The organism is Streptomyces sp. HNM0645 (genome assembly GCF_030056615.1).
Classification (GTDB): Bacteria; Actinomycetota; Actinomycetes; order Streptomycetales; family Streptomycetaceae; genus Streptomyces; species Streptomyces marianii.
This window is the reverse complement of record NZ_JASHLT010000053.1, coordinates 1-40471: the sequence shown is the minus strand read 5'-3', so window position 1 is coordinate 40471 and position 40471 is coordinate 1. Positions and strand designations below refer to the sequence as shown.

General features: G+C 73.0%; 40 protein-coding genes. 16 read left to right on the top strand and 24 right to left on the bottom strand.

The genetic code is table 11. The features are described from left to right. Positions 1 to 140: 140 nt before the first annotated feature. The 6 genes from QMZ92_RS29750 to QMZ92_RS29725 all read left to right on the top strand — a co-directional run bounded on the left by QMZ92_RS29750 (position 141) and on the right by QMZ92_RS29725 (position 7403). Positions 141 to 1439 carry an ADP-ribosylglycohydrolase family protein gene (locus tag QMZ92_RS29750; protein ID WP_502962168.1) on the top strand — a complete coding sequence of 433 codons (1299 nt, stop codon included), beginning with the start codon at positions 141 to 143 and terminating at the stop codon, positions 1437 to 1439. Between the two features lie 73 nt (positions 1440 to 1512). Beyond that, positions 1513 to 2679: an ADP-ribosylglycohydrolase family protein gene (locus QMZ92_RS29745; RefSeq protein WP_283300664.1), complete on the top strand. Its 1167-nt coding sequence runs from the start codon at positions 1513 to 1515 to the stop codon at positions 2677 to 2679. Continuing rightward, positions 2676 to 4169 carry an ADP-ribosylglycohydrolase family protein gene (locus QMZ92_RS29740; RefSeq protein ID WP_283300663.1) on the top strand — a complete coding sequence of 498 codons (1494 nt, stop codon included), beginning with the start codon at positions 2676 to 2678 and terminating at the stop codon, positions 4167 to 4169. Before QMZ92_RS29745 ends, QMZ92_RS29740 begins: the two co-directional genes overlap by 4 nt. Next, positions 4166 to 5074 carry a ribokinase gene (gene rbsK, locus QMZ92_RS29735; RefSeq protein WP_283300662.1) on the top strand — a complete coding sequence of 303 codons (909 nt, stop codon included), beginning with the start codon at positions 4166 to 4168 and terminating at the stop codon, positions 5072 to 5074. Before QMZ92_RS29740 ends, rbsK begins: the two co-directional genes overlap by 4 nt. A gap of 284 nt (positions 5075 to 5358) precedes the next feature. Then, on the top strand, positions 5359 to 6609 hold the full coding sequence (locus QMZ92_RS29730) for a CaiB/BaiF CoA transferase family protein (protein WP_283300661.1): 1251 nt from the start codon (positions 5359 to 5361) through the stop codon (positions 6607 to 6609). After that, the gene (locus QMZ92_RS29725) at positions 6606 to 7403 is read left to right on the top strand and encodes an HpcH/HpaI aldolase/citrate lyase family protein (protein WP_283300660.1); all 798 of its coding nucleotides are present in this window, start codon (positions 6606 to 6608) and stop codon (positions 7401 to 7403) included. Before QMZ92_RS29730 ends, QMZ92_RS29725 begins: the two co-directional genes overlap by 4 nt. A 117-nt stretch (positions 7404 to 7520) precedes the next feature. On the opposite strand, the gene lgt is transcribed toward QMZ92_RS29725, so the two are convergent. The 11 genes from lgt to hisI form a co-directional block, all read right to left on the bottom strand. Then, positions 7521 to 8444, bottom strand: coding sequence for a prolipoprotein diacylglyceryl transferase (gene lgt, locus QMZ92_RS29720; RefSeq protein ID WP_283300659.1), 924 nt, complete (start codon positions 8442 to 8444; stop codon positions 7521 to 7523). Positions 8445 to 8724: 280 nt separating this feature from the next. Continuing rightward, positions 8725 to 9552 (bottom strand): DsbA family protein, encoded by an 828-nt coding sequence (locus tag QMZ92_RS29715; protein WP_283300658.1) that lies wholly within the window; start codon positions 9550 to 9552, stop codon positions 8725 to 8727. Between the two features lie 112 nt (positions 9553 to 9664). Further along, positions 9665 to 10477, bottom strand: a complete 813-nt coding sequence (gene trpA, locus QMZ92_RS29710; RefSeq protein ID WP_283300657.1) for a tryptophan synthase subunit alpha — start codon at positions 10475 to 10477, stop codon at positions 9665 to 9667. Further along, positions 10474 to 11778 carry a tryptophan synthase subunit beta gene (gene trpB, locus QMZ92_RS29705; protein ID WP_283300656.1) on the bottom strand — a complete coding sequence of 435 codons (1305 nt, stop codon included), beginning with the start codon at positions 11776 to 11778 and terminating at the stop codon, positions 10474 to 10476. Before trpB ends, trpA begins: the two co-directional genes overlap by 4 nt. A gap of 69 nt (positions 11779 to 11847) precedes the next feature. Beyond that, entirely contained in the window at positions 11848 to 12066 is a 219-nt protein-coding gene (gene trpM / locus QMZ92_RS29700) for a tryptophan biosynthesis modulator TrpM (RefSeq protein WP_283300677.1), read from the bottom strand. Between the two features lie 8 nt (positions 12067 to 12074). Then, entirely contained in the window at positions 12075 to 12884 is an 810-nt protein-coding gene (gene trpC / locus QMZ92_RS29695; RefSeq protein ID WP_283300655.1) for an indole-3-glycerol phosphate synthase TrpC, read from the bottom strand. A gap of 126 nt (positions 12885 to 13010) precedes the next feature. Continuing rightward, complete coding sequence (locus QMZ92_RS29690; RefSeq protein WP_283300675.1) at positions 13011 to 13520, bottom strand: DUF2752 domain-containing protein; 510 nt, start codon at positions 13518 to 13520, stop codon at positions 13011 to 13013. An 86-nt stretch (positions 13521 to 13606) separates the two neighbouring features. Further along, entirely contained in the window at positions 13607 to 13867 is a 261-nt protein-coding gene (locus QMZ92_RS29685; RefSeq protein WP_283300654.1) for an HGxxPAAW family protein, read from the bottom strand. Positions 13868 to 13983: 116 nt separating this feature from the next. After that, a complete protein-coding gene (locus tag QMZ92_RS29680) occupies positions 13984 to 14631 on the bottom strand; it encodes a TIGR02234 family membrane protein (RefSeq protein WP_283300653.1) in 648 nt (215 codons plus the stop codon). A 7-nt stretch (positions 14632 to 14638) separates the two neighbouring features. Further along, a complete protein-coding gene (locus QMZ92_RS29675) occupies positions 14639 to 16159 on the bottom strand; it encodes an anthranilate synthase component I (RefSeq protein ID WP_283300652.1) in 1521 nt (506 codons plus the stop codon). Between the two features lie 11 nt (positions 16160 to 16170). Further along, complete coding sequence (gene hisI, locus QMZ92_RS29670) at positions 16171 to 16530, bottom strand: phosphoribosyl-AMP cyclohydrolase (protein WP_269730965.1); 360 nt, start codon at positions 16528 to 16530, stop codon at positions 16171 to 16173. Positions 16531 to 16614: 84 nt separating this feature from the next. Between hisI and QMZ92_RS29665 the strand changes: the two genes are divergently transcribed. Continuing rightward, on the top strand, positions 16615 to 17247 hold the full coding sequence (locus tag QMZ92_RS29665) for a TIGR03085 family metal-binding protein (RefSeq protein ID WP_283300651.1): 633 nt from the start codon (positions 16615 to 16617) through the stop codon (positions 17245 to 17247). A gap of 456 nt (positions 17248 to 17703) precedes the next feature. Here QMZ92_RS29665 and hisF read toward each other — a convergent pair whose 3' ends face one another. From hisF to hisD, 8 genes are read right to left on the bottom strand one after another with little or no spacing between them, the layout of a single operon-like run. After that, the gene (gene hisF / locus QMZ92_RS29660; protein ID WP_283300650.1) at positions 17704 to 18474 is read right to left on the bottom strand and encodes an imidazole glycerol phosphate synthase subunit HisF; all 771 of its coding nucleotides are present in this window, start codon (positions 18472 to 18474) and stop codon (positions 17704 to 17706) included. After that, a complete protein-coding gene (locus tag QMZ92_RS29655; protein WP_283300649.1) occupies positions 18471 to 18869 on the bottom strand; it encodes a RidA family protein in 399 nt (132 codons plus the stop codon). The genes hisF and QMZ92_RS29655 overlap by 4 nt, the downstream gene beginning before the upstream one ends. Continuing rightward, a complete protein-coding gene (gene priA, locus QMZ92_RS29650) occupies positions 18866 to 19594 on the bottom strand; it encodes a bifunctional 1-(5-phosphoribosyl)-5-((5-phosphoribosylamino)methylideneamino)imidazole-4-carboxamide isomerase/phosphoribosylanthranilate isomerase PriA (protein ID WP_138055872.1) in 729 nt (242 codons plus the stop codon). The genes QMZ92_RS29655 and priA overlap by 4 nt, the downstream gene beginning before the upstream one ends. Positions 19595 to 19596: 2 nt before the next feature. Then, positions 19597 to 20238 (bottom strand): imidazole glycerol phosphate synthase subunit HisH, encoded by a 642-nt coding sequence (gene hisH / locus QMZ92_RS29645; RefSeq protein ID WP_283300648.1) that lies wholly within the window; start codon positions 20236 to 20238, stop codon positions 19597 to 19599. Continuing rightward, positions 20235 to 20399: a CG2302 family histidine operon protein gene (locus QMZ92_RS29640; RefSeq protein WP_269730958.1), complete on the bottom strand. Its 165-nt coding sequence runs from the start codon at positions 20397 to 20399 to the stop codon at positions 20235 to 20237. Before QMZ92_RS29640 ends, hisH begins: the two co-directional genes overlap by 4 nt. Positions 20400 to 20401: 2 nt before the next feature. Continuing rightward, the gene (gene hisB, locus QMZ92_RS29635) at positions 20402 to 20995 is read right to left on the bottom strand and encodes an imidazoleglycerol-phosphate dehydratase HisB (protein WP_138055870.1); all 594 of its coding nucleotides are present in this window, start codon (positions 20993 to 20995) and stop codon (positions 20402 to 20404) included. Beyond that, on the bottom strand, positions 20992 to 22161 hold the full coding sequence (locus tag QMZ92_RS29630) for a histidinol-phosphate transaminase (RefSeq protein WP_283300647.1): 1170 nt from the start codon (positions 22159 to 22161) through the stop codon (positions 20992 to 20994). Before QMZ92_RS29630 ends, hisB begins: the two co-directional genes overlap by 4 nt. After that, entirely contained in the window at positions 22158 to 23492 is a 1335-nt protein-coding gene (gene hisD, locus QMZ92_RS29625; protein WP_283300646.1) for a histidinol dehydrogenase, read from the bottom strand. Before hisD ends, QMZ92_RS29630 begins: the two co-directional genes overlap by 4 nt. A gap of 248 nt (positions 23493 to 23740) precedes the next feature. Between hisD and QMZ92_RS29620 the strand changes: the two genes are divergently transcribed. The 4 genes from QMZ92_RS29620 (at position 23741) to ybaK (ending at position 27878) form a co-directional block, all read left to right on the top strand. Further along, the gene (locus QMZ92_RS29620; protein WP_283300645.1) at positions 23741 to 25348 is read left to right on the top strand and encodes an oxidoreductase; all 1608 of its coding nucleotides are present in this window, start codon (positions 23741 to 23743) and stop codon (positions 25346 to 25348) included. A 175-nt stretch (positions 25349 to 25523) separates the two neighbouring features. Next, entirely contained in the window at positions 25524 to 26600 is a 1077-nt protein-coding gene (locus QMZ92_RS29615; protein WP_283300644.1) for a hypothetical protein, read from the top strand. A 5-nt stretch (positions 26601 to 26605) separates the two neighbouring features. Continuing rightward, the gene (locus tag QMZ92_RS29610) at positions 26606 to 27346 is read left to right on the top strand and encodes an LON peptidase substrate-binding domain-containing protein (RefSeq protein WP_283300643.1); all 741 of its coding nucleotides are present in this window, start codon (positions 26606 to 26608) and stop codon (positions 27344 to 27346) included. Between the two features lie 34 nt (positions 27347 to 27380). Beyond that, positions 27381 to 27878, top strand: coding sequence for a Cys-tRNA(Pro) deacylase (gene ybaK, locus QMZ92_RS29605; RefSeq protein WP_283300642.1), 498 nt, complete (start codon positions 27381 to 27383; stop codon positions 27876 to 27878). Positions 27879 to 28603: 725 nt separating this feature from the next. Here ybaK and QMZ92_RS29600 read toward each other — a convergent pair. Genes QMZ92_RS29600 through QMZ92_RS29585 form a run of 4 tightly spaced genes read right to left on the bottom strand, consistent with a single transcriptional unit; the run spans position 28604 to position 32451 of the window. Further along, positions 28604 to 29227 carry an ABC transporter permease gene (locus QMZ92_RS29600; protein WP_283300641.1) on the bottom strand — a complete coding sequence of 208 codons (624 nt, stop codon included), beginning with the start codon at positions 29225 to 29227 and terminating at the stop codon, positions 28604 to 28606. Positions 29228 to 29275: 48 nt separating this feature from the next. Next, entirely contained in the window at positions 29276 to 30109 is an 834-nt protein-coding gene (locus QMZ92_RS29595; protein ID WP_283300640.1) for an ABC transporter permease, read from the bottom strand. A 55-nt stretch (positions 30110 to 30164) separates the two neighbouring features. Next, positions 30165 to 31139, bottom strand: coding sequence for an ABC transporter ATP-binding protein (locus tag QMZ92_RS29590; RefSeq protein ID WP_283300674.1), 975 nt, complete (start codon positions 31137 to 31139; stop codon positions 30165 to 30167). Positions 31140 to 31176: 37 nt separating this feature from the next. Further along, entirely contained in the window at positions 31177 to 32451 is a 1275-nt protein-coding gene (locus QMZ92_RS29585; protein WP_283300639.1) for an NYN domain-containing protein, read from the bottom strand. A gap of 223 nt (positions 32452 to 32674) precedes the next feature. On the opposite strand from QMZ92_RS29585, the gene QMZ92_RS29580 reads away from it, so the two are divergent. Beyond that, positions 32675 to 32830 carry a hypothetical protein gene (locus QMZ92_RS29580; protein ID WP_283300638.1) on the top strand — a complete coding sequence of 52 codons (156 nt, stop codon included), beginning with the start codon at positions 32675 to 32677 and terminating at the stop codon, positions 32828 to 32830. A 205-nt stretch (positions 32831 to 33035) separates the two neighbouring features. Here QMZ92_RS29580 and dnaE read toward each other — a convergent pair whose 3' ends face one another. Continuing rightward, entirely contained in the window at positions 33036 to 36575 is a 3540-nt protein-coding gene (gene dnaE, locus QMZ92_RS29575) for a DNA polymerase III subunit alpha (RefSeq protein WP_283300637.1), read from the bottom strand. Between the two features lie 190 nt (positions 36576 to 36765). Here dnaE and QMZ92_RS29570 point away from each other — a divergent pair, with 190 nt between their 5' ends. The 4 genes from QMZ92_RS29570 to QMZ92_RS29555 all read left to right on the top strand — a co-directional run. Then, complete coding sequence (locus QMZ92_RS29570) at positions 36766 to 38091, top strand: DUF2252 domain-containing protein (protein WP_283300636.1); 1326 nt, start codon at positions 36766 to 36768, stop codon at positions 38089 to 38091. 314 nt (positions 38092 to 38405) lie between these two features. Continuing rightward, positions 38406 to 39089 (top strand): hypothetical protein, encoded by a 684-nt coding sequence (locus QMZ92_RS29565; RefSeq protein ID WP_283300635.1) that lies wholly within the window; start codon positions 38406 to 38408, stop codon positions 39087 to 39089. Between the two features lie 56 nt (positions 39090 to 39145). Beyond that, positions 39146 to 39958, top strand: a complete 813-nt coding sequence (locus tag QMZ92_RS29560; RefSeq protein ID WP_283300634.1) for a DsbA family protein — start codon at positions 39146 to 39148, stop codon at positions 39956 to 39958. 271 nt (positions 39959 to 40229) lie between these two features. Next, positions 40230 to 40471 (top strand): PhoD-like phosphatase N-terminal domain-containing protein (locus QMZ92_RS29555; RefSeq protein WP_283300633.1); only part of this gene is annotated, 242 nt, incomplete at its 3' end.

Sequence of the window (40471 nt, the reverse complement as noted above, 5' to 3'; positions counted from 1 at the left end):
CGGGGCACGGGGCGGACCCGCTGCGGCGGCACACGGCGCCGGGCAACCGGTCGCGCGGCACGGCGGCGGACGGCGGCACGGCCGCCGGGCGGGCCCGGCCACAGGACACCCACGGCGCCGGGACCGGTACCGGCGGTTCCGTGTCGGGCTGGGGCTACTCCTCCTGGCCGCACCGGACCGCGGTCCGCCCCGGCGAGGCCCCCGGCTCCCGGGGGCGCACCGCTTCCCCCGCCCATGACGCGTACCGCGCACGGATCGAGGGGCTGCTGCTGGGCCTCGCCGCCGGTGACGCCGCCGGGTGGCCCGCCGCCCGGCACCGGGCCGCGCGGATGCCGGAGTGGACCCGGCGTCTCACCCGTGAGCTGGACACGTTCGCCGAACAGAACGCCACGACCACGCTCCCGGTCCCCATCGCCCTGAACCAGCCCCCGGAACCACTGCGCCTGGGCCCGTCCGACGACGCCGAGTGGGCTGCCTTCACCGCTGAGACCGTCCTCGCCTCCGCCGGTGAGCGCTTCGACGGACTCGATCCCTGCCGCCGTATGCGCGCTGCCGTCGATGCCGCCTGGAACTCCCTGGCCGGAAAGATCGCCGCGGCCGAGGCCCGCGCCCCCGAGGTCGAGGCGGCCGTGCCGCCCCTCCGTGCCCGGATCTCCGTGCGCGCGGGACTCGGCAATCTCGCGACCGGGCTGCGCCCGCCCGCCACGGGCCACGACAACCCGCACTACTTCGACGACGCCGCCTGCGTCCGGGCCGCCGTACTCGCCGTCGTCCACCCCGGCGAACCGCGGAACGCCGCCGACCTCGCCGAGTTCGACGCCCGCTACACCCAGGACGGCGACGGGGTGCACGGCGCCCGCGCCATGGCGGCCGCCGTCGCCGCGGCGCTCGGCGGCGCACGGGTGGACGCGGCCGTCGGCGCCGCCCTCGCCGAACTCCCCGAGGCCACCGAGATCGGCCGCAACGCCCGGCACGCCCTCGCGCTCGCCCGCGACGCCGAGGACGCCTTCTCCCTCGTGCCCCTGCTGGAACACCAGATCGTCGACCACGTCTACAGCTACGGCATCGCCGCCGCCGAGACCGTGCCCGTCGCCCTCGCCCTGGTGACGGCGGCGCGCGGCGGGATGGGAGGGGCCCTGCCGGCCGCCGCGTGCCTGTCACGCGTGGCCGACTCGGCGCCCGCCCTGGCCGGCGCGCTGTCCGGGGCCCTCGCCGGCGGCGCGGCGGTGCCGGCGGCGTGGCGGGACGCCTGCCGTACCCTGGCCGGCTGCGTCCTCCCCCGTCTCGCCGGTACGGACCTCGTCGAACTCGCGGGACGGCTCGCCCGTGGGGTCCGCCCGCCGGACGCGCCGCCCACCGCACCGCCGGGCGCGGCGCCCCTCCCGTCGTCGGCCGGGGCCGCGCCCCTGCACGGCGCCGACCGGACCACGGGCCCGTAACTCGCCTGTCCCGTGCGCGAATCCCCGACGCGGCCTGCCCCACCCGCACCCACCCCGGGTGGACAATTCCGACATGACACTCTCAGCGCACCCGGTAGCCGCGCTCGACGACCGCATCACGGGCTCCCTCGTCGGCGCGGCGGTGGGCGACGCGCTCGGCGGGCCGGTCGAGGGCTACACGCCGGAGCAGATCGTGGAACGCCACGGCGGCCGCGTCCAGGGCATCGTGGGCCCCTGGCACGGCGACGACTGGCGCACCGCCCGCCCCATCGCGCCGTACCACAAGGGCGACGGGCACGTCACCGACGACACCCTGATGACGCACGCCCTGGTCCGCGTCTACGCCACCGTCCGGGACCACCTCGACGCGTACGCCGTCGCCGACCACCTCGTACCGGACCTCCTCTCCACCCCCCGCTGGATTCCCGAGCTGGAAGCCGAGGCCCTCCCCCTGCAGCGGGTGTTCCTCGCCGAGAAGTGGCTCGCGGCGCGGCTGCACTACGGCCATGTCGACCCGCGCGAGGCCGGGGCCGGAAACATCGTCAACTGCGGTGCGGCCATGTACATGGCCCCCATCGGCCTGGTCAACGCCGCGGACCCGGCCGCAGCCTACGCGGAGGCCCTGGACGTGGCTGGCGCCCACCAGTCCTCCTACGGGCGCGAGGCCGCCGGCGTCCTCGCGGCCGCCGTCGCCGCGGCCTGCACGCCCGGCGCCGGCCCGGAGACCGTCATCGAGACCTCTCTGTCCCTCGCCAAGGACGGCACCCGCTCCGCGATCGAGGCGGTGGCCGAAGTCGCCTGCCGGTACAGCGACTTCGAGCCCGCGCTCCGTCCGCTCCGCGAGGCGGTCGCCCCCTTCGACACGGTCGGTCCCGACTACCGCTCCCCCTCCCTCGCCGCCCGCCGCCCCTCCCGGCTGCACTCCGTCGAGGAACTCCCCATCGCGCTGGGCATGCTGCTCATCGGCGACGGCGACTACCGCAGGACCGTGCTGGGCTCCGTGAACTACGGCCGGGACTGCGACTCGATCGCCACGATGTCCGGCGCGATCGCGGGCGCGCTGTACGGCGAGGAGCCGGTCCCGGCCGAATGGGTCAAGGCCGTCTCCGAGGCCAGCCGTCTGGATCTGCACGCCCCGGCCCGCGCGCTCACGGAGGTCGCCCACGAGGTCTTCGCCCGTGACACCCGGCGGCACCGGGCGCACGAGGCCGCCTTCGCCCGGCTGACGGACGCCCGGTGAACCTCCGGCTCTCCTGGGTCCAGCCCGAGGACCTGGTAGGCCACGAGCTCCGGCAGGCCGCCGAGGACGGCCGCGACGCCTCTGCGGCCGCACTCCGCTGGCGTACCGCGGGCGGTACCCCGGCGCCCCCGGCCGCGGGTGCCTCGCCCCGGTCCGCCGACCCACGGCTGCGGACGCTGGCGACCCGGCTGCTGGACGAACTGGACGCGCTCCCCGCTCCGTTCGCCGACCGCGAGCCGACGAGCCTGCCGGCCATCCGGGCCGCGTGCCCCGACTGGCCCGCGTCCCGTTCGCCGGTGGGGGCGTGGGCCGGGACGGACGCCCTGCCCGCGCACACGTCCTCCGGCAGGCCGGACCGGCCGCCACGGCACGGGACGGACGACCTGCCGGAAGGCCCGCCCGCCGGCGGTCCGCGCGGGCCGCTGGAGCGGCGGCTGCACGCCGCCTGGCTCGGCCGGGCGGCCGGCTGTCTGCTCGGCAAGCCCGTGGAGAAGCTCCCCCTGCACGCCATCCGCGCACTCGCCCGCGCCGCCGGCAACTGGCCGCTGTCGACCTGGTTCACCGCCGAGGGCGTGCCCCCCGGACTGCTGGCCGCCCACCCCTGGAACCGCCGCTCCGCCCCCACCTCGCTCGCCGAGAACATCGACGGCATGCCCGAGGACGACGACCTCGACTACCCGCTGCTGAACCTGCTCCTCCTCCAGCGGTACGGACAGGACTTCGGCACCGCCGACGTGGCCCGGCTCTGGCTGGACGAACTCCCCGCAGGCCGTACCTTCACCGCCGAGCGGGTCGCGTACCGCAATCTCCTCCACGGCGTGGAACCGCCGGAGACCGCGACCCGGCACAACCCCTTCCGGGAGTGGATCGGCGCGGCGATCCGCGCCGATGTCCACGGCTGGACCCACCCGGGCGACCCGGCCGCCGCGGCCGAACAGGCCCACCGCGACGCGGTGCTCACCCACACCGCGAACGGCGTGTACGGGGCCATGTTCATCGCGGCCGTGCTCGCCGTCGCGGCCGGCGGCGGAGCCGACGTGCACAGGTGCCTGCGCGAGGGGCTCCGTGTCGTCCCGCCCCGTTCGCGGCTCGCGCGGGCCGTGCGGCACGCGATCGCCACCGCCGCCGCGCACGGGGACTTCGACACGGTCGTGGACCGGCTGCACGCCGCGCACGGCACCTACCACTGGGTGCACGTCGTCCCCAACGCCGCGCTGCTCGCCGCCGCGCTCACCCATGCCGACGGCGACTTCACCGGTTCCGTCTGCCGTGCCGTGTCGGGCGGCTGGGACACGGACTCCAACGGCGCCACGGCCGGTTCGCTGGCCGGGCTGCTCGCCGGGCACCCCGACCGGCTGCCCGAGCGCTGGACCGCCCCACTCAAGAACCGCCTCGCCACTACCGTCGGAGGATTCGACGGCATCGGCTTCGACTCGCTCGCCCGCCTCACGTGCGACCGCATCACTCTCCGGGAGGACCCGCACCCATGACCGGCATCGTCGTGCTCGGCAGCACCAACATGGACCTCGTCGTCTACGTCCCGAAGGCTCCGCTGCGCGGGGAGACCGTGACGGGCCGGGAGTTCCGCACCGTTCCCGGTGGCAAGGGCGCCAACCAGGCCGTCGCCGCCGCCCGGGCCGGCGGCGACGTGGCGATGATCGGCGCCGTCGGCACGGACGACTACGGCGTCGTGCTGCGGGAGACGCTCGAACACTCCGCGGTCGACACCGATCTGCTCCGCACCGCGGAGGGGCCGTCCGGAACCGCGCACATCGTGGTGGACGACGAGGGCGGCAACGCGATCGTCGTCATCCCGGGCGCCAACGCGACCGTGGACCACCTCACACCCGGCGACGAGACCCTCATCGGAGCCGCGGACGCGCTGCTGCTCCAGCTCGAACTGCCCCTCGCCGGAGTGATCGCCGGTGCCGAGGCCGCCCGCCGGCACGGGGTACGGACCGTCCTCACCCCCGCCCCCGCCCGGTCCCTTCCACCCGAGCTGCTCGCGGTCATCGACCTGCTGGTGCCCAACGAGCACGAGGCCGCCCTGCTCACCGGAATCGCCGACCCGCCGACGGCGGCGGAGGCGCTGCTCCGGGAGGTGCCGGAGGTGGTGATCACCCTCGGCTCGGCGGGCAGCCTCCACGCCGCCCGTGGCACCGGGATCGTCACGGTCCCGGCACCCCGGGTGCGTGCCGTCGACACGACCGCCGCGGGGGACACCTTCGTCGGCGCCCTCACCGTGGCCCTGGTCGAGGGCCGGCCGACGGCCGAGGCGATGGCCTGGGCGTCCACCGCGGCCGCGCTGTCCGTCCAGCGCCCCGGCGCCTCGACCTCCATGCCGTACCGCCCCGAGATCGACGCCGGCCGGCTGGAGGGCGCCACGGGCGGCTGAGCCGGCGTGGTCCGTCCGCGGAGGTCCGCCGCGGACGCGCGGCCCGGCCCCGCGACGGGCTGTCGCCCCGGACGGCACTGCGGGCCCCGCCCCCGACAGCCGCCCGGACGCAGACCTCTGCGGACGGTCGCGGCCCGCCGCACGCCACGGAGCCCGCACTCCGGCCCGACCCCGTGCAGCCCGTCCGCCCCCACGCACCGCACCCGCACACGCCCCGACGGCCGTTCCCGACGCCCCCGTCGCCGCACTCACACACACCCGCAGGAGACTCGCAAGGAGCCCCCATGCACGACCCCGACGCCGACGGTTTCGCCGCCCGACAGTCCGCCCCGGCCGGGGCGCCCGCCACGGACGGGCCGCTCGCCGGGCTGCGCGTCCTCGATCTCGCCACCCTCTTCGCCGGGCCGCTCGCCGCGACGATGCTCGGTGACTTCGGCGCCGATGTGATCAAGGTCGAGCACCCTCGCAAACCCGACCCGTCACGGGGCCATGGCCCCGGCAAGGACGGCGTCGGGCTGTGGTGGAAGCTACTCGGCCGCAACAAGCGGACCATCACGCTCGACCTGTCCACGCACGGCGGGCGGGAGACCTTCCTGAGGCTCGCCTCCACCGCGGACGTCGTCATCGAGAACTTCCGCCCCGGCACGCTGGAACGGTGGCGGCTCGGCTGGGAGGAACTCAGCGCCGCCAGCCCCCGGGTGGTGCTGGCCAGGGTCACGGGCTTCGGCCAGTTCGGCCCGTACTGCCACCGGCCCGGTTTCGGCACCCTCGCCGAGGCCATGAGCGGGTTCGCCGCGATCACCGGGGAGCCGGACGGCCCGCCCACGCTGCCGCCCTTCGGTCTCGCCGACTCCATCGCGGCCCTCGCCACCTCCTACGCCGTCATGACCGCACTCACCGCGCGCGCCTCCACCGGCCGCGGCCAGGTCGTCGACATGGCCATCATCGAGCCCATCCTCACCGTGCTCGGGCCGCAGCCCATCTGGTACGACCAACTCGGCTACGTCCAGCCGCGCACCGGCAACCGGTCCCGCAACAACGCCCCGCGCAACACCTACCGGGCGGCCGACGGCTCCTGGCTCGCCGTCTCCACCTCCGCGCAGTCCGTGGCCGAGCGCGTGATGCGGCTCGTCGGCCGTCCGGAGCTGGTCTCGGAGCCGTGGTTCTCCTCGGGCAGCGGGCGGGCCGAGCACGCCGAGGTGCTCGACGAGGCCGTGGGCACCTGGATCGCCCGCCACACCCGGGACGAGGTCATCGCCGCCTTCGACAAGGCCGAGGCCGCGGTCGCCCCCGTCTACGACGTACGGGACGTCATGGACGACCCCCAGTACCGGGCGCTGGACAGCGTCACCGAGGTCCCCGATCCGGAACTCGGCCCGATCCGCATGCAGAACATCCTCTTCCGCCTCTCCGAGACCCCCGGTGGCATCCGCTGGGCCGGCCGGCCGCACGGCGCGGACACCGACACCGTCCTGGGCGAACTCGGGCTCACCCCCGGCCGGATCGCCGCGCTGCGCAGCGAAGGCGTGCTATGACCCCGCTGACCTGGTTGTACGTCCCCGGAGACCGCCCCGAGGTGGTGCAGAAGGCGCTCTCCACGGGCGCCGATATCGTGATCGTCGACCTTGAGGACGCGGTCGCGCCGCACCGCAAGGCCTACGCGCTCGCGGCCACCGTCGAACTGCTCTCCTCCCCCCAGCCCGTGCCGGTCCACGTCCGCATCCACGCTGAACGCGACATCGCCCCGCTGGCCCCTCTGCCGGGCCTGGCGGCGCTGCGGATCCCCAAGGTGACACACGCCGCCGGCATCCGGGCCCCGGCGAAGCTGGCCCCGGGGAAAGGGCTCTACGCGCTGCTGGAGTCGGCCGGCGGCGTGGAGCACGCCTACGCCATCGCGACCGCCGACCCAGCGGTGCGCGGCATCGCGCTCGGCGAGGCGGATCTCCGGGCGGACCTCGGCGTGCGGAACGACACCGGGCTGGACTGGCCGCGCAGCCGCGTCGTCGTCGCCGCCCGCGCGGCGGGGCTGCCGCCGCCGACGCAGTCGGTGTTCCCCGACATCCGCGACCTGGACGGACTGGCGGCCTCCTGCGCCCACGGCCGTTCCCTGGGCTTCCTGGGCCGGGCCGCCATCCACCCCCGGCAGCTCCCGGTGATCGAGCGCGCCTATCTGCCCGGCCCCGAGGAGGTCGAGGCGGCCGAGGAGATCGTCAAGGCGGCGACGACGGACGCGGGCGCCCTGGCCCTCCCCGACGGCCGCTTCGTGGACGCGGCGGTCGTCGCCGCCGCCCACCGCACCCTCTCCCTCGCCGGCCGCGACAGCGCCTGAACGCACGGGCGGCCGGGAGACGGATCCTCCCGCGAACGCCGCAGGGCCGCCCGGCCGGTGACGGCGGGGCGGCCCTGCGGGAACGCGGTGTGTGCCCGGGACTCGGGCCCGGTCCGGTCAGCTTCGGTTCGCGGACCCCGAGTCCGCCGGGTCGCCTTCGTCCTCGGCCGGCGGCACGGCCCCGGAAGCGGAGGCACCGGAAGCGGAGCCCGCCTTGTCCTGCTGCACCGCCGAGGGCTCGACGATCTCCTCGCGGCCCGGGCGGAGCCGGGCGGAGAGCACGATGTAGACCACGGCCAGGACGAAGACCAGGATCGCGGTCCAGACGTTGAGCCGGAGGCCGAGGACGTGGTGCGCCTCGTCGACGCGCATGTACTCGATCCACGCCCGGCCGGCGCAGTACGCCGCGACGTACAGCGCGAAGGCGCGCCCGTGGCCGAGCCTGAAGCGGCGGTCCGCCCAGATCACCAACAGCGCCACGCCGACGCACCACAGCGACTCGTAGAGGAACGTGGGGTGGTAGAGGCCGGCCTCCCGGTTCACGCCCTCGCTGATCTCGAGCGCCCACGGAAGATCGGTCGGCTTTCCGTACAGCTCCTGGTTGAACCAGTTGCCCCAGCGGCCGATCGCCTGGGCGAACGCGATGCCCGGTGCGATGGCGTCGGCGTACGCGGGCAGCGGGATGCCCCGGCGGCGGCAGCCGATCCACGCGCCGACCGCGCCGAACGCGATGGCGCCCCAGATGCCGAGGCCGCCCTCCCAGATCTTGAACGCGTCGACCCAGTTCTCACCCTCGCTGAAGTACAGCTGGTAGTCGGTGATCACGTGGTACAGACGGCCGCCGACGAGGCCGAAGGGGACGGCCCACACGGCGATGTCGGCCACCGTGCCGGCTTTGCCGCCGCGGGCGATCCAGCGCTTGTTGCCGTACCAGACGGCCACGAAGACACCGATGATGATGCAGAAGGCATAGCCGCGCAGCGGAAGCGGTCCGAGGTGGACGACACCCGTGGACGGGCTGGGAATGTAGGCAAGGTCCATGGCAGGTCCGACGCTACCTTGCCGGACCCCGGGCACGGCAAGCGACCGCGCAACGTCTGCATAACGAGCCCTGTGGCGCGGCGCGGCCTCCGCCCCCGCCCCGTGCGGTACGCCCACGAGGACACGCGGCCACACGGACACGTGGGCGCACGAGCACGTGGATGCCCGGACGCGCGGACACGCGGGCGGGCGCACGAGCACGCCGACGCGCGGCCCGGCGGACCACGCGGGTGGGCGTCCCCGGCCGGGCCGCGAAACGCCCACCGGGAGCGCCGGCCCGTCAGGAGGCCGCGGGGCTCGGCGGCGCGGAGCCGGGCTTCTTGCCCTCGTTTGCCTCGGTGACCCACTTCCGCAGGTTCTCGGGGCTGAGCTGCTCGTTTCCCTTCTGCGGGAACACGGACTCGCCGTTGAGCAGCACCGTCGGGGTGCCCCGGAAGTTCTTCTCCTGGAACGCCTGACCGGACTTGTCCACCCAGCCGTCGTGCCTGCCCGACTCCACGCACTCCGTGAACGCGGGGGTGACGAGCCCCGGCACCTTGCCCGCCAGCTCGATCAGCCGCTTGTTGTCCGCGAAGGCGTCATCGGTCTCCGGCGGCTGGTTCTGGTACAGCACGTCGTGGTACTCCACGAACTTCCCGGCGTCCTGCGCGCACGCGGCGGCGTTGGCCGAGCGGTGCGATCCGTCGCCGCCCATGCCCCCGTCGATGATCGTCGCGAGGTGGTACTCCACCCTGAGCTGCCCCGAGGCGGTCAGGTCGTGGATGGTGTCCCTCATCACGTTCTCGAACTGGGCGCAGGCCGGGCAGCGGAAGTCCTCCCAGACCGTGAGCGTGGACGGCGCGTCGTCGGCGCCCGCCGGGAGGGCGAGCGCGTCCTCGCCCTGGGCGCCGCTCGGGGCGACCACCGGGCCGTCCGCGGCGGAGCCCTCGTCCTTGCCCCCGCCGCCCGCCGCGATCACGCCGACGACCGCGGCCAGGCCAAGGACGCCGACCACGGCGGCGGACACGATCAACAGGCGCCGTCGCTTCTCGCGGGCCTTCTGCAGCTCGCGATCGCGCATGAGCCGCTCGCGCGCGGCCCGCCTTCCGTCTTGGTTGTTCTCGCTCACGCCCACAGCAACGAACCGGGGAGGCGCCCATGCGCCTCCCCGGTCCCATGTCCACCCGGACGGGTGAGCCGGTCCGATCAGATCACTCGTCCGCGACCGGACGGATCCGCCGTCAGCGCTTGCGGACGCCCTCGGCGAGCTCGGCCGCCAGCGCCCGCACCGCGGCGATCCCGGCCTCGTGGTGCTCGGCGTCGAGCAGCCGCTTGACGAAGGCCGAACCGACGATCACCCCGTCGGCGAAGCCCGCGACCTCGGCGGCCTGCTCGGCGTTGGAGACGCCCAGCCCGACGCACACGGGCATCTCCGTGCTGGCGCGGGTGCGTCCCACCAGGTCCTGGGCCTGGGCGCCGACGGACTCACGGGTACCGGTGACCCCCATCAGCGAGGCGGCGTAGACGAAGCCCGAGCCCGCGGCCGTGATCTCGGCGAGCCGTTCGTCCCTGCTGCTGGGCGCGACGACGAACACCGTGGCGAGCCCGTGCTTGTCGGCGTGCTCGCGCCACACCTCGGACTCCTGGACGGGCAGGTCCGGCAGGATGCAGCCCGCGCCGCCCGCCTCGGCGAGCTCGGCGGTGAAGCGCTCGACGCCGTACCGGTCGATCGGGTTCCAGTACGTCATCACGAGCACCGGCTTGCCCGTGGCCGTGTGGGCCTCGCGGACCGTGCGCATCACGTCGGCGATCCGGACGCCGCCGCGCAGGGCGATGTCGTCGGCGGTCTGGATGACCGGTCCGTCGAGCACCGGGTCGCTGTGCGGCAGGCCCACCTCCACGACGTCGGCGCCGCCGTCGAAGACGGCCTTGATCGCCTCGATGCCGCCGTCCACCGTGGGGAAGCCGGCCGGAAGGTAGGCGACGAGGGCGGCCCGGTCCTCGGACTTCGCCCTCGCGAGCGTGTCGCTCAGCAGTCGGATGTTCCCGGTCACTTGGCGTCCCCCTCGATCTCCGCGACCTCGCCGGCAGCGTCCGCCTCGACGACGGCGTCCGTGCCGGCGCCGCCGTCCGCGTCGTACAGCCCGAAGTAGCGGGCGGCGGTGTCCATGTCCTTGTCGCCCCGGCCGGACAGATTGACCAGGATCAGTCCGTCCTCGCCGAGTTCCCGGCCGAGTTCGAGGGCGCCGGCCAGCGCGTGTGCGGACTCGATGGCCGGGATGATGCCCTCCGTGCGGGACAGCAGCCGCAGCGCCCGCATGGCGGCGGCGTCGGTCACGGCCCGGTACTCGCCGCGTCCGGTGTCCTTGAGGTACGAGTGCTCCGGGCCGATGCCCGGGTAGTCCAGACCGGCCGAGATCGAGTACGGCTCGGTGATCTGGCCCTCGTCGTCCTGGAGGACGTAGCTGCGGGAGCCGTGCAGGATGCCGGGTTCGCCCGCGGTCAGGGTGGCCGCGTGCTCGCCGGTCTCGACTCCGTGGCCCGCGGGCTCGCAGCCCACCAGGCGCACACCCTCGTCCGGGATGAAGGCGTGGAAGAGGCCGATGGCGTTGGAGCCGCCGCCGACACAGGCCACGGCGGCGTCCGGGAGGCGGCCGGCGCGCTCCAGGATCTGGCGCCGGGCCTCGACGCCGATCACCCGGTGGAAGTCGCGGACCATCGCCGGGAACGGGTGCGGGCCCGCGACCGTGCCGAACAGGTAGTGCGTGTGGTCGACGTTGGCAACCCAGTCGCGGAACGCCTCGTTGATGGCGTCCTTCAGGGTGCGGCTGCCGGACTTCACCGGCACGACCTCGGCGCCGAGCATGCGCATGCGGGCGACGTTCAGCGCCTGGCGCTCGGTGTCGATCTCGCCCATGTAGATCGTGCAGTCGAGGCCGAAGAGAGCGCACGCGGTGGCGGTGGCCACACCGTGCTGGCCGGCGCCGGTCTCGGCGATGACACGGGTCTTGCCCATGCGCCGGGTCAGCAGCGCCTGCCCCAGCACGTTGTTGATCTTGTGCGAACCGGTGTGGTTGAGGTCCTCCCGCTTGAGGAAGACCCGCGCGCCGCCCGCGTGCTCGGCGAAGCGGGGCACCTCGGTCAGGGCGCTGGGCCGGCCCGTGTAGTGAACGAGCAGGTCGTCGAGTTCGGCGGCGAAGGCCGGGTCGGACTTGGCCTTGTCGTACTCGACGGCCACCTCGTCGACCGCGGCGACGAGCGCCTCGGGAATGAACTTGCCGCCGAAGTCGCCGAAGTAGCCGGCGGCGTTCGGCACCTGGCCCTCGGGGTCGGGAACGAAGTATTGACTGGGCATGCCAGAACTCCTCGTGTGCGTGTGAGCCGAAGAGAAACGAGTGATGACGTGCGGTGCTGAGCGTCTCGCTCAGCGGCGCCATCGCATGCCGTTGACCTGGCCGGGCTCGTCCCCGATGACGTACCTGACCCGTCGTCCGTGCACCCGCCGGGCCGGGGCGCGGCAGCCGCGAGGACGGCAGCCGCGCGCCAGCGGGGCGTGCGGTACGCAGGCGCCCACGGCCGCCCGGCCCGGCCGGGGAAGGCCCGGCCCGGTGGCGGCGTGCGCGCGGCGGACGACGGCGGTCACGGGGTGGGTCAGTCCCTCCCCTGCCGCAGGGCCGGGTGGGCGCCGGCTGCGACCAGATCGGCCACGGCGGCCTTCGGGTCCCGACCGGTGACCAGCGACTCCCCGACCAGCACCGCGTCGGCGCCGGCGTTGGCGTACGCGATCAGGTCGTGCGGGCCGCGGATGCCGGACTCGGCGACCTTGACGATTCCCGCGGGGATCTCGGGGACGACCCGCTCGAAGGTGGAACGGTCGACCTTGAGGGTCCTGAGGTCTCGCGCGTTGACGCCGATGATCTTGGCTCCGGCGTCCACGGCCCGCTCGACCTCGTCCTCGTCGTGGACCTCGACGAGCGGCGTGAGTCCGATCGACTCGGCGCGCTCGATCAGGGAGACGAGGGCCTCCTGATCGAGGGCGGCGACGATCAGCAGGGCCAGGTCGGCGCCGTACGCACGGGCCTCCCACAGTTGGTAGGACGTGACGATGAAGTCCTTGCGGAGCACGGGGATGTCCACCCGGGCCCGCACGGCTTCCAGGTCCTCGAGCGAGCCGCCGAAGCGCCGCTGCTCGGTCAGGACGGAGATGACGGCCGCGCCGCCCGCCTCGTAGTCGGCGGCCAGGCCGGCGGGGTCCGCGATCGCGGCGAGCGCGCCCTTGGAGGGGCTGGAGCGCTTCACCTCGCAGATGACCTTCACGGCGTCGCCGCGCAGCGCGGCTACGCCGTCCTTGGCCTGGGGCGCCTTGGCGGCACGCTCCTTGAGCTCGTCGAGGCTGACCCGCGCCTGCCGCTCTGCGAGGTCGGCGCGCACGCCTTCGATGATCTCGTCGAGCACACTCACGCGAGCGGCCCCCTTCCGGGATGTTGATGATGGATCACTGTCGGCAATCCCGATGGTATCCGGATGAAGGCAATGGCTCCGCATCCGGTTGACAGCCCGTCCCACTACCTGGGATTTCTTCACGGATCAGGGGATGAGCCCCGAGCCGAACGGCAGGTTCCGGACAACCGTGAAAACGGCCAGGAGCGCGCCGAGACCCCACCACCAGACGGGTCCCAGAGCGATTCGTATCGGTTTCGCCCTGACCGCGCGGACGAGCCACACGGCCCAGAGCACGGCGAAGACCAGGTATCCGGCGACGGCGATGGCGTTGGCGCCGAAGGCCGTGTCCAGGTCGCCGTGGACGAAGGCGTGCGCACTGCGCAGCCCGCCGCAGCCCGGGCAGTAGATCCCGGTGAACCGCAGCAGCGGGCAGACCGGGTAGTGGCCCGGCTCGTTCGGGTCGACGGCGCCCACGTAGGCGAAGGCCCCGGCGACGACGGCCATCGTGGCCAACGGCGCCGCGAGGCGGCGGTGCAGGGGCGGCGGCGCGGGGGGCGCCGGCGGCGGACCCTGGTGTTGCCAGGGCCCGGGTGCGGGTTCGGGTCCCCGCGCGGCGGCGGGGGACGGTCCCGGTACGGGGGTGGCGGCAGGCATGGCATCCACCCCGTGATTGTCCCCGGTCGTGCGCAGAGGCGCAGCCCGGGCTCGCCGGGCCGCGCCTCCGGCGGGGATCTCCGCGGTCAGGAGGCGGTCGCCTCGGCCGCCACCGGCTGCGCGGCCGGGGTGCGGGCGGGGACGGGCACGGCCGCCTCCTTCTGCCCGAGGCCGGCGGCCTTCATCGCCGCGCCGACGACACCGCCGAGGACGACGACGCCCATGCCGGCCCAGAACCCGAGCGGGTTTGCGGCCACCATGAAGACTCCCGCGATGCTGAAGCCGATGAAGGAGATGGTGACACCGGTCCAGGCGGCCGGGGTGTGTCCGTGGCTGCTGCCCGCCATGAAGTGCTCCTCGTTGGTGTTGCGCTGGGGCTGGGTCGGATGCTCTGTGCCCCATTGTCCCGTACCGGTGGGGCTGTCGGGACGTGGGGGTCGTCACTGATCGCGGAGGGAACGTCTCACCGGTCGCCGGTGGGATCCTCACCTCGGTCGAGGGCCTTCCACAGCTCCTCGGGCCGGTCCGGGTCGGCGGCCGGGCGGGCCCCGCGCGGGGCGCCGCCCTCCCGCTCGTAGCGCCCCGACATGGCGGGCCACGAGGAGGCGTACCGCAGGGCGAGCAGTCCGGCGGCCAGGATCAGCAGGCCGGCGAAGGCGGTGACGTACGGCCAGGCCGTGTGGGCGAGGCCGTCGATGGCCGCGGCCGTGTCGCCGGTGGTCTGCCGGGCCTTCTCGTCGAGCGCCGCCCTGTCGGAGGCGCCGAGGAAGGCGGCGGCCGCGGCCCCGGCCCCGCTCAGCGCGAGCAGGGCGGACACGATCACACGGCCCGCCCTGCGGACCGCGAAGACCGCGACGAGTGCGGCGAGGCCGACGACGGCGAGCGCCGCGGGCAGCCCGGTGACGTCACGGCCGTCGGCCTCGAGCGGCACGCTGCCGGCTCCGACGTCGGCCGTGCCCTCGGCCCATGTCTGCCCGGAGGCGAGCAGCACCACGGCGGCGCCGACGGCGCCGAGGAAGAGAGCCGCCGCGAGGCTGCGCCGGCCGCTCGCGGCGGCCCCGGCCGGCCGCTCGGTCTCTCCGCTGGAATGGGGTACGGGTACAGCAGTCACGTCCCCACTATCCCTTACGCGTCCCGCCGCCGTTCAGCCGGTTCGCGGTGTGCACGGCCCGCAGCACCGCGGCCGCCTTGTTGCGGCACTCGGTGTCCTCGGCGACCGGGTCCGAGTCCGCGACGATGCCTGCCCCGGCCTGCACATGGGCGGTGCCGTCGCGGAGCAGCGCGGTACGGATGGCGATCGCCGTGTCGGAGTCGCCGGCGAAGTCGAGATAGCCGACGGCGCCGCCGTACAGACCGCGCCGCGACGGCTCCAGTTCCTCGATGATCTGCATCGCACGGGGCTTGGGGGCGCCGGAGAGCGTGCCCGCGGGGAAGCAGGCGGTGAGCACGTCGAAGGCGGTGCGGCCCTCGGCGACCCGGCCCGTCACCGTCGAGACGATGTGCATGACGTGCGAGTACCGCTCGATCGACATGAAGTCGACGACCTCGACGGAGCCCGGCTCGCAGACCCGGCCCAGGTCGTTGCGGCCGAGGTCGACGAGCATGAGGTGCTCGGCGCGCTCCTTGGGGTCGGCGAGCAGTTCGTCGGCGAGCGCCTGGTCCTCCTGCGGGGTCGCGCCGCGCGGGCGGGTGCCGGCGATGGGGTGCACCATGGCGCGCCCGTCCTCGACCTTGACCAGCGCCTCCGGGCTGGAGCCGACGACGTCGAACCCGCCGTCCTCGTGGGGGAAGCGCAGCAGGTACATGTACGGGCTGGGGTTGGTCGCCCGGAGCACCCGGTAGACGTCGAGGGCGCTCGCCTCGCAGGGGGTCTCGAACCGCTGCGACGGCACGACCTGGAAGGCTTCGCCCGCGCGGATGCGCTCCTTGACGTCCTCGACGGCGGCCCGGAAGTCCTCACCGCTCCACATGGGTCCGGTGTACGGGGGCAGTTCGGAGGCGGGGAGGGCGCGCGGCCGGCTCTCGACGGGCCGGGCCAGGTCGGCCTCCATGGCGTCGAGCCGGGCGACGGCGTCCGCGTACGCCTCGTCGACGCCGGTGTCGAGGTCGTTGTGGTTGATCGCGTTGGCGATCAGCAGCACGGAGCCGTCCCAGTGGTCGAGCACGGCGAGGTCGGAGGTGAGCAGCATGGTCAGCTCGGGGAGCCGCAGGTCGTCCCGGCCGTGCTCACCGATCCGCTCCAGCCGGCGGACGATGTCGTAGCCGAGGTAGCCGACCATTCCGCCGGTGAAGGGCGGCATGCCCTCGTCGAGGTCCTGCCGGGGGGTGTGGAGGGTCTCGACGGTCGCCCGGAGGGCCTTCAGCGGGTCTCCGTCCGTGGGGACGCCCACGGGCGGGGTGCCGAGCCAGTGCGCCCGGCCGTCGCGGACGGTGAGGGTCGAGGCGGACCGTACGCCGACGAAGGAGTACCGGGACCAGGAGCGCCCCCCCTCGGCCGACTCGAGGAGGAAGGTGCCGGGACGCTCGCCGGCGAGCTTGCGGTAGAGGCCGACCGGGGTGTCGCCGTCCGCGAGGAGGCGCCGGCTCACGGGGATGACGCGGCGGTCGGCCGCCAGCTTGCGGAACGTCTCGAGATCCATGACGTACGACCCTACTGGCCCAGGGCGAGCACGTCGGCGTCGAAGCAGGTGCGGTCGCCGGTGTGACAGGCGGCCCCGATCTGGTCGACCTTCACGAGGACGGTGTCGGCGTCGCAGTCGAGGGCGACGGCCTTCACGTGCTGGACGTGGCCGGAGGTGTCGCCCTTGACCCAGTACTCCCGGCGGCTGCGGGACCAGTAGGTGGCACGCCCCGTGGTGAGGGTGCGGTGCAGTGCCTCGTCGTCCATCCAGCCGAGCATCAGCACCTCACCGGTGTCGTACTGCTGGGCGATGGCCGGGACCAGGCCGTCGGCGCTGCGCTTGAGGCGGGCGGCGATGGCGGGGTCGAGTGCGCTGGGGGTGCTGGTCATGCCGCCATTGTGCCGCGCCCGCGGGGGCGTGACGGGCGTGCGTCCACTGGGCGGACGTGGCACGCCGGTCGTAGGCTGGCGGCCATGTCGACCCATGCGAAGCGCGAACGACTTCTGCTCGCCGATCTGCTGGAGGCGGCGGGCCCGGACGCCCCGACGCTGTGCGAGGGATGGAAAACCCGGGACCTCGCGGCGCACGTCGTGGTGCGCGAGCGGCGGCCGGAAGCCGCCGGGATCGTGCTGGGCCCCCTGAGGAGCAGGCTGGACCGGGTGCAGGCCGAGTACGCGGCGAGGCCGTTCGAGGAGCTGATCCGGCTGATCCGCACCGGCCCACCGAGGATGTCGCCGTTCGCGATCAAGCCGGTGGACGAGGCGTCGAACACGGTCGAGTTCTATGTGCACGCCGAGGACGTGCGGCGGGCGCAGTCCGACTGGACGCCGCGGGAGCTGGACCCGGTGTTCGCGGACGCGCTGTGGTCCCGGCTGGAGAAATCGGCCCGGCTGCTGGGCCGCAAGGCGCCGGTGGGGCTGGTGCTGCGGCGTCCGAACGGGCAGACGGCGGTGGCGCACCGCGGTGCTCCGGTGGTGACGGTGACCGGTGAGCCCGGCGAGCTGACCATGTACGCCTTCGGCCGGCAGGACGCGGCGCACGTCGAGGTCGAGGGCGACAAGGAGGCGGTCGACCGGGTCGGCAGGACGCAGCTGGGGATGGGCTGACTCCCGCCCGAGCCGAGGGGGCGGGCCGTCGGGCCGTCGCGGGCGGATCGGGCCGCGGGGCCCGTCGTCCCGGGTCGCCGCTCGCGCCCTCAGTGGGTACGCCCGTCATCGGCTCGCCTAGACCGGCCGTGAGGACCTCCTCGCCGCCCTTGGTGACGCGCACCAGCACGGAGTCGAGGTGCTGCTCGGCCCTGGCCCGCTGGGCCGTGGTCAGCGCCTCCCGCGCCTCCCCGCCCCCGGCGGCGAGCCGACGCGGGGCCGCGCGGTGCCGGCGGCCCGTTCGGGGGGCGGCCGTGGCGGGGCTCGCGGCGACGAGCGTCCCCGCGAGAAGCAGCGGCACCGAACGGGACGGCCTCATGGCGTCACCATCGCGCGACCCCGTCACGACGCCCGGTGGGGCCGCAAACCGCTGCCCACCCTTCGGACGGACTGCCCGAAGAGTGGAACGGGGATGGGTCAGCGGACGGGGTGCCCCGCCTCGCGCAGCGCCTGCTTGACCTGGGAGATCCGCAGATCACCGAAGTGGAAGACGGACGCCGCCAGCACCGCGTCCGCCCCGGCCGCGATGGCGGGGGCGAAGTCGCCGAGCTTGCCCGCGCCGCCGGAGGCGATCACCGGGACCGTGACGTGCTTGCGGACGGCCTCGATCATCCGGGTGTCGTAGCCGTCCTTGGTGCCGTCCGCGTCCATCGAGTTGAGCAGGATCTCCCCCGCGCCCAACTCGGCCGCGCGGTGGGCCCACTCGACGGCGTCGATGCCGGTGCCGCGCCGTCCGCCGTGGGTGGTGACCTCGTAGCCGGACGGAGTGACGGTGCCCTCCGGGGTGCGGCGGGCGTCGACGGACAGCACCAGCACCTGACGCCCGAAGCGCTCGGCGATCTCACGGATCAGCTCGGGCCGGGCGATGGCCGCGGTGTTGACGCCGACCTTGTCGGCGCCGGCCCGCAGCAGCTTGTCGACGTCGTCCGCGGAGCGGACCCCGCCGCCGACCGTGAGCGGGATGAACACCTGCTCGGCGGTGCGTCGCACGACGTCGTACGTGGTCTCCCGGTCGCCGGAGGAGGCCGTGATGTCGAGGAAGGTGAGCTCGTCGGCGCCCTCCGCGTCGTACAGCTTGGCCATCTCGACGGGGTCGCCGGCGTCGCGCAGGTTCTGGAAGTTGACGCCCTTGACGACGCGGCCGTTGTCCACGTCGAGGCAGGGGATGACTCGGACGGCGAGGGTCATGCGCTCTCCCCGCGGTACGCCTCGACCTCGACCTCGACGACCAGCCGCGGGTCGACGAACCCGGAGACGATGAGCATCGACGCGGCCGGGCGCACCCCGCCGAACAGCTCCTTGTGGGCCCGGCCCACCTCGTCGACGTCCCGGGCGTGCGTGATGTACATCCGGGTGCGTACGACGTGCTCACTGCCCAGACCCAGCTCCTTCAGCGCGGCCAGCGCCCCGTTGAAGGCGTTGATGGCCTGGTCGTACGGACCGCCGTCGACGACCGCGCCGTCGACGACCGAGGTGCAGCCGGACACCAGCACCAGGCCGTTCGGCAGCTCGACCGCGCGGGAGTACCCGAAGGCGTCCTCCCAGGGGCCCGCGGAACCGACGCGTCGGATGTCGTCGCTCACCGGGACACCGCCTCCAGGGCCTCTTCCAGCGTGAACGCCTCGGCGTACAGCGCCTTGCCGACGATCGCGCCCTCGACGCCGATCGGGACGAGCCCGGCGAGTGCGCGCAGGTCGTCGAGGGAGGAGACGCCGCCGGAGGCGACGACCGGCTTGTCGGTGGCGGCGCAGACGTTGCGCAGCAGCTCCAGGTTGGGACCCTGGAGCGTGCCGTCCTTGGCGATGTCGGTCACGACGTACCGGGCGCAGCCCTCGGAGTCGAGCCGGGCCAGGGTCTCGTAGAGGTCGCCGCCGTCACGGGTCCAGCCGCGGCCGCGCAGGGTCGTGCCCCGTACGTCCAGGCCGACCGCGATCCTGTCGCCGTACTCGGCGATGACCTTGGCGACCCACTCGGGGGTCTCCAGCGCGGCGGTGCCGAGGTTGACCCGGGTGCAGCCGGTGGCGAGGGCGGCGGCGAGCGAGGCGTCGTCGCGGATGCCGCCGGACAGCTCGACCTTGAGGTCCATGGCGCCGGCCACCTCGGCGATCAGCTCCCGGTTGTCACCGGTGCCGAAGGCGGCGTCCAGATCGACCAGGTGCAGCCACTCGGCGCCCGCCCGCTGCCAGGTGAGGGCGGCCTCCAGCGGGGATCCGTAGGAGGTCTCGGTGCCGGACTCGCCGTGGACGAGGCGGACGGCCTGGCCGTCGCGGACGTCGACGGCGGGGAGGAGTTCAAGCTTCTGAGCCATGATCAGAGGGTCTCGATCCAGTTGGTGAGCAGCTGGGCGCCGGCGTCGCCGGACTTCTCGGGGTGGAACTGGGTGGCCCACAGGGCACCGTTCTCGACGGCCGCGACGAAGGGCTCGCCGTGGGTCGCCCAGGTGATCTTCGGGACGGCCATGGCCACGCTGGTCGCCTCGAAGTCCCAGTCGCGCACGGCGTAGGAGTGCACGAAGTAGAAGCGGGCGTCGGCGTCGAGGCCGGCGAACATCTCCGAGTCCTCGGGGGCCTTGACGGTGTTCCAGCCCATGTGCGGCACGACCGGGGCGTTCAGCGGGCCGACGACCCCGGGCCACTCGTCGAGGCCCTCGGTCTCGACGCCGTGCTCGATGCCGCGCTCGAAGAGGATCTGCATGCCGACGCAGATGCCCATGACGGGGCGGCCTCCGGAGAGCCTGCGGTCGACGACCCAGTGGCCGCGGGCCTCCCGCAGCCCCGTCATGCACGCGGAGAAGGCGCCGACGCCCGGCACGAGCAGCCCGTCGGCGTTCATCGCCCGGTCGAAGTCGCGGGTGATCTCGACGTTCGCGCCGACGCGTGCGAGGGCCCGCTCGGCGGACCGTACGTTGCCGAAGCCGTAGTCGAAGACGACGACGCTCTTCCGTCCGCTCATGACCACACGTCCAGTCGCAGGACGCCGGCGGCGAGGCACATGGCGGCGCCGACGGACAGCAGCGCGATCAGGCCCTTGGGCATCTGCTGCTTGGCGAAGGAGATGATGCCGCCGATCAGGAAGAGCCCGACGACGATCAGAACCGTGGAAAGCCCGTTCACGACTACAGGGCACCCTTCGTGGACGGCAGGATTCCGGCTGCGCGCGGGTCGCGCTCCGAGGCGTAGCGCAGCGCCCGCGCCAGCGCCTTGAACTGGCACTCCACGATGTGGTGGGCGTTGCGTCCGTACGGCACGTGGACGTGCAGCGCGATCTGCGCCTGGGCCACGAAGGACTCCAGGATGTGCCGGGTCATCGTGGTGTCGTACGCGCCGATCATCGGCGCCATGTTCTCCGGCTCGGTGTGCACGAGGTACGGGCGGCCGGAGAGGTCGACGGTCACCTGGGCGAGCGACTCGTCCAGCGGCACGGTGCAGTTGCCGAAGCGGTAGATGCCGACCTTGTCGCCGAGGGCCTGCTTGAAGGCGGCACCCAGCGCGAGGGCGGTGTCCTCGATGGTGTGGTGGCTGTCGATGTGCAGGTCGCCGTCGGTCTTGACGGTCAGGTCGAACAGACCGTGGCGGCCCAGCTGGTCGAGCATGTGGTCGTAGAAGCCGACCCCGGTCGCCACATCGACCTTCCCGGTGCCGTCGAGATCGATCTCGACGACGACAGAGGTCTCCTTGGTGGTGCGCTCGACGCGTCCTACCCGGCTCATCGCTTCTGCTCCTTCGGGGGTGTGGGGGCTTCCCCCACGGAACTCTTCAGTGCGCGCACCGCATCGAGGAACGCGTCGTTCTCTTCGGGGGTGCCGGCGGTCACCCGCAGCCGGCCCGGTACGCCGTTGTCACGGACCAGGACCCCCCGGTCGAGGATCCTCTGCCAGGCGGCGTGGGCGCCGCCCTCGCCGTCGAACCGCCCGAACTGGACGAAGTTGGCGTCGGAGTCGGTCACCTCGAAACCGATGGCGCGCAGCCCGTCGACCAGCCGGTCCCGCTCGTCCTTGAGCTTCTCGACGTACTTCAGCAGCGTATCGGTGTGCTCCAGGGCCGCCAGGGCGGTGGCCTGGGTGACGGCCGAGAGGTGGTACGGGAGGCGTACCAGCTGCAGGGCGTCGACCACCGCGCGGTGCGCGGCGAGATAGCCGAGGCGCAGTCCCGCGGCGCCGAAGGCCTTGGACATGGTGCGCGAGACGACGAGGTTCGGCCGACCCTCGAGCAGCGGGAGGAGTGAGGGCCGGTGGCTGAACTCGACGTACGCCTCGTCGACGACGACGAGCGCCCCCGCGCCGTCCGCCCTGGCCTGCTGGGCGGCCTCGTACAGCGCGAGGACCGTCTCCGGTGCGACGGCGGTGCCGGTGGGGTTGTTGGGTGAGGTGATGAACACGACGTCGGGCCGGTGCTCGGCGATCGCACCCGCGGCCGACCGTTCGTCGATGGTGAAGTCGTCGTTGCGCGGGCCGGAGATCCAGCCGGTGCCGGTGCCGCGCGCGATCAGCGCGTGCATCGAGTACGACGGCTCGAAGCCGATGGCGGTGCGCCCCGGCCCGCCGAAGGTCTGCAGCAGCTGCTGGATGACCTCGTTGGAGCCGTTGGCCGCCCAGACGTTCTCGAGGGCGACCGGGTGCTTCCCGGTGCGGGTGAGGTACCCGGCCAGTTCGGTGCGCAGCTCGACCGCGTCCCGGTCCGGATAGCGGTTGAGGCCACGCGCGGCCTCGCGCACCCGCTCGGCGATCCGCTCGACGAGCGCTTCGGGCAGCGGGTACGGGTTCTCGTTGGTGTTCAGCTGCACGGGCACGTCGAGCTGCGGCGCGCCGTACGGCGACTTGCCGCGCAGCTCCTCGCGGATGGGCAGGTCGTCGATGCCGATGTCGGTCGTGCTCACTTGCTCGGGGGCACCTTCCAGTCGAACCTTGCCTTGACGGCGGCGCCGTGCGCCGGGAGGTCCTCCGCCTCGGCGAGGGTCACCACGTGGTGGGCGACGTCGGCGAGCGCCTCGCGCGTGTAGTCGACGATGTGGACGCCACGCAGGAAGGACTGGACGGACAGACCGGAGGAGTGGCAGGCGCAGCCGCCGGTCGGGAGCACGTGGTTGGACCCGGCGCAGTAGTCGCCGAGGGAGACCGGCGCCCAGGGGCCCACGAAGATCGCACCCGCGTTGCGCACCCGGCCGGCCACGGCGGCCGCGTCGGCGGTCTGGATCTCCAGGTGCTCGGCGCCGTACGCGTCGACGACGCGCAGGCCCTCCTCGACGCCGTCGACGAGGACGATCGCGGACTGCTTCCCGGACAGGGCCGGGACGATCCGGTCCTCGACGTGCTTGGTCGCGGCGATCTGGGACTCCAGCTCGCGCTCGACCTCGTCCGCGAGCCCGGGCGAGTCGGTGACCAGCACGGCGGCGGCCAGCGGGTCGTGCTCGGCCTGGCTGATCAGGTCGGCCGCGACGTGGGCCGGGTCGGCGGTGGCGTCGGCGAGGACCGCGATCTCGGTGGGACCGGCCTCGGTGTCGATGCCGATACGGCCCGTGAAGTAGCGCTTGGCGGCGGCGACCCAGACGTTGCCGGGGCCGGTCACCATGTTCGCGGGCGCACACCCGTCCGGTCCCGAGGTGCCGTACGCGAACATCGCCACGGCCTGGGCGCCGCCCACGGCGTACACCTCGTCGACGCCGAGCAGCGCGCAGGCGGCGAGGATCGTCGGGTGCGGGAGTCCGCCGAACTCCTTCTGCGGCGGGGAGGCGAGCGCGACGGACTCGACGCCGGCCTCCTGCGCGGGCACGGCGTTCATGATCACGGACGAGGGGTAGACCGAACGGCCGCCCGGCGCGTACAGCCCGACCCGCTCGACCGGAACCCATTTCTCGGTCACCGTGCCACCGGGCACGACCCGCGTGCTGTGCGCCTCGCGGCGCTGGGCGCGGTGAACGGTCCTGGCCCGGCGGACGGACTCCTCCAGGGCGGCCCTGACCTCGGGGTCGAGCTGTTCGAGCGCCTCCACGAGGGCCTTCTCGGGCACCCGCACCCGGTCCAGGACCACGCCGTCGAACCTCTCCGCGTACTCGATCAGCGCCGCCGTCCCGCGATGATGCACGTCCTCGCAGATGGGCCGCACCTTCTCCAGGGCGGCTTCCACGTCGAACTCGGCACGGGGCAGCAGGTCGCGCAGCGCGGCACCCTCGGGGAGGGCGTCGCCACGGAGGTCGATACGAGAGATCACGGCTCAATTCTCTCAGACGGGATCCGCGTACCGGCCTTCCGTATCACTGGCTGATACACGCCCACCCGTCAGACGGTCACGGGACGTGAACGGCGTCCTCCCCGTGGGACCCGGGAGCCCCGGGCGGCCGGTCCGCCCCGCACGGCACTGATGTCGGTCATGACCACTCGTGTTCAGTCCGTTACCCAGCGGGAAGAACGGCAGTACGAGACCGGGTAGGCGGACCGGGGGAAAGCGAGGGAGCGGCATTGACCGAGCCGCAGGGCGTCGACATGCCCAACGATCTCACCACGGCGGAACGCACGATGTGGACCTCGTTCGAGTACGGAATGACCTGCGATCTTCGCGACGGCAATCCGCTGCTGAACGACCCCTTCTCCGAACTGGAGTGGGGCCCCGGGCGGAGCGTCCGCGCCGATGTGATCGCACTGCTGCTGCTCAGCGGCCCACCGGCGCGTCCGGGGCGGGTCTGTGCGCTGAAGCTGCTGGGCGCGTACGTGACGGGGAAGCTCACGCTCGCGGGCGGCACCATCGCCCCGTACGTCGAGCTGACCGGGTGCCGTTTCGAGAGCGAGCTGACACTGCCGGAGTCGCGGTTCACCACGCTGCGGCTGGTGGGGTGCGCGATGCCCCGGCTGGAGGCCGCCCGGCTGCACACCGAGGGCGATCTGCATCTTCCGCGCTGCCGCGTCGAGCAGGGAGTACGGCTCACGGACGCGCAGATAGGCACGGATCTGCTGATCAACCAGATCCGGGTGCGGCCGGACCGGTACGGCAGGGCCATCACCGCCGACGGCCTGTCCGTGGGTCAGGATCTGCAGGCCGAGCTGATCGAGACGTACGGGGAGGTCAGTCTGCGCGGCGCGAAGGTCGGCGTGTCGCTGAGCCTGCGCGGAAGCCGACTGCGGGCGGCCGAGGGCAGGCGTGCGCTGAACGCCCCCCAGCTGACGGTGGAGCGCACGCTGTACCTGACCAGGGCATGGGTGGACTGCGCGGGCGACCAGGGCGTCACTCCCCCGTTCGGTCTCTCCTTCGACGCCCCGGGGCACCGGGCGGGCGCTCGGGAGCAGAGTTTCGAGTGCCATGGCGGCGTGCGGCTGGACGACGGCCGCTTCGGTGACGCCGTCGACCTCCACCACGCCCGGTTCGTGCTGTCGGGCGCGCGCCGGGAGGAGCTGTCGCTGCGCCGGATCGTCACTCCGGAGCTGCGCTTCAACGGGGAGCGGCCGGAACAGGGGCGCGTGGTGCTGAACGGGGCGAAGGTCGTCACGCTCATCGACCACTCGACGAGCTGGCCGGGTCCGGGCGGGCTGGCGATGGGCGGGTTCGCCTACGAGAACCTCGTGCCCTACAGCCGCTTCCCGCTCTCGCGGCGGCTGGAGTGGGTCGCCGCGGCCACTCCCGAGTACCAGCCGGAGCCGTACGAGCGGCTGGCGACCGTGCTGCGCAACAGCGGGGAGGACGCGGACGCCCGAGAGGTGCTCCTCGCCAAGCAGCGCCGCCGCCGCGAGACACTGCCGCTCGCCGCGAAGCTCTGGGGCTACGTCCAGGACTGGACGGTGGCGTACGGCTACCGTCCGGGCCGCGCGGCGCTGTGGATGGCGGTGCTCTGGGCCGCGGGTGCGGCGGCGTTCTCCCGCTACGCCCCCGACGCGATGAAGCCGGGCGAGCATCCCGAGTGGAACCCCTCGCTCTACGCCCTCGATCTGCTCCTGCCGGTGATCAACCTGGGCCAGGACGGCTACTGGCGGCTGGAGGGCCACTGGCAGTGGGGCGCCGCGGCGCTGGTGCTGCTGGGCTGGATACTCGCGACGACGGTGGCGGCGGGCGCGTCCCGGCTGCTGAGACGCAGCTGAGCGGTGCCCGGCCACCGGGGCGCGGGGGGGCGCTCCCGTGGAGCGCGTCGAGCGCCCCTCATGACCGCGAATGCGCGCTCCTTTACGTTTTCTTGACCCGAGCCAGGACAACCATTCCACCTCCTACGGAAACTTCACAGATGCCCTCTGGCGCGACCCCGACCTGCGGCTTTCAATGGTCCGCACCATGTCTCTGCTGCGCGCCCTGATCAGCACCGCCCGTATGGTCCGGCACACCCCGCGGCTCGCCGACGGATTGCCCCCGGACGATGCGGTACTGCTCGACGCCCCGGACGGGGATCTCGGGCCCGCGCTGCTGGCCGCCGCGCTCGGCGATCACGAGCCGGCCGCCAAGCTGCTCGCCACCACACGGGGAGCGGCCGAGTGGGAGAACCGCGACCGCTACGTCGTACGGCTCGCGACGTTCGCGTACAGCAGGCCCGACTGGCTCGCCGGCTGGCTCGCCGCCTCGCCGCGCGACCCCGACGCCCTGCTCGTGAAGGCCGAGCTCGAAGTCCGCAGGGCCTGGGGGTCGCCCGCGAGCGTCGAGCGGCTGCGCGAGGTCGGCCCGCTCGTCCACGCCGCGGCCGAGGCCGACCCGCGCGACCCCGTGCCCTGGCGGCTGGCCCTGGACCACGCCCGCGGCACGCACGCCACGCACACCGCCTTCGAGGCGTTGTGGGAACAGGCGGTGCGCCGTTCCTCGCACCACTACGGCTGCCATGTCGCCGCGCTCCGCTACCTCTCGGCGGTCTGGCACGGCTCGCACCGGGAGTGCTTCGACTTCGCCGAGCGCGCGGCCGAGGACTCCCTGCCCGGCTCGCTGGTGCAGGCCCTGCCGGTGCGCGCCGCCCTGACGCTGCTGCTCGCGGGGGGCGTCACGGCCGTGCAGACGGACCGGATCGACACGGCCGCCGACCGGGCGGCGGAACTGTCCGCCCGCTACCGGCCCGGCGATCCCTGGCCCGCCGAGGTCCGCAACCTCCTCGTGTACGTACTGATCGCGCGGAGCCGCTGGAACGAGGCGCTGGAGCAGTTCCGCGCGATCGGCCCGTACGCCACGTCGTTCCCGTGGAGCCAGGTGACGGACGATCCGCTGGGCCAGTTCCTGGACGCGCGGGACGGGGTCCGCATCGAGGTGGCGTCCTCGACGCCGATCCGCGGCGGGCGGCGGGACCGCTCCGCCGGCACGGCCGTTGCCGGCCAGGGACGGGCGGCCGGACGCGCCATGCCAGGCGACCACTACGCTTGACCGCTGTGACCACCGCTCGCCTGCCTCTCTTTCCGCTCAACGCGGTGCTTTTCCCCGGCCTCGTGCTGCCGCTGAACGTCTTCGAGGAGCGTTATCGCGCCATGATGCGCGAGCTGTTGAAGACCGACGAGTCCGAGCCGCGCCGGTTCGCCGTGGTCGCCATCCGCGACGGCCGCGAGGTCGCTCCGACCGCGCCCGGGATGCCCGACCAGACCGCCCGGCCCGAGAAGGGCCCCGCCGCGGGCTTCGGCCCGGACCCGATCCAGGCGTTCCACCGCGTCGGATGCATCGCGGACGCCGCGACGATCCGGGAACGCGCCGACGGCAGCTTCGAGGTGCTGGCCACCGGCACGACCCGGGTCAAACTGCTCTCGGTCGACGCGAGCGGACCGTTCCTGACGGCCGAACTCGAGGAGATCCCGGAGGAGTCGGGGGAGGGCGCGGGCACGCTGGCCGAAGGCGTGCTGCGGGCGTTCCGCAACTACCAGAAGCGGCTGGCCGGGGCCCGGGAGCGCTCGCTGTCGACGGCCTCGGAGCTTCCGGACGAGCCGTCGGTGGTCTCGTACCTGGTCGCCGCCGCCGCCGTGCTCGACACGCCGTCGAAGCAGAAACTGCTGCAGGCTCCGGACACGGCGACCCGGCTGCGCGAGGAACTGAAGCTGCTGCGGTCCGAGACCGCGGTGATACGTCATCTGCCGTCGTTGCCCGCGGTCGATCTGACCCGCTCGCCGACGAGCCCGAACTGAGCCGGACCGACCGGGACGAGGGAGTAGCAGGAGCGTGGCGAGGAAGGCCAGGAAGCAGCAGGGCGGCACGCCGGCGACGGTGGCGCTGACGGCCGCGGGTACGGCGTTCACCGTGCACGCGTACGAGCACGACCCGGCGTCCCCGTCGTACGGGGAGGAGGCGGCGCAGGCACTGGGCGTGGCGCCGGAGCGGGTCTTCAAGACGCTCGTCGCCGACGTGGACGGCGAACTGACGGTCGCCGTCGTGCCGGTCGCCGGGCAACTGGACCTCAAGGCGCTGGCCACGGCGGTCGGCGGCAAGCGCGCGTCGATGGCCGACCCGGCGGCGGCGGAGCGCACCACGGGCTACGTCCGGGGCGGCATCTCCCCGCTGGGTCAGCGCAGGCGTCTGCGCACGGTGCTGGACGCCTCCGCCTCCGCGCACCCGACGATCTGCGTCTCGGCGGGCCGGCGCGGGCTCGAGGTGGAGCTGTCCCCCTCGGATCTGGCCTCGCTGACGAGCGCCGTCCTGGCACCGATCGGGCGCGTGTAGCGTCGCCGAGCGCGCCGCCCGCGGCCTCCCGACACCCCGGGCACGCCCGGTACCGCGCCCACGCCGCCCGCCGTTTCCCTGGTGAGCGGACCCGCTCGGCGCCTCCACTCACTGCGCCCACGCCCGCACGCCCCCTCGACGGCCTGCCCTTCCTCGGCTACGACCGAAGGACATGCCGACCCGAGGGGGTGCCAGTGTCCAAGCGCACGCGCAAACGGAAGTGGCGGCTGAGGAAGCGCCGGGCGAACCACGGCCGCCGGCCGGCCTGACGAGGGACCGTCGCCGTCCCGCCTCCTCCGGGCGGCGGGGCGGCGACGGCTCGCCGCGGGGACGCCGCGACCGCACCTTCGGAACGCACGACCTCGTCGGGTACGGGCGTCGGCCCGACCCCGGCGAAGGCGCCGGCCTTCTGGCGTCCGCCCCACCGCGGGGGTGCGGCGCATCACGTCCTCGCCGCGGGCCGGGGTGGCGCGTGCGGCTTGCCGCTGTCGGCCTGCGCCCGGCAACCGGCAGCACCGGCCGTCGGCGGTCGCGCACTCACCGCCCCACGCAACGCCCGCCCGCGAGGGGACGGCGCGCCACGTTCCCGCCGGAGTGCCGGAGTGCCGGAGTGCCGGGGGTGCCGGTGGTGCCCGCAACCGCCACGACCGGTTCACCGGTGTCCCCCGGCGCCGGGTGTCGGCGGGGCAGTCGGCGGGTCCGGCCCGCCCACCTCTTCCGGAGGCTCAGCGCTGGTGTTCCGGGCCCGGCGGGGGCCACTCAGGCTCGGGGTCGCGCGGGGCGAAGAGGGCGGTGAGGGCGAGGTGCACGACCATCGCCGCGATGGGCCAGGCCAGCAGCGCGCCCTTCGCGCGGAGGCGGAGCGGCGCGTCGAAGACGACACCCTGGCCGACCGCGCGGGCGTGGGCGACGACGTCCTGCTCGGGTCCGAGCAGATAGCCCGTGCCCCAGGCGACAGCGGACGCGAGGACTCCGCCGAGGGCGAGTGCGGCGACGACCGCGATGCCCCCGCGGCGGTTGAACCAGAAGGTGACGGCTGCGCTGAGCACGCCGAAGCCGAGCGCCAGCAGGACGAACGTGCCGTCCGCGCCCGCCGCTTCCTCGCCCTCGGTGTCCGCGAAGAAGACCGCCTTGTCGGTCGAGACCAGCGGCACCTTCGGCGCCAGCCACAGCCACAGCAGACCGAGCACGATGCCGGCGAGCGTCACGGCCACCAGGACGACAGCCGCCCGGCGCAGTTCGCTCCTCATCTCCAGCCCTTCTCCGTCCGGGTGCGGCGCGGGGTTCGGGTGGCTCCGGGACGAGTCGTGCGGGGCGGGCCGCTGGGGCGGCGTCAGGGGTGCTGTCACCCTGACATCGTGCCAAACGTCCCGGTGGCCCGCCTCACCGGCCGTGACTCAGCGGACCGCGGCCCGCCGGTACGCCCGGGTCGCGACGGCCAGCGAGACCACCCCCACGGCCGCACAGACCGCGAGGTCCAGCACGACCGTAGGCCAGTGCGGATGGGCATCGAACGTACGGGCGAAAGCCTCGACTCCGTACGTGGACGGCAGCAGATCCCGCGCGAACGCGATGGGCCCCGGCAGCCGCCCCGCAGGCAGCACCCCCAGCAGCAGGGCCGCCGACATGCCCAGCTGACCGAGGAGCGTCGCCAGTTCCTGGCGTGGCGCGAGCAGCCCGAGCGCCGCGCCCAGCCCGGCCAGCGCGGCGCCCGCGAGCGGGATCACCGCCGCGAGTACCCACAGATGGGTCAGCGGCAACCCGAACAGCACCGAGCCGACGACCGCCGTCACGACCGTTCCCGGCACGGTGAACGAGGCGTAGGCACCCGCCGCCCCGAGCACCACCGCCGCCGGCGGCACCGGCAGCGTCGCATAGTGGTCCAGACCACCGGAAGCGCGAAGCTGGCCGAAGTACTGGGCCAGCAGATTGAGCGCGACGAAGGCCACGACCAGGACGGACGACCCGGCCACCACGGCCCGCGCCTCCGCCCCGCCGTCGACCACCCCGCGCATCAGCACCATGATCCCGACGGACTGGAACGTGGCGACGAAGAGCAGCGGTATCCGCGCGACACGGGCCCGGGACAGCTGGGCGCGGTACACCGCAGCGAGCGCCGGCAGCAGCCGGGCGCGCGGGGCGAGCGGCGCGGCACCCCCTTCGTTCCCGGATCGGGCGCCGTACGCCCCCCGCACACGCGCGGAAACGGCCTCCGCAGGCACGATGCTCACCTGGCGCTGCTCCTGTTCGGTACGGACGACGTCGGTGCGGGCGACGGCTCACGTCTCACGCCTTCACCAGCCCCTTCGTCGCATGGCCGCCGAGCGCGAGGTACACGTCCTCCAGGCTCGGCGTGGCCAGGGCGAAGTCGTCGAGGGCCGAGAACGCCTCGCCGCCGGTCACGGCGGCCACGGCCGCGCGGGCCTCGTCCGGGGCGAGCCGGAGGACCCAGCGGCGCCCGGACTCCTGGGCGGACGGCCGGAGCGCGGCGACCTCGGGCACGTCGAGCGGGGCCCGCTCGCGCCAGACCAGTTCCACCCGGACCTCGCCTGCGACGCGCTCCTTGAGCCCGGCGGGTGTGTCGCAGGCGATCACCTTGCCCCGCTCCAGCACGGCGACCCGGTCGAGGACGGTCTCCGCCTCGATGACGTTGTGGGTGACGAGGAGGACGGTCACCTCGTGCTCGGCGCGCCGGCGGTCGACGGCGGCCCAGACCGCCCGCCGCGCGACCGGGTCCATCCCCGTGGTGGGCTCGTCCAGCACCAGTACCGGACGCTCCCCCACGAGAGTGGCGGCGAAGCACGCGAGCCGCCGCTGCCCGCCGGAGAGCTTCTTCAGGGGCCGCCCCGCGAGGCCGGTCAGGCCGAGCTCCTCCAGGACCGTGTCGCGTTCGGCACGCGCCTGCCGCGCCCCGAGTCCGCGCAGCCGGCCCGTGGTCTCGGCGGCGAGGGCGACGGTCAGCTCGTCGAGGGCGGTGGACTCCTGGCCGAGGTAGCCGATGAGCCGCGACGCCCGCTCCGGGTGGCGTACGAGATCGTGGCCGAGCACCTCGACGGTGCCGGAGTCCGGGCGCATCAGACCGGTGAGCTGCCGGACGAGGGTCGACTTGCCGGCGCCGTTGGGGCCGAGCAGCCCGAAGATCTCGCCGCGCCCCACGTCGAGGCCGATCCCGTCGTTGGCACGCACCTCGGGGGTCGCGGGAACCCCCCGCCGGGCACGCGCGGCGGGGTACGTCTTGACCAGATCCCGCACCACGCACACCGTACTCACGAGGGACGAGCCTAAGGGGTCGCCCGGCCTAGTCCCCGGCCGGGGCGCGTTCGGTGGCCGCTCGGACATCGATCTCCCGCCAGAATCCGGCCCTGATGGCATAGCGGTCGTGCTCGTCGATCTGGTCGTCCTTGTGCGCGAGCAGCCCGAACCGGGCCGCGTACCGCAGCAGTTCGCCGTCGATGCGGTGCGGGACGCGCGGGTACATGCCGGACAGCTTCTCCACGTGCGCCGGGTCCGGCAGCCGCTCCATCCAGCGCCGGGCGAAGACCTGCCCCACCTCGAAGGGGTCACCGCCGACCGTGGTGATGTCCTCCTCGCGGTCCGCCCAGCGCTGCTCGGCGCTGGTGAGCTGGGCCAGGGTGGGCAGGGACGCCGCCTCCGGGGACTCGGCGGGCGCACCGGCGCCCGGGCGTTCGATCCAGCCCTTGTCGGAGGACCAGCGCAGGGTCGCCCCGGTGGCCGGATGGCGCTCGGCCTGGCCGGACGGGCCGCGCAGGCCTGCCAGGTCCTTGGGGGTGGGGACCCCCTTCGTCTGGTGGTGGGCGACGGGCGCGGCGGCGCCGTTCTCCGTGCCGCTCGCGGCTGACGCGGCCGGGGGCACCGTGCGGTTGCCGCCCGCCACCGGGGTCGCGGTCTCCTCCGAGCGTTCCGTGGCGGACGGCGCCGACTCGGGGAGCGGGGCGGAGAGGATGGCCGCGATCTCGGGCCGGGGCGCGGGCGGTGGGGCGCAGACACCGGTGAGTTCCTTGGCGCGCACCGCCTGGGTGATCCAGGCGCGGTCGAGGACACGGCGTTCGTCGGCCTCGGCGACCAGATCCTCCGACTGGTTGTAGTCGCCGTCGGCGGCCTGGACGGCCCAGAGGTGGACGGCGACGCCGTGCTCCTTCGCGGACATCAGTCCGGGGAGCAGATCGCCGTCCCCGGTCACCAGCACCACGTCCGAACAGGCCCGGTTCCTGGCGAGTTCCGTGAGCTCCGCGTGCATGGCGGCGTCGACGCCCTTCTGTGCCCAGCGGCCGTCGCTGCGGGTCAGCGCGCCCAGCCGGACGGTGACCCGGGGCATGACCCGGAGGCGGCGGTGCTCGGGCTGGGGAACCCGGTCGGGAGCGCCGTCGAACCAGTAGATGCGCAGCAGGGGACGCTCGGTGTCGGCCTCCGCGCGCTCGCGCAGGGCCTGGATGAGGGCGGCGTGGTCGACGGTGATGCGGGAACGGGCCGGTTCCCCGGCGAGGAGGCTCGCGGCGGCTCCCAGCAGATAGCCGGCGTCCACCAGGACGACGCAGCGGTCCACGCGTTCCACCCTCTTTCGGGAACCTCGGGATCGGAGTTGCTTCGGGTTTCCTTCGAGTCTGCCCGAACGCCGCAGGGTTGACCGCCGGAACTCGATCATCGGCGTGGCGGGGAGTGAAGCCGCACCGTAACAGCAGCCCGTTACTCACTGCAATCATCCGAAGTGCGCAGAGTATTCGGCTATGTGAGGCTGAGGACGGCCCTGGCCCCTACATCCCACGGGAGGCATCACCATGGCCAAGAACAAGAACCGAGAACGCAAGGCCCAGAGCGGCTCCCCCGGCGAGCGCGGCGGCCAGGAGGCCCCTACCCCTGAGGCCCAGGCGGACGTGCCGATCGCGACGGGCGCGGCCCACAAGGGGCGGCAGAAGCGCTTCGGCCACAACTGACGCGTCACGCCCGGCATACGGTTTCCCTGTGTGACGTATGCATGAGGGGCGCGCCCGACCGTCGGGCGCGCCCCTCACATGCGCCGCGGCCCCCTCACTACGCCGCACGCCGTGCGCTGTCGGCGGGCTCCCGCCCATCAGGTCCGGATCCCGCACGTGCCGGGCCGCGGCCGTCAACGGCCCGGGCACCGCGCGGTCACGGCCCTCAGCCCGCCAGGCAGGACGGGCCGAGCAGCACCTTGAGATCGCCGAACAGGGCGGGATCGGGCTGGACGCGGTGCCGGTCGAGACGCAGCACCGTGGTCTTGCGGGCGCCCTGGAGCTTGATCCGCACCTCCGTGTTGCCCTTGTGGTGGCCCAGGATCTCGCCGAGCCGGCTGATCATGGGCGGGGTGACCTTCACCGTCGGAATGGTGATCACCACGGGCGCGTTGGTGCCCGCCGAGGACAGGTCGGGGACCATCAGCTCCATCGCGACCAGCCGCGGGACGTCCTCGCGCTTGTCGAGCCGGCCCTTCACGAAGACGACCGTGTCCTCGACGAGCTGGGTGGACACCAGTTGGTACGTCGCCGGGAAGAACATGCACTCGATCGAGCCGGCCAGGTCCTCCACGGTGGCGATGGCCCAGGCGTTGCCCTGCTTGGTCATCTTCCGCTGCAGGCCCGAGATGATGCCGCCGATGGTGACGACGGCGCCGTCGGAGTGCTCCCCACCGGTGAGCTGCGCGATGGCCGCGTCGGTCTTGTCGCTCAGCACGTGCTCGATGCCGAAGAGCGGGTGGTCGGAGACGTACAGGCCGAGCATCTCGCGCTCCTGGGCGAGCAGGTACGACTTCTCCCACTCCACGTCCGAGAACTCGACGTCGAGCCCGAAGCCCGGCTCACCGCTCGACTCGTCACCCATGCCACCGAAGAGGTCGAACTGCCCCTCGGCCTCCTTGCGCTTGACCGCGACCACGTTGTCGATCATCGGTTCGTGCTGGGCGACCAGGCCCTTGCGGGTGTGGCCCATCTCGTCGAAGGCGCCGGCCTTGATGAGCGACTCGATGGTCCGCTTGTTGCAGACGACCGCCTCGACCTTGTCCAGGAAGTCAGGGAACGTCGCGTACTTCCCCTTGGCCTTGCGGCACTTGATGATCGAGTCCACGACGTTCTGCCCGACGTTCCGGACGGCCGTGAGGCCGAAGAGGATCACGTCGTCGCCCTGGGCCGCGAAGTTCGGCTCCGACTCGTTCACGTTGGGCGGCAGGACCTTGATGCCCATGCGGCGGCACTCGTTCAGATAGACGGCGGACTTGTCCTTGTCGTCCTTGACCGAGGTGAGCAGCGCCGCCATGTACTCGGCCGGGTGGTTGGCCTTGAGGTAGGCCGTCCAGTACGAGACGAGGCCGTAGGCGGCGGAGTGCGCCTTGTTGAAGGCGTATCCGGCGAACGGCACCAGCACGTCCCACAGGGCCTGGATGGCCTCGTCGCTGTAGTCCTTCTTCCGGGCGCCTTCCTGGAAGAGGACGAAGTTCTTCGCCAGCTCCTCGGGCTTCTTCTTGCCCATCACGCGGCGGAGGATGTCGGCCTCGCCGAGGGAGTAGCCGGCGATGATCTGGGCGGCCTTCTGCACCTGCTCCTGGTAGACGATCAGGCCGTAGGTGACGTCCAGGACCTCCTTGAGCGGCTCCTCCAGCTCCGGGTGGATCGGGGTGATCTCCTGCTGGCCGTTCTTGCGGAGGGCGTAGTTCGTGTGCGAGTTCATGCCCATCGGGCCCGGCCGGTAGAGGGCCGACACGGCGGAGATGTCCTCGAAGTTGTCGGGCTTCATGAGCCGCAGCAGCGAGCGCATGGGGCCGCCGTCGAACTGGAACACACCGAGGGTGTCGCCGCGCTGCAGCAGCTCGAACGTCGTGGGGTCGTCGAGCGGCAGGCTCAGGAGATCGATGTCGATCCCCTTGTTGGCCTTCACCATCTTGACGGCGTCGTCCATGATCGTGAGGTTGCGCAGGCCCAGGAAGTCCATCTTCAGCAGGCCGAGCGACTCGCAGCTCGGGTAGTCCCACTGGGTGATGGTCACCCCGTCGGTGTGCCTCACCCACACGGGGACATGGTCGGTGATGGTCTCGCTGGACATGATCACGCCGGCGGCGTGCACACCCATCTGCCGGACCAGGCCCTCCACGCCGCGGGCGGTGTCGATGACCTTCTTGACGTCCGGCTCGTTCTCGTACATCCCACGGATCTCGCCGGCCTCGCTGTAGCGCGGGTGCTGGGGGTCGAGGATGCCGGAGAGCGGGATGCCCTTGCCGAGGACGTCGGCGGGCATGGCCTTGGTGAGCCGGTCGCCCATCGCGTACGGGTAGCCGAGCACGCGGGCGGAGTCCTTGATGGCGTTCTTGGCCTTGATGGTGCCGTACGTGCCGATCATGGCGACCTTGTCCGCGCCGTACTTCTCCGTCACGTACCTGATCACCTCGACGCGCCTGCGCTCGTCGAAGTCGATGTCGACGTCGGGCATGGAGACGCGCTCGGGATTGAGGAAGCGCTCGAAGATCAGTCCGTGCGGGATGGGGTCCAGGTCGGTGATGCCCATGGCGTACGCGACGATGGAGCCGGCCGCGGAGCCCCGGCCCGGGCCGACCGCGATGCCCTGCTTCTTCGCCCACATGATGAAGTCGGCGACGACGAGGAAGTAGCCCGGGAAGCCCATTGAGATGATCGTGTCCATCTCGTACTCGACCTGCTTCATGCGGTCGTCCGGGATGCCGTCGGGGAACCTGCGCTGCATGCCGCGCATGGTCTCCTCGCGGAACCAGGAGACCTCCGTGTGCCCCTCGGGGATGTCGAACTTCGGCATCAGGTCGCGCTTCTCGAACATCCCGGTCGTGTCGACCTGCTCGGCGACCAGCAGCGTGTTGCGGCAGCCCTCCTGCCAGGCGTCCGACGAGTCGATCGCGTACATCTCGTCGGTCGACTTCAGGTAGTAGCCGGTGCCGTCGAACTTGAAGCGGTCGGGGTCGGAGAGGTTCTTGCCGGTCTGGATGCACAGCAGCGCGTCGTGCGCGCCGGCCTCGTGGGAGTAGGTGTAGTGCGAGTCGTTCGTGACCAGCGGCGGAATGCCGAGCTTCCGGCCGATCTCCAGCAGCCCGTCGCGGACGCGGCGCTCGATCTCGATGCCGTGGTCCATCAGCTCCAGGAAGTACCGGTCCTTGCCGAAGATGTCCTGGTACTCGGACGCCGACTTCAGGGCCTCGTCGAACTGGCCGAGACGCAACCGGGTCTGGAGCTCGCCCGAGGGGCAGCCGGTGGAGGCGATCAGGCCCTCGGACCACTTGGAGATCGTCTCCTTGTCCATCCGGGGCCACTTCTGGAGCCAGCCCTCGGCGTACGCGTCCGAGGAGAGGCGGAAGAGGTTGTGCAGCCCCGTGGCGTTCGCCGCCCAGATCGTCTTGTGGGTGTAGCCGCCGGAACCGGAGACGTCGTCCCGCTTCTGGTGCGGCTGGCCCCACAGGATCTTCCGCTTGTTCCGCCGCGACTCCGGCGCGACGTAGGCCTCGATGCCGATGATCGGGGTGACCCCGGCCTTCTGCGCGGTGTGGAAGAAGTCGTATGCGCCGTGGAGGTTGCCGTGATCGCTCATGGCGATGTGGGTCATGCCCATCTCGTTGCAGGCATTGAACATGTCCTTGAGCCGCGCGGCACCGTCCAGGAGCGAGTACTGGGTGTGGACGTGAAGGTGCGTGAAGGGCGGCTTGGTCACGGCGGGAGGCCTCCAGGACGGTCTGGGTGGACAGCGTGGAAGTCTATGCCTCCGCACCGACAGAAGGGGCCGGGCACCACGACCCGGCGGGGAGTCGCAGGTGGGCGCGCCGGGCACTCGGCACTACCGTCGTGCGTTGAGCGGGACGGAACACCCGTCCCTCACGACATGCACCAGGAGGCACCCAGCGATGTCGGTCCACCAGCCCCCGGCCGGCGAGCGCGGTGAGGAGATCCTCTCCGTGTTCGGCACCGCCTTCGGCGAGCTCCTGGCCGCCGACCCGGCCGCGTTCCGGGTGAAGTTCCGCAAGATGGCGGCCTCGGCCTTCGCCTTCTACCGGGGCTCGGCGAGCCTGTTCTACGCCGACCTGGAGCGCGAGCAGCACGCCGGTCCGTACCTGGACGAGCGGACCAGCCGGGTGTGGATCCACGGCGACCTCCACGCCGAGAACTTCGGCACGTACATGGACTCCAACGGTCGGCTGATCTTCAACGTCAACGACTTCGACGAGGCGTACGTGGGCCCCTTCACCTGGGACCTCAAGCGGCTCTCCGCCTCGCTGGCGCTGATCGGCTACACGAAGGCCCTCAGTGACGAGCAGATCACCGAGCTGGTGCGGATCTTCGCCGCCGCCTACCGCGAGCGCGTCCACGCCCTGGCGACCGGCGCGAAGAACGACGAGGTGCCGCCCTTCACCCTGGACACGGCGGACGGCGCGCTGCTGGAGGCGCTGCGCAGCGCCCGCTCGCTGACCCGCTTCGGGCTGCTGGACTCGATGACCGAGATCCGCGACTTCGAACGCCGTTTCACCGGGGGCGGCGGGGCTATCGAGCTGGACGCGGCCACCCGCTACAAGGTGCTGGCGGCGTTCGACGGCTATCTGGAGACCCTGCCCGAGTCCAGCCTCGCCCGGCCCGACTCGTACCGCGTGAAGGACGTGGTCGGACGGCGCGGCATCGGTATCGGCTCCGCCGGTCTGCCCTCGTACAACATCCTGCTCGAGGGCAACAGCGACGCCCTCGAGAACGACGTCGTGATCTACATGAAGCAGGCCCAGACCCCGGCGGTGTCCCGGCACATCACGGACGAGCTGGTGCGGAGCTACTTCCGGCACGAGGGGCACCGCACGGTGATCTCGCAGCGGGCCCTTCAGGCCCACGCGGACCCCTGGCTGGGCTGGACGGAGCTCGACAACACGGGCCAGCTGGTCGCCGAGGTCTCCCCGTACGCGGTCGACCTGGACTGGTCGGACATCGACGACCCGGAGGAGATCGCGGCGGTGGTCGCCGACCTCGGCCGGGCCACGGCGACCATGCACGCGGCCGCGGACGACGAGAGCGGCCACTCGCTGGTGCCGTTCTCGACGGAGCGGGCCATCGACGCGGCGATCGCGGCGGACGAGGACGGCTTCGGTGACCTGCTGGTGGACTTCGCGCACGACTACGGCGCCCGGGCCCGGGCCGACCACCAGATCTTCCTGGACCTGTTCCGCAACGGCCGGATCCCCGGGTTGTAGGCGCGACCGAGCCGGGGACCGCCTCGGCCCGGCGGAGCGGCGGGCACGGGACCCGTCCCGGACCGCGCGGACGGAGAGCGGCACGACGGCCGGGCACGCGCGGAGGGCGACCACAAGGCGGCGGCCCGGCCGGCACGCACGAAGCGACCACGGGAAGGCGGCCGCCCGGCGCATGGGGACGGCGACCGCGGCAAGGAGGCCGGATCCTTAGCGACCCCTTACCGAACGGCATGGCACACTCCAGACGATGCCGGATTCCTCTCCGCGGGCAGCCCCGGGACCGGCAGTGCGGACGTCCATCAGTCAGGAGCCCCGTGCATACAGGCGAGACCCGGCTCAGAGGGCTGCGGGCGGCGGTTTTCACGGCACTCGTCGTGACGCTGTCCGTGGCCTCCCATGTGCTGCTCTCCCGGGCGCCGCTGCCGCTGACGACCGTCGCGGCGGCCGCCGGCGGAGTGTTCCTGATCACGTACGCCCTGGCGGGCCGGGAGCGGGGGTACGGGCCGATCGCGGCCGCGCTGGTCCCCCTGGAGCTGGCGGCGGACACGGTCTTCACCGCCGGACAGCACGTCTGCTACGGCGCCGCGGGCGGGCCCGTCGCCGGGTCGCTCCGCGCGGTCGGCGTGGACGTGCTGTGCGGTGGCAGCGCCGGGGCGCATCTGCCCGGTGTGGCAGCGGCCGACGGCCGGCTCGCCGCGCTGGTCGACTCCCCCGATCCGTACGTGCCCTGGCTGCTGCTCGCGGCCCACGTCTCCGTCGGGCTGCTCGCCGCGGCCTGGCTGCGCCACGGCGAGTCGGCACTCGCGGGGCTGCTGCGCACCGCGGCCCTGGCCGCGTTCCGGCCGCTGCTGACCGCCGTCGCGGTCGTGCACCGCCGCGCCACCGCCGCACGCCCCCCGGCGCGGACGACGTCCCGCCCGGCCGTCGCCCGTACCCGCCACTTCGTGCACTCCGTGCGACGGAGGGGACCACCCCTGCCCGCTCCGGCTCACGCCTGAGCCCCGGCACGTCCCCGACCGTCCCTTTTCACACCTTCCCCACGGAGAAAACGATCATGAGTGCACGCAACAGCCGCGCCAACAAGGCCGCCGCCCGCGAGCGTCTGCGTCTGGAGCGCGAGCGCCAGGCCAAGAAGGACAGGATCAGGCGGCAGGTCGTCGTCGCCGTCTCGACCGTCGCGGTCCTGGCGGCCGCGGGCGGCATCGGCTACGCCGTCATGCAGGCCAGCAAGCCCTCGGCCTGGGAGGCGGCGAAGGACGCCAAGGTCGTCAAGCCCAAGAACACCGAGGGCGAGAACGGCACCACCGTCGTCATCGGCAAGCCGGCCGCGAAGAAGACCCTCGAGGTCTACGAGGACTCGCGCTGCCCGGTCTGCGCGACGTTCGAGCAGGCGGTCGGCGAGACCATGAAGAAGGACGTGGACGCGGGCAAGTACAAGCTGAAGTACATCGGCGCGACGTTCATCGACAACAGCGACAACGGCGAGGGTTCCAAGAACGCCCTCTCCGCCCTCGGCGCGGCACTCGACGTGAGCCCCGAGGCCTTCATGGAGTACAAGGCGGCCCTCTACTCCGCGAACTTCCACCCGGAGGAGAGCGAGGACAAGTTCGCCAAGGACGCGTACCTGCTGGAGGTCGCCGACTCGGTGGACGCGCTCAAGAACAACGCCGCGTTCAAGAAGAACGTCGAGAACGGCACGTTCGACTCCTGGGCGCTGAAGATGTCGAAGACCTTCGACGACAGCGGGGTGAGCGGCACGCCGACGCTGAAGATGGACGGCAAGAAGGTCGTCGCGGAGGGCAGCGACAACGCCCCGATGACGGTCGAGCAGTTCAACGCCGCGGTCGACAAGGCGCTCAAGGGCTGACCGCTCGCAGAGCCGGTCCCCGACGCGGGCCGTGTGCCCGGGAACTCCCCGGGCACACGGCCCGCTCGGCGTTCGGGCACTGCGCCGGCGGCCCGGGCACGTCGCTCCACCGCGGGCTCGCCCCGGGCGCACCGCTTCCCCCGCGGAGCCCGCCGTGCGCCGTTGCCCCGCCCACAGTCAGTCAACGGCGCGCGGACAACCGAAAGCGCGCAGGCGAACTTTCTCGAATTCGCCTGCCAGTTCGCCTTACCGGTCAGTAGTCTGACCGGCCGTGACCACAAGACTCACCTCAACCCCCAGCCGCCGCTCGGTCGTCAAAGCCGCTGCCGCCACCGCTGTCGCCACTGCCGCCGCCGCGCCCGCGCTCGCGGCCGCATCCCCCGCCTCCGCCGCCGAACAGGACACGGCCTTCCTCCACGGGGTCGCCTCGGGCGACCCGCTCCCCGACGGCGTGCTGCTGTGGACCCGGGTCACCCCGGCCCCCGACGCCCTGCCCGGTTCCGGCAAGGGCCC

What these genes read in the sequence shown, in the direction of transcription:
- QMZ92_RS29560 (WP_283300634.1), top strand. Translation starts at nt 39,146, where the DNA reads ATGAGTGCACGCAACAGCCGCGCCAACAAGGCCGCCGCCCGCGAGCGT.
- hisB (WP_138055870.1), bottom strand. Translation starts at nt 20,995, where the DNA reads ATGAGCCGGGTAGGACGCGTCGAGCGCACCACCAAGGAGACCTCTGTC.
- QMZ92_RS29745 (WP_283300664.1), top strand. Translation starts at nt 1,513, where the DNA reads ATGACACTCTCAGCGCACCCGGTAGCCGCGCTCGACGACCGCATCACG.
- QMZ92_RS29570 (WP_283300636.1), top strand. Translation starts at nt 36,766, where the DNA reads ATGTCGGTCCACCAGCCCCCGGCCGGCGAGCGCGGTGAGGAGATCCTC.
- hisH (WP_283300648.1), bottom strand. Translation starts at nt 20,238, where the DNA reads ATGAGCGGACGGAAGAGCGTCGTCGTCTTCGACTACGGCTTCGGCAAC.
- priA (WP_138055872.1), bottom strand. Translation starts at nt 19,594, where the DNA reads ATGGCTCAGAAGCTTGAACTCCTCCCCGCCGTCGACGTCCGCGACGGC.
- QMZ92_RS29675 (WP_283300652.1), bottom strand. Translation starts at nt 16,159, where the DNA reads ATGGATCTCGAGACGTTCCGCAAGCTGGCGGCCGACCGCCGCGTCATC.
- QMZ92_RS29615 (WP_283300644.1), top strand. Translation starts at nt 25,524, where the DNA reads ATGGTCCGCACCATGTCTCTGCTGCGCGCCCTGATCAGCACCGCCCGT.
- QMZ92_RS29725 (WP_283300660.1), top strand. Translation starts at nt 6,606, where the DNA reads ATGACCCCGCTGACCTGGTTGTACGTCCCCGGAGACCGCCCCGAGGTG.
- QMZ92_RS29685 (WP_283300654.1), bottom strand. Translation starts at nt 13,867, where the DNA reads ATGGCGGGCAGCAGCCACGGACACACCCCGGCCGCCTGGACCGGTGTC.
- QMZ92_RS29665 (WP_283300651.1), top strand. Translation starts at nt 16,615, where the DNA reads ATGTCGACCCATGCGAAGCGCGAACGACTTCTGCTCGCCGATCTGCTG.
- rbsK (WP_283300662.1), top strand. Translation starts at nt 4,166, where the DNA reads ATGACCGGCATCGTCGTGCTCGGCAGCACCAACATGGACCTCGTCGTC.
- hisI (WP_269730965.1), bottom strand. Translation starts at nt 16,530, where the DNA reads ATGACCAGCACCCCCAGCGCACTCGACCCCGCCATCGCCGCCCGCCTC.
- QMZ92_RS29580 (WP_283300638.1), top strand. Translation starts at nt 32,675, where the DNA reads ATGGCCAAGAACAAGAACCGAGAACGCAAGGCCCAGAGCGGCTCCCCC.
- QMZ92_RS29690 (WP_283300675.1), bottom strand. Translation starts at nt 13,520, where the DNA reads ATGCCTGCCGCCACCCCCGTACCGGGACCGTCCCCCGCCGCCGCGCGG.
- QMZ92_RS29730 (WP_283300661.1), top strand. Translation starts at nt 5,359, where the DNA reads ATGCACGACCCCGACGCCGACGGTTTCGCCGCCCGACAGTCCGCCCCG.
- lgt (WP_283300659.1), bottom strand. Translation starts at nt 8,444, where the DNA reads ATGGACCTTGCCTACATTCCCAGCCCGTCCACGGGTGTCGTCCACCTC.
- trpB (WP_283300656.1), bottom strand. Translation starts at nt 11,778, where the DNA reads ATGCCCAGTCAATACTTCGTTCCCGACCCCGAGGGCCAGGTGCCGAAC.
- hisF (WP_283300650.1), bottom strand. Translation starts at nt 18,474, where the DNA reads ATGACCCTCGCCGTCCGAGTCATCCCCTGCCTCGACGTGGACAACGGC.